At 71.3% G+C, this 56,912-nt stretch carries 48 protein-coding genes (1 of these 48 running past the window's edge); 24 read left to right on the forward strand and 24 right to left on the reverse strand.

What is annotated here, in order from left to right; genetic code table 11:
- The 5 genes from JNL41_RS12495 to JNL41_RS12515 form a co-directional block, all read right to left on the reverse strand.
- The coding region (locus JNL41_RS12495; RefSeq protein WP_293475386.1) for an AMP-binding protein at positions 1 to 440 on the reverse strand (440 nt) is incomplete at its 3' end.
- 59 nt (positions 441 to 499) lie between these two features.
- Positions 500 to 808, reverse strand: coding sequence for a hypothetical protein (locus JNL41_RS12500; protein WP_293475388.1), 309 nt, complete (start codon positions 806 to 808; stop codon positions 500 to 502).
- Positions 809 to 926: 118 nt separating this feature from the next.
- On the reverse strand, positions 927 to 1,700 hold the full coding sequence (locus tag JNL41_RS12505) for an SDR family NAD(P)-dependent oxidoreductase (protein WP_293475390.1): 774 nt from the start codon (positions 1,698 to 1,700) through the stop codon (positions 927 to 929).
- Positions 1,697 to 2,956, reverse strand: coding sequence for an acyl-CoA dehydrogenase family protein (locus tag JNL41_RS12510; protein WP_293475392.1), 1,260 nt, complete (start codon positions 2,954 to 2,956; stop codon positions 1,697 to 1,699). Before JNL41_RS12510 ends, JNL41_RS12505 begins: the two co-directional genes overlap by 4 nt.
- A gap of 16 nt (positions 2,957 to 2,972) precedes the next feature.
- Positions 2,973 to 4,094: an acyl-CoA dehydrogenase family protein gene (locus JNL41_RS12515; protein WP_293475394.1), complete on the reverse strand. Its 1,122-nt coding sequence runs from the start codon at positions 4,092 to 4,094 to the stop codon at positions 2,973 to 2,975.
- 121 nt (positions 4,095 to 4,215) lie between these two features.
- Here JNL41_RS12515 and JNL41_RS12520 point away from each other — a divergent pair, with 121 nt between their 5' ends.
- Positions 4,216 to 5,457: a serine hydrolase domain-containing protein gene (locus tag JNL41_RS12520; RefSeq protein WP_293475396.1), complete on the forward strand. Its 1,242-nt coding sequence runs from the start codon at positions 4,216 to 4,218 to the stop codon at positions 5,455 to 5,457.
- A 110-nt stretch (positions 5,458 to 5,567) separates the two neighbouring features.
- Here JNL41_RS12520 and JNL41_RS12525 read toward each other — a convergent pair whose 3' ends face one another.
- From JNL41_RS12525 to JNL41_RS12535, 3 genes are read right to left on the reverse strand one after another with little or no spacing between them, the layout of a single operon-like run.
- The gene (locus JNL41_RS12525; RefSeq protein WP_293475398.1) at positions 5,568 to 6,338 is read right to left on the reverse strand and encodes a DUF1080 domain-containing protein; all 771 of its coding nucleotides are present in this window, start codon (positions 6,336 to 6,338) and stop codon (positions 5,568 to 5,570) included.
- A gap of 11 nt (positions 6,339 to 6,349) precedes the next feature.
- Complete coding sequence (locus JNL41_RS12530; RefSeq protein WP_293475400.1) at positions 6,350 to 7,891, reverse strand: acyl-CoA synthetase; 1,542 nt, start codon at positions 7,889 to 7,891, stop codon at positions 6,350 to 6,352.
- A gap of 2 nt (positions 7,892 to 7,893) precedes the next feature.
- The gene (locus tag JNL41_RS12535; protein WP_293475402.1) at positions 7,894 to 8,637 is read right to left on the reverse strand and encodes an SDR family oxidoreductase; all 744 of its coding nucleotides are present in this window, start codon (positions 8,635 to 8,637) and stop codon (positions 7,894 to 7,896) included.
- 135 nt (positions 8,638 to 8,772) lie between these two features.
- Here JNL41_RS12535 and JNL41_RS12540 point away from each other — a divergent pair, with 135 nt between their 5' ends.
- The 10 genes from JNL41_RS12540 to JNL41_RS12585 all read left to right on the forward strand — a co-directional run bounded on the left by JNL41_RS12540 (position 8,773) and on the right by JNL41_RS12585 (position 30,370).
- A complete protein-coding gene (locus tag JNL41_RS12540) occupies positions 8,773 to 9,567 on the forward strand; it encodes an SDR family NAD(P)-dependent oxidoreductase (protein WP_293475404.1) in 795 nt (264 codons plus the stop codon).
- Positions 9,568 to 10,182: 615 nt separating this feature from the next.
- Entirely contained in the window at positions 10,183 to 11,877 is a 1,695-nt protein-coding gene (locus JNL41_RS12545) for a POTRA domain-containing protein (RefSeq protein WP_293475405.1), read from the forward strand.
- A gap of 3 nt (positions 11,878 to 11,880) precedes the next feature.
- Positions 11,881 to 21,906 (forward strand): hypothetical protein, encoded by a 10,026-nt coding sequence (locus tag JNL41_RS12550; protein WP_293475406.1) that lies wholly within the window; start codon positions 11,881 to 11,883, stop codon positions 21,904 to 21,906.
- Positions 21,907 to 21,962: 56 nt separating this feature from the next.
- On the forward strand, positions 21,963 to 25,046 hold the full coding sequence (locus JNL41_RS12555; RefSeq protein ID WP_293475407.1) for a CHAT domain-containing protein: 3,084 nt from the start codon (positions 21,963 to 21,965) through the stop codon (positions 25,044 to 25,046).
- 143 nt (positions 25,047 to 25,189) lie between these two features.
- Entirely contained in the window at positions 25,190 to 25,324 is a 135-nt protein-coding gene (rpmH, locus tag JNL41_RS12560; protein WP_068877158.1) for a 50S ribosomal protein L34, read from the forward strand.
- A gap of 25 nt (positions 25,325 to 25,349) precedes the next feature.
- Entirely contained in the window at positions 25,350 to 25,718 is a 369-nt protein-coding gene (gene rnpA / locus JNL41_RS12565) for a ribonuclease P protein component (protein WP_293475409.1), read from the forward strand.
- Between the two features lie 39 nt (positions 25,719 to 25,757).
- Entirely contained in the window at positions 25,758 to 27,560 is a 1,803-nt protein-coding gene (gene yidC / locus JNL41_RS12570; protein ID WP_293475411.1) for a membrane protein insertase YidC, read from the forward strand.
- Between the two features lie 92 nt (positions 27,561 to 27,652).
- On the forward strand, positions 27,653 to 28,222 hold the full coding sequence (gene yihA / locus JNL41_RS12575; RefSeq protein WP_293475482.1) for a ribosome biogenesis GTP-binding protein YihA/YsxC: 570 nt from the start codon (positions 27,653 to 27,655) through the stop codon (positions 28,220 to 28,222).
- Positions 28,223 to 28,392: 170 nt separating this feature from the next.
- Positions 28,393 to 29,535, forward strand: a complete 1,143-nt coding sequence (locus JNL41_RS12580; RefSeq protein ID WP_293475413.1) for an acyl-CoA dehydrogenase family protein — start codon at positions 28,393 to 28,395, stop codon at positions 29,533 to 29,535.
- A 79-nt stretch (positions 29,536 to 29,614) separates the two neighbouring features.
- Positions 29,615 to 30,370: a Crp/Fnr family transcriptional regulator gene (locus JNL41_RS12585; protein WP_293475415.1), complete on the forward strand. Its 756-nt coding sequence runs from the start codon at positions 29,615 to 29,617 to the stop codon at positions 30,368 to 30,370.
- A 60-nt stretch (positions 30,371 to 30,430) separates the two neighbouring features.
- Here JNL41_RS12585 and JNL41_RS12590 read toward each other — a convergent pair whose 3' ends face one another.
- Positions 30,431 to 31,696, reverse strand: coding sequence for an amidohydrolase family protein (locus JNL41_RS12590; protein WP_293475417.1), 1,266 nt, complete (start codon positions 31,694 to 31,696; stop codon positions 30,431 to 30,433).
- A gap of 106 nt (positions 31,697 to 31,802) precedes the next feature.
- Here JNL41_RS12590 and argB point away from each other — a divergent pair, with 106 nt between their 5' ends.
- Genes argB through dapD form a run of 3 tightly spaced genes read left to right on the forward strand, consistent with a single transcriptional unit; the run spans position 31,803 to position 34,212 of the window.
- Positions 31,803 to 32,717 carry an acetylglutamate kinase gene (gene argB, locus JNL41_RS12595; protein WP_293475419.1) on the forward strand — a complete coding sequence of 305 codons (915 nt, stop codon included), beginning with the start codon at positions 31,803 to 31,805 and terminating at the stop codon, positions 32,715 to 32,717.
- Positions 32,714 to 33,391, forward strand: a complete 678-nt coding sequence (locus JNL41_RS12600) for a pyrimidine 5'-nucleotidase (RefSeq protein ID WP_293475421.1) — start codon at positions 32,714 to 32,716, stop codon at positions 33,389 to 33,391. Before argB ends, JNL41_RS12600 begins: the two co-directional genes overlap by 4 nt.
- Positions 33,391 to 34,212: a 2,3,4,5-tetrahydropyridine-2,6-dicarboxylate N-succinyltransferase gene (gene dapD / locus JNL41_RS12605; RefSeq protein WP_293475423.1), complete on the forward strand. Its 822-nt coding sequence runs from the start codon at positions 33,391 to 33,393 to the stop codon at positions 34,210 to 34,212. Before JNL41_RS12600 ends, dapD begins: the two co-directional genes overlap by 1 nt.
- Here dapD and JNL41_RS12610 read toward each other — a convergent pair.
- Entirely contained in the window at positions 34,190 to 34,468 is a 279-nt protein-coding gene (locus JNL41_RS12610; RefSeq protein WP_293475425.1) for a hypothetical protein, read from the reverse strand. The genes dapD and JNL41_RS12610 overlap by 23 nt on opposite strands.
- A gap of 174 nt (positions 34,469 to 34,642) precedes the next feature.
- Here JNL41_RS12610 and dapE point away from each other — a divergent pair, with 174 nt between their 5' ends.
- Positions 34,643 to 35,803 carry a succinyl-diaminopimelate desuccinylase gene (gene dapE, locus JNL41_RS12615; RefSeq protein ID WP_293475427.1) on the forward strand — a complete coding sequence of 387 codons (1,161 nt, stop codon included), beginning with the start codon at positions 34,643 to 34,645 and terminating at the stop codon, positions 35,801 to 35,803.
- 132 nt (positions 35,804 to 35,935) lie between these two features.
- Here the strand turns inward: dapE and argF are convergent, their stop codons facing one another.
- The 7 genes from argF to JNL41_RS12650 form a co-directional block, all read right to left on the reverse strand.
- Positions 35,936 to 36,874 (reverse strand): ornithine carbamoyltransferase, encoded by a 939-nt coding sequence (argF, locus tag JNL41_RS12620; RefSeq protein ID WP_293475429.1) that lies wholly within the window; start codon positions 36,872 to 36,874, stop codon positions 35,936 to 35,938.
- Positions 36,871 to 38,046, reverse strand: coding sequence for an aspartate aminotransferase family protein (locus JNL41_RS12625; RefSeq protein WP_293475484.1), 1,176 nt, complete (start codon positions 38,044 to 38,046; stop codon positions 36,871 to 36,873). The genes argF and JNL41_RS12625 overlap by 4 nt, the downstream gene beginning before the upstream one ends.
- Positions 38,047 to 38,304: 258 nt before the next feature.
- Entirely contained in the window at positions 38,305 to 41,268 is a 2,964-nt protein-coding gene (locus JNL41_RS12630; protein ID WP_293475430.1) for a TonB-dependent receptor, read from the reverse strand.
- A 292-nt stretch (positions 41,269 to 41,560) separates the two neighbouring features.
- Positions 41,561 to 41,872: a metalloregulator ArsR/SmtB family transcription factor gene (locus JNL41_RS12635; protein WP_293475432.1), complete on the reverse strand. Its 312-nt coding sequence runs from the start codon at positions 41,870 to 41,872 to the stop codon at positions 41,561 to 41,563.
- 15 nt (positions 41,873 to 41,887) lie between these two features.
- A complete protein-coding gene (locus tag JNL41_RS12640) occupies positions 41,888 to 42,247 on the reverse strand; it encodes a helix-turn-helix domain-containing protein (protein ID WP_293475434.1) in 360 nt (119 codons plus the stop codon).
- Entirely contained in the window at positions 42,244 to 43,179 is a 936-nt protein-coding gene (locus tag JNL41_RS12645) for a LysR family transcriptional regulator (protein WP_293475435.1), read from the reverse strand. Before JNL41_RS12645 ends, JNL41_RS12640 begins: the two co-directional genes overlap by 4 nt.
- Positions 43,176 to 43,691 (reverse strand): hypothetical protein, encoded by a 516-nt coding sequence (locus tag JNL41_RS12650; protein WP_293475437.1) that lies wholly within the window; start codon positions 43,689 to 43,691, stop codon positions 43,176 to 43,178. Before JNL41_RS12650 ends, JNL41_RS12645 begins: the two co-directional genes overlap by 4 nt.
- 167 nt (positions 43,692 to 43,858) lie before the next feature.
- Between JNL41_RS12650 and JNL41_RS12655 the strand changes: the two genes are divergently transcribed.
- The 3 genes from JNL41_RS12655 to JNL41_RS12665 all read left to right on the forward strand — a co-directional run bounded on the left by JNL41_RS12655 (position 43,859) and on the right by JNL41_RS12665 (position 45,761).
- On the forward strand, positions 43,859 to 44,713 hold the full coding sequence (locus JNL41_RS12655) for an AraC family transcriptional regulator (RefSeq protein ID WP_293475439.1): 855 nt from the start codon (positions 43,859 to 43,861) through the stop codon (positions 44,711 to 44,713).
- Positions 44,714 to 44,796: 83 nt separating this feature from the next.
- Positions 44,797 to 45,288: an Lrp/AsnC family transcriptional regulator gene (locus JNL41_RS12660; protein ID WP_293475440.1), complete on the forward strand. Its 492-nt coding sequence runs from the start codon at positions 44,797 to 44,799 to the stop codon at positions 45,286 to 45,288.
- Between the two features lie 89 nt (positions 45,289 to 45,377).
- On the forward strand, positions 45,378 to 45,761 hold the full coding sequence (locus JNL41_RS12665) for an STAS/SEC14 domain-containing protein (protein WP_293475442.1): 384 nt from the start codon (positions 45,378 to 45,380) through the stop codon (positions 45,759 to 45,761).
- Here the strand turns inward: JNL41_RS12665 and JNL41_RS12670 are convergent.
- Positions 45,751 to 46,569, reverse strand: coding sequence for an ABC transporter permease (locus JNL41_RS12670; RefSeq protein ID WP_293475444.1), 819 nt, complete (start codon positions 46,567 to 46,569; stop codon positions 45,751 to 45,753). The two genes, JNL41_RS12665 and JNL41_RS12670, sit on opposite strands and share 11 nt — an antisense overlap.
- Before the next feature lie 275 nt (positions 46,570 to 46,844).
- Between JNL41_RS12670 and JNL41_RS12675 the strand changes: the two genes are divergently transcribed.
- The 3 genes from JNL41_RS12675 to JNL41_RS12685 all read left to right on the forward strand — a co-directional run bounded on the left by JNL41_RS12675 (position 46,845) and on the right by JNL41_RS12685 (position 49,296).
- Complete coding sequence (locus JNL41_RS12675) at positions 46,845 to 47,348, forward strand: GcrA family cell cycle regulator (protein WP_293475445.1); 504 nt, start codon at positions 46,845 to 46,847, stop codon at positions 47,346 to 47,348.
- A 255-nt stretch (positions 47,349 to 47,603) separates the two neighbouring features.
- Complete coding sequence (gene xseA / locus JNL41_RS12680; RefSeq protein WP_293475447.1) at positions 47,604 to 49,052, forward strand: exodeoxyribonuclease VII large subunit; 1,449 nt, start codon at positions 47,604 to 47,606, stop codon at positions 49,050 to 49,052.
- 28 nt (positions 49,053 to 49,080) lie between these two features.
- Entirely contained in the window at positions 49,081 to 49,296 is a 216-nt protein-coding gene (locus JNL41_RS12685; RefSeq protein ID WP_293475449.1) for a DUF2093 domain-containing protein, read from the forward strand.
- Between the two features lie 37 nt (positions 49,297 to 49,333).
- Here the strand turns inward: JNL41_RS12685 and JNL41_RS12690 are convergent, their stop codons facing one another.
- Positions 49,334 to 50,203: a lysophospholipid acyltransferase family protein gene (locus tag JNL41_RS12690; protein ID WP_293475451.1), complete on the reverse strand. Its 870-nt coding sequence runs from the start codon at positions 50,201 to 50,203 to the stop codon at positions 49,334 to 49,336.
- Positions 50,204 to 50,348: 145 nt separating this feature from the next.
- Between JNL41_RS12690 and JNL41_RS12695 the strand changes: the two genes are divergently transcribed.
- Both JNL41_RS12695 and hisN read left to right on the forward strand, forming a co-directional pair.
- Complete coding sequence (locus JNL41_RS12695; RefSeq protein WP_293475453.1) at positions 50,349 to 50,741, forward strand: helix-turn-helix transcriptional regulator; 393 nt, start codon at positions 50,349 to 50,351, stop codon at positions 50,739 to 50,741.
- Positions 50,742 to 50,772: 31 nt separating this feature from the next.
- On the forward strand, positions 50,773 to 51,588 hold the full coding sequence (gene hisN, locus JNL41_RS12700; RefSeq protein ID WP_293475454.1) for a histidinol-phosphatase: 816 nt from the start codon (positions 50,773 to 50,775) through the stop codon (positions 51,586 to 51,588).
- Between the two features lie 3 nt (positions 51,589 to 51,591).
- Here hisN and JNL41_RS22555 read toward each other — a convergent pair whose 3' ends face one another.
- The 4 genes from JNL41_RS22555 to JNL41_RS12720 all read right to left on the reverse strand — a co-directional run bounded on the left by JNL41_RS22555 (position 51,592) and on the right by JNL41_RS12720 (position 55,365).
- Positions 51,592 to 53,193 carry an alpha/beta hydrolase gene (locus JNL41_RS22555; protein ID WP_365698220.1) on the reverse strand — a complete coding sequence of 534 codons (1,602 nt, stop codon included), beginning with the start codon at positions 53,191 to 53,193 and terminating at the stop codon, positions 51,592 to 51,594.
- Positions 53,194 to 53,202: 9 nt separating this feature from the next.
- Positions 53,203 to 53,511 carry an SCP2 sterol-binding domain-containing protein gene (locus tag JNL41_RS12710; protein ID WP_293475456.1) on the reverse strand — a complete coding sequence of 103 codons (309 nt, stop codon included), beginning with the start codon at positions 53,509 to 53,511 and terminating at the stop codon, positions 53,203 to 53,205.
- Between the two features lie 74 nt (positions 53,512 to 53,585).
- Positions 53,586 to 54,440, reverse strand: coding sequence for a methyltransferase (locus JNL41_RS12715; RefSeq protein WP_293475458.1), 855 nt, complete (start codon positions 54,438 to 54,440; stop codon positions 53,586 to 53,588).
- A gap of 88 nt (positions 54,441 to 54,528) precedes the next feature.
- On the reverse strand, positions 54,529 to 55,365 hold the full coding sequence (locus JNL41_RS12720; protein ID WP_293475460.1) for a methyltransferase domain-containing protein: 837 nt from the start codon (positions 55,363 to 55,365) through the stop codon (positions 54,529 to 54,531).
- Positions 55,366 to 55,670: 305 nt separating this feature from the next.
- Between JNL41_RS12720 and JNL41_RS12725 the strand changes: the two genes are divergently transcribed.
- A complete protein-coding gene (locus JNL41_RS12725) occupies positions 55,671 to 56,126 on the forward strand; it encodes an Hsp20 family protein (RefSeq protein WP_293475462.1) in 456 nt (151 codons plus the stop codon).
- Positions 56,127 to 56,211: 85 nt separating this feature from the next.
- Here JNL41_RS12725 and JNL41_RS12730 read toward each other — a convergent pair whose 3' ends face one another.
- A protein-coding gene (locus tag JNL41_RS12730) for a pentapeptide repeat-containing protein (protein ID WP_293475464.1) crosses the window boundary here: on the reverse strand, positions 56,212 to 56,912 show its 3' portion. Its footprint extends 505 nt past the window's final position; only the last 701 of its 1,206 coding nucleotides appear in the window; its start codon lies off the right edge, out of view; the stop codon is at positions 56,212 to 56,214.

Here is a 56,912-nt window from a genome sequence, read left to right on the forward strand (position 1 = left end):
AGGACGGCGATGTCATGGTCGGCGTCCAGGAACTCGGCCTCGCAGTCGCCGTGGACGCGGCAGGCCGCCTCGAAGGCGCTGCGGCTCACCACCTTCACGCCCTCGGCCGCCGCCAGCCGCGGGACCATGTCGTCGTCGACGATCGCCACCGACGGCGCCGTGCGCGCCAGCAGCCTGTTCAGGTCGGCGTCGGGCAGGCGGTAGTTCAGCGGCGCGAAGGGCTTCGCCAGCATCCCGGCCGCGAAGATGGCGATCGGCAGGGTCGGCCCGTTCAGGCCCACGAAGGCGACGTTGGACCCGCCCATCTGCTCCAGGAACGCCGCGCCGTGGTGCGCGCGCCGGCGCGTCTCGCGATAGCTCAGGCCCGCCGCGCGCGGCCCCAGGGCCAGCCGGTCGGGCGCGGCGTCCGCCGCCATGTCGAGCAAGAGGGCCGTGTGCATGGCTAGACTTCCGAAACACCGCTCATCCCCGCGAACGCGGGCATGAGCGGAAATCAAACTCAGTCCGACGCCGGCAGCTTCTTGGCTTCCTTGGCGCCGATCGGACGGCCGCCGATGGTCAGCGTGCCCTGACCGGTCTTGGTGCAGAGCACCTCCATCCCGGTCTCCTCGTCGGCGTAGCGCTTGCCCGCCTGGCTGCCGTCGGTGAAGCCTTCCGCGATCGTCTTGCCATCGGGCCGGGCCTCGGCGTGCGCGATCACCGGATAGCCGCCGCATTCGAGCGACGCCTCCGATTTCGGGGGGCGCACGACCACCACCTCGGTATCGCACACCGCACTCTTCCAGCGCGATCCGGGCTTCAGCTCCATCCGTTCGATCCCCACGTACCGATTGTTCTGATTGGCCTATCTCTAGCGGGCGGTCCGCGCCGCGTCCACGCACGACAGCGCCAATTACGGATACGACGCCGCCTTCCGGTCGTCCGCGCTACCGGCCGCCCTGGCCGTCGTCCACGCGGATCACCGTGCCCGTCACCGCCTCCGAAGCCGGTCCGACCAGGTAGAGCAGGGTCGAGTCGAGCTGCGCCGGATCGCCCAGGCGCTGGCGCGGGAAGCGCTGGGTGATGTCGCCCATCCGGCTCAGCATCCCGTCCATCATCTCCGAGGCGAAGGCGCCGGGCGCGATGGCGTTGACGTTGATGTTGAACCGCGCCCACTCGACGGCCAGCACCTCGGCCGAGCGCGCGACCGCGGCCTTGCTCACGGAATAGAGCGCCGCCCCGCCGCCAGCGTAGGAGAAGGCCGCCACCGAGGCGATGTTGACGATCCGGCCCGGCTTCTCGGCCGCCATCAGCCGGCGCGCCACTTCGCAGGCCAGGATGAACGGCGCGCGGACGTTCAGGTCCAGCACCCGGTCGATCAGCTCCAGCGACATCTTGTGCGCCCGTTGCGCGTCGGGGATGCCGGCGTTGTTGATCAGGATCTGCACGGTCCCGAGCTCGGCCTCGGCCCTGGCGACCGCGGCGATGCACTGCTCGGCGTCGGTGGCGTCCAGCGCGACCGGCAGGCACACGCCGCCCGCGTCGCGGATCTCCCGCGCCAGCGCCTCCAGTTTGTCGGTCCGGCGCGCGGCGACGGCGACCTTGGCCCCGCACGCCGCCAGCACCCTGGCGAACCGGTAGCCCAGCCCCGAGGAGGCGCCGGTGACCAGCGCGACCTGGCCCGTCAGGTCGACCGAGTTGTTCGGAAGGGGGAAGCTCATGCCTTGCTCCGGCCGCTGGTGGGGATGTCCTTGAAGGGGACGGTCTTGTCGACGCGGATGTCGCCGGGCAGGCCCAGGACGCGCTCGCCGATGATGTTCTTCAGGATCTCGTCCGAGCCGCCCTCGATGCGGGTCGCGGGCGAGCGCATCAGCATCCCCTGGAAGCGGCCGTTCTGCGGGCTGTCGGCGTCCCAGACCACGCCCGCCTGGCCCTGCAGGTCCAGCGCGAACATCGCCAGCTCCTGCATGTTGGCCCCGGCCACCAGCTTGCCGATGGAGTTCTCCGGCCCGGGCGTCTCGCCCTTGGAGAGCGCGCTGATCGCGCGCATGCCGGTGTACTTCAGCCCCGACTGCCGCACCGCGAACTGCGCCAGCTTCGAGCGCACGTTGGCGTCGTCCGTCGCCGGCGCCCCGTCGATCTCGGTCTCCAGGCAGTAGCGGAACAGCTCAGGGAAGCCGTTCGACATCCCCGACCCGATCGACAGCCGCTCGTTCATCAGCGTGGTGAGCGAGACCTCCCACCCCTGGCCGACCGCGCCCAGCCGCTGGTCGTCGGGGATCCGCACGTCGTTGAAGAACACCTCGTTGAAGCCCGACTGCCCGTTCGCCTGCTTGATCGGCCGCACGTCGACGCCGGGGCTGTCCATCCGCAGGAAGAACATCGTCAGCCCCTTGTGCTTCGGCACGTCGGGATCGGTCCGGGTGATGAGCAGGCCCCACTGCGAATGCTGGGCCCCGCTTGTCCACACTTTCGACCCGGAGATGATCCAGTCGCCGGAGCCGTCGTCGGCCTTCGTCGCCTTGGTGCGCAGGCCCGCCAGGTCCGAGCCGCCGGCCGGCTCGGAGAAGAGCTGGCACCAGATCTCCTCGCCGCTCGCCAGCGGCGGCAGCAGGCGGCGCCTATGCGCCTCGCCGGCCCAGGCCATGACGGTGGGGCCGCACATGCCGTGGCCGATGATGAAGGGCCCGGAGAGCGCGCCGTAGACGCCCTCTTCCTGGCCGAAGATCACGCGCTCGATGGGGCTGGCGGCGCGGCCGCCGTACTCCTTCGGCCAGTGCAGGCAGGCCCAGCCGCCCTCGGCCTTCTTCTTCTGCCAGGCCTTGGAGGCGGCCATGGGGTCCATGCTCTCGATGCCGCTCGAGGCGAAGCTGGCGCGCTTCAGCTCGGCTTCGAGCTGCTTCGGCGCATTGGCGTCGATCCAGGCGCGGACCTCGGCGCGGAACCTGGCTTCTTCGGGGGTGTCGTCGAAGTTCATCTCGTGCTCCTCGCGCTCAGGCCGCCGCTTCGGCGTTGCCGGCGCTCATCCGTTCGATCAGCAGGCTCTCCCAGGTCGACAGCGACCCCAGCGCAAGCGCCAGCGCGTTCGAGCGCCGGTAGTAGAGGTGGCAGTCGAAGGCCCAGGTGAAGCCCATGCCGCCATGCACCTGGATGTTGTTCTTCGCGCAGTGCTGGAAGGCGGTGGTGGCCGAGACGCGCGCGGTGGCCGCCGCCACCGGCAGCTCCGCGGCCTCGGTGGAGAGCGCCCAGGCCGCGTAGTAGCAGTTGGAGCGCGCCAGCGTGGCCGAGACGTACATGTCGGCCAGCATGTGCTTGATGCCCTGGAACGAGCCGATCTGGCGGCCGAACGCCATCCGCTCGAGCGCATAGTCGCGGGCCATTTCCAGCGCCTTGTCGGCGCCGCCCACCTGCTCGTAGGCCATCAGGATCGCGGCGCGGTCGATCACCCGGTCGGTCAGGCCCCAGCCGTCGCCGGTCGCGCCCAGCGGCTCGGCCGCGGCGCCGTCGAACGTCAGCTTCGCATAGCTGCGGGTCGGGTCGATGGTCTCCAGCGTCTCGCGCTTCACGCCCGGTCCGCCCAGGTCCACGAGGCAGAGCGACAGGCCGCCAGGCCCCTTCGCCAGCACCACCGCGACGTCGGCCACGTCGCCGTCCGGCACGACGGTCTTCGCGCCCGTCAGCCTGCCGTCCTTCAGGCTGGCCTTGATGCCCTCCGGCTTCACGCGGCCCGAACTCTCGACGTAGGCGAAGGTCCCCACCGCTTCGCCGCTGGCCAGTTTCGGCAGCCACGCCTGCTTCTGCGCCTCCGAGCCCGCCAGCAGCAGGAACTCGGCGCAGAGGTAGATGGACGAACTCACCGGCACAGGGGCGATGGCGCGACCCAACTCCTCGGCGATCAGGCAGAGCTCCAGGTGGCCCAGGCCCATGCCGCCGTAGGCCTCGGGAATCGCCACGCCCAGGACGCCGAGCTCGGCCAGGCCGGCGTAGAGCGCCCTGTCGTAGGGTTCCGGGCCTTCGAGGATCGCGCGCGGCGCGCTCGTCGGGCACTTCTCGGCCAGGAAGCGGCGGACCTGCTCCTGCAGCGCCTTCTGGTCGTCGGAGAAATCGAGGTTCATGGAATGCTCCGTAGCTCGCCGCGCAGTTGAACCCGGTGCCGCCACGGCAGGGAAGCGCGTGATTTCGCTGGGACGCGGGGCGCCCGCACGGCAAGCTCGGCGGCCTCGAGGGAGCTGTGAGATGATCGATCCGAAGAACCTTGCCACCGCGGCCCTGGCGGCTCTCGCGGCGGCGACTCAGGCCTCGGCGCAGCCCCGGTGGCCGGGAGTCGACGCTGCCCTCAGCCCCTACGTCGAAAAGGGCGAGCTGGCCGGCGTGATCACCTACGCGCTGAAGGACGGCAAGCTCGTGCATGCCTCTGCCATCGGCAAGCGCGACCTCGAGACCGGCGCCCCGATGCAGATGGACACCATCGTGCGCGCCTTCTCCATGACCAAGCCGGTGACGGCCGTGGCCATGGCGATCCTCTACGACGAGGGGAAGTGGCGGCCGGAAGACCCGCTCGCCAAGGTGCTGCCCGAACTGGCCGACCTGAAGGTGTTCAAGGGGATGGACGCGGACGGCAAGCCGATCCTGGCCGCGCCCGCGCACCAGCCGACCATCGGCGAGGTGATGACCCACACCGCGGGGTTCTCATACGGCTTCAACCCCGGCTACGTGGACGACGCCTACCGGGCCAACAATCCGCTGCGGGCCCCGACGTCGGAAGACGCGCTGAAGCGCATCGCCGGCCTGCCCCTGGCCTACGAGCCGGGGACGAAGTGGCAGTACTCGATCTCGATGGACGTCGAGGGCCTGATCGTCGAGCGCCTGTCGGGCCAGTCGCTGCCGCTCTTCATGCAGAGCCGCATCTTCGGCCCGCTGAAGATGGTCGACACCGCCTTCATGGTGCCCGAGGGCAAGCGCGACCGCTTCGCCCAGCTCTACGAGTGGAAGGACGGCCGGCTGCAGGTTCCCGGCCCCGGACCGTTCAACTCGGCCTACGCCAAGGTCCCCGGCTTCGCGATGGGCGGCGGCGGCCTGGTGACCACCGCCTCGGACTACGCCCGCTTCGCCCAGATGCTGCTGAACGGCGGCACGCTGGACGGCGCGCACATCCTGAAGCCCTCCACGGTCAGGCAGATCATGACCAGCCACATCTCGCCCGAGATCGCGGCCGGCGGCTACGGCATCGGCCAGCAGCAGATCCGCCCCGGCTACGAATACGGCTGGAACGGCGTGGTGGTCACCGACCCCGAGCGCGCCGGCGTCGCCATGGGCAAGGGCAGCTACCTCTGGGACGGCGCGGCCGGCACCTGGTTCTGGGTCGATCCGCAGAACAAGGTCGTCTTCGTGGGCCTCATCCAGCGCCTCGGCGGCGAGAACACCCCGCAGGTGCAGCCGGTCAGCCAGAAGGCGGTCAAGGCGTCGCTCGGGAAGTAGTTCCTCCCCTATCGGAGGAGGTGGCGCGAGGCGCCGGAGGCGTCCGCTCCAAACGTGGATGCCCCCCAGTCGGCATTCGCCGACAGCTCCCCGAACGCGAGCAACTGGGCCTACTTCAGCTCCATCACCTCGATCCTGCGGAACTCCAGCGGCGAGCCCTCGCTCTGGAGCGCGATGTAGCCGCCGTTCACCGGCAGCGCACCGCCGGCCGCCGCGATCAGCGGCGTCGCGGTCTTGTCCGTAGGGTCGTACTGAGGGGCGTCGTACTCGAAGACGGCCTTGCCGTTGATGCGATGGATCACGTGGCCGGTCTTGGAGACCTCGGCCTCCACCTTCACCCACTCGCCGAAGGGCAGCGCAGGCGACGTCGCATTGTTGCAGTGCTGGGTGATCAGCTTGCCGCCCATCTCGACGTTCAGGCCCGGCGTACAGAGGTTGCCCGTGGTCCGCGTCTGGCCCGGCACGACGCCCAGGTACTGCACCTCCAGCGACACCGGGAACGGCTGACCCGCGGCCATGGTCGCCGGCGCCTGAGCGTGGATCATCACGCCGGAGTTGCCCTTGGCCCAGTCGGGCGTGTCGGCCGGCCAAGTCCCGACGAAGCGGTACTCCATGCGCAGGCGATAGGCCGTGTACGGCGTCTTCCAGAAGAGGTGGCCAAAGCGGTTCCTGAAGGCCCCGCCGTACTGGTCGTAGCTGACGACGATCTTCCCTTCCCGGGCCCGGAAGGTGTGGAGCGGGTCCTCGCCGGCGGGCAGGCCCATGATCTTCGGTGTCCAGCCGTTCAGCGTCCTGCCGTCGAACAGCGAGACCCACTTCTCGGCCGCCATCGCCGGCGCCGCCAGGGCCAGCGCCGTCAGTCCCGCCAGCAGCCCCCGCATCGCAGCCTCCTTCAGACGATCGTGCCGCCGGTCTTGCCCCAGTAGGCGTCGCGGATCAGGCGCTTGTACAGCTTGCCCGTGGGATGGCGCGGCAGCTCGGCCATGAAGTCGATCACCCGAGGCCGCTTCACCCCCGACAGGTTCGCCCGGCAGTAGGCGTCGAGTTCGGCCCGCAGGTCGTCGCCGGCGTCGGCCCAGTCCATCGGCTGGATCACCGCCACCACCTTCTCGCCCATCTCCTCGTCGGGCGCGCCGACCACCGCGGCGTCGGCCACGCGCGGGTGGGTGATGAGCAGGTTCTCGACCTCCTGCGGGTAGATGTTCACGCCGCCGGAGATGATCATGAAGCTCTTGCGGTCGGTGAGGTAGAGGAAGCCCTCCTCGTCCATCCAGCCCACGTCGCCCAGGGTCGTCCAGCCGTACCGGTTGGTGCTGTCGGCCGTCTTCTCGGGCGCGTTGTGGTACTCGAACTTCGCGCCGCCCGAGAAGAACACCATCCCCTCGCTGCGGACCGGCAGGGGCTCGCCGTCGTCGCCGCAGATGTGAAGTTCCACGGGCAGCGTCGCGCGCCCCACCGAGCCCTTGTGGGCCAGCCAGTCGGTGCTGTCGATCGTGGTGCGGCCATTGCCCTCGGTGCCGGCGTAGTACTCGTGGATCAGCGGGCCCCACCAGGCGATCATCTGCTCCTTGACCGGCACCGGGCACGGCGCGGCGGCGTGGAACACCACCTTCAGCGATGAGTGGTCGTACCTGGCCCGCACCGCCTCAGGCAGCTTCAGCATCCGCACGAAGTGGGTCGGCACGAACTGGACGTGGGTGATGCGGTGTTTCTCGATCAGCCGCAGGCAGTCCTCGGGGTCGAACTTCTCCATCATCACGACCGTGCCGCCCAGCCGCTGCACGTTCATCGACCAGCCCAGCGGCGCGGCGTGATAGAGCGGCGCGGGCGAGAGGTAGATGGTGTCCGGGTCCATGCCGTACAGCGTCCGCGCCCATTCGGTCAGGCCCTCGGCGGCGGTCAGCGGCCCGCCGGGCAGCGGCCGTTTCACGCCCTTCGGCCGGCCCGTCGTGCCGGACGAGTAGAGCATGGCCACACCCGGCGTCTCGTCGGCCACCGGCGTCGCCGGATGCTTCGCCCGCTCGGCCTCGAAGGACAGGAACGGCGCCACCGCCTCGTCTGCCATGAACAGCGGCATGGCCGGCGCGTCCTTCACCGCCTCGACCGCCACGTCGGCCATGGCGCGCGAGACCACGAACGCCTTCGCGCCCGAGTCCTGGAGAATGTAGGCCACCTCGCCGGCCGTGAGCCGCGACGAGATCGCTGTGTAGCGCAGGCCGCACCGCTGCGCCGCCCACAACACCTCGTAGTAGATGGGGTGGTTCTCCATCATGATCGCGACACCGTCGCCGACCTCCAGGCCCAGCGAGCGGAAAAGCTGCGCGCCCTGGTTCGAGCGCTCGTCGAGCTGGCGGAAGGTCACGGTGTGGCCGCTGCCGGCCATGATGAAGGCGGGCTTGTCGGGCGTGGTCTGCGCGTGGACGGACGGATGCATGGCTAGTTCTGGCCCCCGTCGCAGCGGACGATCGCGCCGGTCGTGAACGACGAGGCGGGGCTCGCCAGGAACAACGCCGTGGTGACGATCTCCTCCGGCCGGCCGGGGCGGCCCAGCGCGTTGTCGGATGTCTCGCGGGCCTCCTCGCTCCAGGCCTTGGAAATGTCGGTCAGGAACGGCCCCGCCGAGATCGAATTCACCCGCACCTTGGGCCCGTACTCATGCGCCAGCGACACCGTCATCGCGTTCAGCGCCGCCTTGGCGCCCGAGTAGGGGATCACCGCCGGCAGCGGCATCAGCGCGCCGGTCGAGGAGATGTTGATGATCACGCCGCCGTCGCCCTGGCTCATCCGGTGCGCCACCTCGCTGGCCAGCCGGAACGGGCCCTTGAAGTTCAGGCTCATCACACTGTCGAACAGTTGCTCGGTCACCTCGTGGCTCGGCACGGCCGGGCTCATGCCGGCGTTGTTCACCAGGATGTCGATGCGGCCGAAGTCGGCGTAGACCTCCTCGATCAGCCGCTCCATCTCCGCCCAGCGGCCGGCATGCACGGCATACGCCTTCGCGTTCCGGCCCATCGCGCGGATCTCGGCAGCCACCTCCTCGCAGGCGTCGAGCTTGCGGCTGGCGACGATCACGTCGGCGCCGTGGCGGGCGAACGCACGCGCCATCTGCAGGCCGAGCCCGCGGCTGCCGCCGGTGATCAGCGCGACCTTTCCGGACAGGTCGAAGAGGTCGTCGGCCATGGGCGTCTCCGTTTCGGCCCATGCTAGGCCGCGTCCTGGAGAAATTGGAACCACGGAAGTCCGCCTGCGGCGCGTGCCGCAGGGTGAGCCGAAAGGCGTGCTAAGCGTCCGCGGAATCCAGATCGGGAGACCGCCATGAAGCTCGACTCGTCCGTGTCCGCCATCGTCACCGGCGGCGCCTCCGGCCTCGGCAAGGCCACCGTGCAGGCTCTGCGCAACCTCGGCGTGAAGGTGGCGATCTTCGACTTCAACGCCGAGACGGGCGAGGCCGCGGCCAAGGAGACGGGCGCCGTCTTCTGCCAGGTCAACGTGATGGACGAGGCCTCGGTCGACGCCGGCTTCGAGAAGGCCCGCGCGGCCAACGGCCAGGAGCGCATCCTCGTCAACTGCGCCGGCGGCGGCCGCGGCGGCAAGACCGTCGGCAAGAACAAGGAGACCGGCGAGATCGTGCCGTTCAAGGTCTCCGACTTCTCCTACGTGCTCGAACTCAACACCGTCGGCACCTTCCGCTGCATCGTGAAGAGCGCCGCGGGGATGATCGCCAACCTGGAGCCGGACGAAACCGGCGACCGCGGCGCCATCGTGAACACCGGATCGGTGGCGGCGGAAGAGGGCCAGATCGGCCAGGTGGCCTATTCGGCGGCCAAGGCGGCGATCAAGGGCATGACCCTGGTGATCGCGCGCGACCTGTCCGGCGACGGCATCCGCATCAACACCATCCTGCCGGGCATCATGGACACCCCGATGCTGGGCGGCCTCAAGACCCGCGCGCCGCAGGTCTACGCCGGTCTCGCCGCCTCGGTGACCTTCCCCAAGCGTCTCGGCCACGCCGAGGAGTACGCCGACCTGGCCGTCACCATGTGCCGCAACGGCTACCTGAACGGCGAGACGGTCCGCCTCGACGGCGCCATCCGCATGGCGCCGCGCTGAGGCGTCGTCACTACGCCAGGTAGAGTAGAGCTTTCGGGCCGCCCCCGTGGCCCGGAGCTCCCCCGACGGAGTGCCCCGGGCCGATCCACACCGAGTCAAAAAAGGGGGGTGCTTCGGTGCGAACGACGAATCGATAGCACAACCTACGGCAGCGCCAGCATAAAAAGTCGGCCTCCCGACGGACTCGTGTGGACGACCCGGTAACAAACGCGGCGCGCCGAGGTCCTTCGGCGGCCGTCGGCGGCCGGGATTCGCAGGGCCGCCGGCATCCGGCGCCTGCGGGGTCGCGCCTGAGGATCCCCCGCGGCCGCGCGTAGGACTTTGGTCGTAGGACTTCCGTCCCATACCGGCGTGCGGCGCCCGGTGCTACCGCTCACGCTGCGCCGCGCGCGGCCCGGCGGGGGTGGACGAGTGCCGAGCTTTCAGCCTGCAGAGCCGCGAGCGACCCGCCGTCGGGCGCGCCTTGCACGGCGCGGCCGCGTGCAAAGCCGCCCGCCTCGCGGCATCGGCGCGAATCCACGTCGCAAAATACCTGTGGGTGTGCTTTCGATTGACGATCCGCGCTCAGGGGCGGGCCGGTTACTTGGCGCTGGGCGGCAAGACGTGACAGGTCGGGTGTTGAAACTGGTCGGCCAGGCGCTTCTGGCCGCCTGGGTCTGGGTTGGGCCGGACCTCGCGATGGCGCAGGTTTCGCCCCCTGCCCGCGGCGGCGCCGTCGCGCCCAGCCGCCAGGACCTGAACCCCGAGGCCCGCCGCGGCGCGCGGCCGCCGTCGCGGGACTCCGACCTCTTCTCCGCGCCGGCCCCGCTGCCCTGCCCGCTCGCGAGTTCGGCGCTGACGTTCCGTCTGCAGGGCGTCGACGTGGTCGGCAGCTCCATCGCGCCCGAGGATGCGCGCGCGGCCTATGCCCGCCTGGTCGGGACGGAGATCCCGGTGGCCAGGATCTGCGAGATCCGCGACCGGCTCTCGCTGATCCTGTTCCGCAAGGGCCGGCTGGCCCGCGTCGAGATCCCCGAGCAGACGATCTCGGGCGGCCGGCTGCGGATCGAGGTCACCGAGGCGCGCATCGTCGCCGTCCGCGTCCGCGGCGACATCGGCCCAGCCCAGGACCGCGTCGAGGCCTACCTGGACAAGCTGCGCGGCATGACCCCCTTCGATCTCGACACCGCCCAGCGCTACCTGCTGCTGGCCAACGACGTGCCGCGGGTGCGCGTCTCGGCGGCGCTGCGGCCTTCGGCCGAGGGCCAGGGCGCGATCGACCTGGAGGTCCAGTTGTCGCGCGACCCGGCGAACTACCTGGTCGCCGGCCAGAACACCGGCTCGGAGTCGCTGGGCCCCTGGAGCGTGCTCGGCCGCGCCGACTTCAACGCCTACACCCGGTACGGCGAGCGCACGACGCTGATCGCCTACCGCACCGTCACCGACAACGAACAGTGGATCGCCCAGGTCGTCGAGGAGGCGCGCGTCGGGTCCAGCGGCCTCTCGGGCCGCGTGTCCATGGCCTACGGCCGGTCCCGCCCCGGTGGAGGGCTGGCGGAACTGAAATTGCAGGGCGTGTCCTTCGTTGGGACAGCCGAGGCGCGCTATCCGTTGATCAGGCTTCGCCGCTACAGCGTCTATGCCTCGGCGGGCGTGGACGTCGTGAGCCAGAAGACGTCGTTCCCCGGCGGCGACGTGCTGGCCGACGACCAGTTGCGCGTGGCCTGGGCGCGGCTGAGCGGCGAGTTCACCCACGGCCTCGGCCCCCGGCTGGGCATGGCCGCCAACGGCAGCCTCGAGACCCGCAAGGGCTTTTCCGCGCTGGGCGGCAGCAAGGCCGGCGACCAGGGCCTGTCGCGCATCCAGGGCCTGCCCGACGCCTGGCTGGTCCGCGCCGAGGGCGAGGGCCACCTCGTTCACCGCTGGTTCGACCTGGGCGTCCGCACCCAGGCGCAATGGGCCGACAAGCCGACGCTGGCCTACGAGGAACTGGCGGTCGGGGATCTCACGATCGGACGCGGCTACGAGCCGGCCGTCCTCTCCGGCGACCGTGCCGTGAGCGGGGAGGTGAAGCTTCAGGTCCGTCCCCAGCGTATCGTAAACGGGGTCACGCTTTCGCCCTTCGCCTTTGCGGACGCGAGCTACATCAAGAACCTGGACGTAGGATCGGAGAAGCGCGTGCTGCGCTCGGCCGGCGCCGGCCTCGAGGCCCGGCTGCCGTATGGCGTGCGCGCTCAGGTCGAGTGGGCGCGCCCCTTCGACAAGCCGTTCCCGAACGCGCCGAACAAGCCTGCCGACCGGATCCTCTTCCAGTTGCTGGTGGCGGGCTAGCCGATGACCGCGCGCGCCATCGCCTCCGCCGACCGCAGCCGCCGGGCGCGCCTCCTCGGCGGCTCGGCCCTGGGCGGCGCAGCAGCCCTGCTGCTGGCGGCGACGGCGCAGGCCCAGACGCTGCCGACGATCCCCGACGCCTCGGCGATCACGGTGGCCACGGGCGGGACGCAGCCCACGATCACGGCGCCCGACGCCAACAGCCTCGACGTCGACCTGAAGGCGACCCGCACGGTCATCAACTGGGACAGCTTCCACGTCAGCGCCGCCGACAAGGTGACGTTCCACTTCGGCGCGACCTCGGACATCGTGCTCAACAAGTCGCCGACCCAGGTGAAGGTGGACGCGGGCGGCCAGGTGGCTGGCCTCGTCGGCGCCGATCCCGGCGGCGCCATCTGGTTCTACTCGCCGCAGGGCGTGGTGATCTCGCCCGGCGCGGTGATGAGCGCCGGCAACTTCGTCTTCGCGCGCGGCGACGCCATCGTCGACATGGCGTTCGTCGACGCGGCCGCCCCGCTCTCGGTGCTGCGCAGCGCGTCGGACTCGCTGATCAGGATCGACACCATCACCTCGGCGACGAGCGCCTCGATCAACGACGAAGGCGAACTGGTGCTGAGCGCCACGGCCGGCGACCTGGCCGCCGAGACCGTGCTCGCCGCCAAGGGCGCGACGGTCACCACCGCCGCGGGCGGGATCAACATCGGCGAGGTGACCGCTGGCGAGATGGCCAGCGTCACCGCGACCGGCGGCGACATCGCCCTGACCTCGCTGAACGGCGGAACGGGCGCCGGCGCCTCGGGCGGGGCCGTCACCGTGGCCTCGGCGTCGGCCAGCGGCGCAGGGGCCGACATCCAGATCACCGGCCTGACCAGCGCCAGCCTCGGCAGCGGCGCGGCCGGGCGGGACATCAAGGTCGCCGGTCCGGACGCCAGCCTGGGTTCGGGCGCGGCGGGGCGCGATGCGTTCGTCACCGCGACCACCGGCGCGGCCACCGTGACGGGCTCGGTCTCGGCCGGCGACGACATCGAGGTGACCGCCACGGCGGGCTCTGTCGTCGCGGGTAGCGGCAGCCTGACGTCCACGGGCGCCGGCGCGGACGGCGGCGAGGCGCATGTGCTGGCGCGCTCCACCGCCGGCAACGTCACGGTCGGCTCGGCCGCGACGCAGGGAACCGCGCCCGGCGCCACGGGCGACGTCACCGTCGACGCGGCGGCCGGGACCTCGATTCTGACTGCGGGCGCCTCGACCCGGGACATCGCGGTGACCGGCGTGACGGCCACCCTGGGCTCCGGGGCGGCCGGCGGCGACGTGACCGTCACGGCCTCGGGCACGGCCAACGTCACGGGCGCGGTCTCGGCGGGCGACGACATCGAGATCACCGCGAACGGCGGCTCGGTGAACGCGTCGGGGGCCTCGCTCACCTCCACGGGCGCCAACGCCGACAGCGACGCCCACGTCACGGTCCGCTCGCTCAGCGGTGCGGCGAACGTCGGCTTCGCGGCCACGCAGGGGACGGGCGGCGCGCGCGGCGACGTCCGCGTCGAGGCCACCAGCACCGCGACGCTGAGCGACGGCGGCGCGTCGCAGGACATCTTCGTGCTGGGTCCCTCGGCGGTCCTGGGCTCCGCCACCGCCAGCCGCAGCGTCTTCGTCACCGGCACGACCGGCAACGCCAGCGTGACAGGCGCGGTCACCGCCGGCGACGACATCGAGGTCACCACCACCGCGGGCTCGGTCAACGCCGCAGGCGGCACGCTGACCGCGACGGGCGCCGGCGCGAGCGACGACGCGCACATCCTGGCGAAGTCCGTGAGCGGCGCGGTCAACGTAGGGTCCGCGACCACCCAGGGGACGGGCTCCAGGGCCGGCGACGTCATCCTCGAGAGCCCGACGGCCGCGAGCCTGGGCTCCGGCGGCTCGTCGCGCGACATCAGGATCTCGGGCCAGTCGGCGAGCCTCGGCTCGGCCGACGCGGCGCGCGACATCTTCGTCACCGCCACCAGCGGCAACGCCAGCGTCACCGGCGCGGTCACGGCCGGCGACGACATCGAGGTCACCGCCGGCTCGGGCTCGGTCACCGCCGCCGGCGGCAGCCTGACCTCCACCGGCGTCGGGGCCGGCGACGACGCCCATGTGCTCGCCAGGTCGACCGGCGGCTTCGTGGATGTCGGCTCGGCGGCGACGCAGGGGACCGGCGCGGCGCTGGGCGACGTCACCGTCGACGCCGCCACCACCGCGACGCTGGGCTCGGGCGCCGCCTCGCGCGACGTCAACGTCCTGGGCCCCGCCGCGTCCCTCGGCGGGGGCTCGGCCGGACGGCACGTCTTCGTCACCGCCACCACCGGCAACGCCGCCGTCACCGGCTCGGTCACGGCAGGCAACGACATCGAAGTGACCTCCGGCGCCGGCGATGTCACCGCCGCGGGCGGCAGCCTGACCTCCACCGGCGTCGGGGCGGGCGATGACGCCCACGTCCTGGCCAGGTCCGCGAGCGGCGCCGTGATCGTCGGCGCGGCGGCCACCCAGGGGACCGGCGCGGCGCTCGGCGACGTGACGATCGAGAGCACGACGACGGCGACCCTGGGCTCGGGCGCCTCGTCCCGCGACATCAAGGTCACCGCCCCGACCGCCAGCCTGGGCTCCGCCAACGCGGCGCGGGACGTGTTCGTCACCGCGACCTCCGGGACGGCCAGCGTCACGGGCGCGGTGACGGCCGGCGACGACATCGAGATCACCGCGACCACGGGCGCGGTCACCGCCGGCGGCGGCAGCCTGACGTCGACCGGCGTCGGGGCGAGCGACGACGCCCACGTCCTGGCGAAGTCCGCGAGCGGCGCGGTCACAGTGGGCTCGGCGACCACTCAGGGAAGCGGCGCGGCGCTCGGCGACGTCACCGTGGACGCAGCGACCACCGCGACCGTCACCGGCACGTTGCGCTCGACGCAGGACGTCGTCGTCCAGGCGGCCGGCCAGGTGCAGGCCGCGGCGTCCACGATGATCGCGGGCCGCGACGCCGCGGTCCGCAGCGCCAACGCCAGCGTGGCCGTCGGCACGATCCGCGCCGGCGACGACATCGCGCTCCGGGCGCTCAACGGCTCGATCATGGGCGGCGGCGACCTGCGCGCCGGCACGACGCAGGGGACCAGCGACCCGTCCGGGGCGGCCGACACCCTGGCGGGCGCGACGCTCGCCGGGCACGACATCGACATCCGGGCCCCGGCGGTCACCGTCACCGGCGACGTGGCCGCGGGGCGCACGGCCGGCGACGGCGAGAGCCTGGACCCGGTCCAACTGGACTCCGACGTCTTCGTCACCGTCACCGCCGCCGACCCCTCGCCGGCGGTCGCGGCGCTGCGGCTCTCGACGGGCAACAACAGCGCCGTCTCCGCCCACCGCGACATCGTGCTGACGAGCGAGGGCGCGGTCGCCGCGACGCTGCAGACCGGCGACGTGTTCGCCGGCCGCGACGTGGCCGTCCACGCGCCCAACGGCGCCATCTCGATGCGCTCGGCCAGGGCCGGCGACGACGTCGTGCTGCGCGCGCCGAACGGCATGGTCGAGGTGATCGGCGACGTACAGGCCGGCCGCGACCTGGCGGGCCAGCCCACCACCGACGCCAACGGCGCCGGCGACGACCTCAACACCGCCCTGCCCTTCGTGGACTTCGACGGCAACCTGGGCACGGTGTTCAAGGTCGTCGGCTTCGACGTGAGCATCACCGGCCAGGCCGTGCGCATCACCGGTACGACGGTCGCGGGCCGCCAGCCCAGCACCGACGATCCGGACACCGCCGGCGCCGTCGACAACTCGACGTCGGACGTGCGGATCGAGACGCGGACGCCGATGACGCCGGTCATCGGCCTCGCGCCCAGCATCGAGCTGGGCGGCGTCATCGCCACGCGCGACATCCAGATCGACTCGGCGAAGGCGGTGACCGCCGGCGACCTCAAGGCCGGCCGCGACATCGCGATCCTCGGGCGCGGCGGCGTGACCCCCGGCGCGGCGCCCAACGACCACAGCGGCTCGGGCGTGACCCTCGGCTCGGCGCGCGCGGGCGACGACGTGCTGGCCTTCAGCGTCTATGGCCGCACCAGTATCGTGGGCGGCGCGACCTCCGGCTCGCCGTTCCCGCGCCTGCCGGTGAACCTCGACCGCGTGACCGACGGCGCGACCGAAGCGGCCGACCAGCTCGCCATCTACCTGCATTACCTGAACCTCGACGAAGAGAGCGCGCCGCTGCTGGCGCAAGGCGCCCTGCTGCGTCTCGTGGGCCAGGGCGTCACCGTGGGCGGTCCGCTCACGGCGATGGGCGCGACCTCGGACGTCCGCATCCGCTCGACCCTCGACATCGACGTGAGCGGCGCCACCCACGCCGGGCGCTGGGCGATGTTCTCCACCGATGCGGGCGGCGGCGCGCTGAAGGTCGGCGCGGTGACGGCCGCGCGCGATGTCCTCCTCGACGGCGCGACCGGCGTCGAGGCCACCGGAACCCTCACCTCCAGCGGCAGCGACGTGGCCGTGCGCTCGCGCGGCGGCGGTCAGGTGAAGCTCGCCGGGATCTCGGCGGGCGACGACATCGTGGTGCGCACGGCCGGCGCGGTGATCGTCGATGGCGCTGTCGGCGCCGGCGGCGCGGGCGACAGCACGGGCCTGGGCGACGACCTGCGGATCAGCGACGGGGCGGTCACGCTCGAGGGTGTGACCTTCGACCTGACCGGCCACGACATCGACATCACCGCCGCCTCGGTGACGACCACCGGCTCGATGAGCGCCTTGGGCGGCAGCTCCGACGTGCGGATCCAGTCCACGGGCGTCCTCAACCTCGGGGACCTGGGCGCCGGGCGCGACGTGCTGGTGGACGGCGCGACGACGGTCTCGACCGGCGTGCTGACCGCCGGCCGCGACGTGGGCGTCCGCTCGACCGGCGCGAACAGCGCCGTCACCGTCGGCGGCGCCGCCGCCGGCGACGACGTGGTCATCCGCGCCGGCGGCGCGATCAACGTCACCGGCCCGCTGGGCAACGGCGCCGGCAGCGACTCCGCCGACGCGGACCAGGCCGGCGACCTGATGTTCGCCGTCGCGAAGTCCAGACTCGGGGGCGACTTCGACCTTGCGGGTCGGAACGTCGATGTCCGCTCCAGCGGCGGCGCGATCCTGGCCACCGGCGCCGTGGACGCCGCCGACGACGCGCGCTTCCAGACCGGGAGCGCCGGCTCGGTGAAGGTCGGGGCGGTGACCGCCGGCCGCGACGTGCTGCTCGACGGAGCGGGCGTGGAAGCCACCGACACGCTCACCTCCATTGGCGGCGACGTGGCGGTGCGCAGCCGCAATGGGGGCCAGGTCAGGCTGGCGGGCGTCCTGGCCGGCGACGACCTGGTCGTGCGCACATCCGGCGCCGTGACCCTCGGCGGCGCCGTCGCGACCGGAGGCGGGGCCGACGCCGCGGGCCTGGGCGACACCCTGCTGGCGCTGGAAGGCGCCATCGTCCTCGAAGGCCAGAGCTTCGACCTGACGGGCGCCGACATCGACATCGCCGCCGGCTCGGTCACCGCCGCCGCCCTGCTCCGGGCCAACGGGTCCGCGTCGGACGCGCGCATCCGGGCGGGCGGCGCCGCCAGCCTCGCCAACGTCACCGCCGGCCGAGACGTGCTCGTCGACGGCGGCGCGGCGATCACGACCGGCGTGCTGACGGCGGCCCGCGACGTGGGCGTGCGCTCGACCGGCGACGGCGCAATGGTGACGGTCGGCTCCGCCGTCGCCGGCGACGACGTCGTGGTCCGCGCCAGGGGCGCCATCCGCGTCACGGGCGCCCTCACGGCCGGCGCCGGAGCGGACTCCGCCGACACCGACCAGGCCGGCGATCTCATGTTCGGCGTCGCCAGGACACGGCTCGCCGGCGACTTCGACCTGACCGGCGGCAACGTCGACCTCCGCTCGGGCGCGGGCTCGATCGACGTCAGCGGCGCGGTGACGGCCGCCACCGACGCCCGTTTCCAGACCGAGGGAGCCGCCGGCGCCGGCGTGAAGGTCGGCAACGTCACCGCCGGCCGCGACGTCCTGCTGGACGGCAGCGCCGCGTCCGGCTCCAGCGGCGTGGAGTCCACCGGCACGCTGATGGCGACGACCGGCGACGTCGCCGTCCGCGCCCGCAACGGCAGCAACATCCGCCTGAAGGCCGTCACCGCCGGCGACGACGTGGCCATGCGCACCACCGGCGCCCTCACGACCGAGGGCACGGTCTCGACCCTCGGCGCCGCCTCGACCCTCGGCGTCGCCGACCGGCTCACCGACGCGGCCGAAGCCGGCCGGCTGCAGGTGGGCGGCGTGGCGTTCGACCTCGCCAGCTCCGACATCGACGTGGTGGGCGGCCAGGTGAACATCTTCCGCAGCGCCGCCCGGGGCAGCGCGCGCGTCAAGGCCGGCGCCGTCGCGATGAACGGCGGCGCCGCGGTCGGCATCGACATCCTGATCGACAGCGAAATCTCGCTGACCGTGGGCGATCTCACGGCCGCGGGCGACATCGCGCTGCGCTCGCGCAGCGGCAGCCTGACGGTGGGGAGCCTCGTCGCCGGCGACGACATCGTCCTGCGCGGCGCGACGGGCGTGACCGCCGTCTCGCTGAAGTCCGGCGGCCTGGAGCGCATCGGCGTCGGCGACCAGATGTACCTCTCCGATCCCACCCTGCTGGGCGGCGAACTCAGCCTGATGGGCGGGACGATCGACGTGCGGTCGGGCGGCGGCGCGATCTCGATCGGCTCGGCCGATTCGGCGGGCGACGTGCGGGTGCAGGCGGCGAGCGGCGACGTGACCCTTTCGGGCCTGATCGTCGCCGGCCGGGACATCTTCGCGGACGGCGGCTCGGTGAACGCGACCGGCAGCCTCACCGCGGGCGGCGACGTGGCGCTCTACGCGCGGACCGGCCTGGTCAGCGTCGGATCCGTCACGGCCGGCGACGATCTGGTGATCCGGGCCGCAGGCGACGTGACCACGACGGGCGAACTGAAGTCGGGCCAGGGCGCCGACGTGGAGGGGCTCGCAGATCGCCTCGTCACCCTCACCGGCCCGACGTCGATCTTCGGCGTGGAGACCACCGCCGCGGGCGGCGTCATCGACATCAGCGGCGCGAACATCCGCCTGGGCGGTGTCATCAATGCCGCCGGCGAGAGCGCCCACCTGCGCCTGAAGTCCAGCGGCGTGACCACCCTGGGCGACGCGACCCTGACCGGCGACATCGCCATCGACTCCGTCGGCGACGTGACCGCCGGGGCTCTGACCGCCGGCCGCGACCTGGCGGTGCGTTCGTCGGACGGGAGCGTCGCGCTTGCCTCCGGCGCGGCAGGCGACGACATCGTGCTGCGCGCGGCGCGCTCGATCACCGTGACCGGCGCGCTCAGCGTGGGCCAGGGCGCCGACGGCCAGGGCTTCGGCGACGTGCTCTTCGACCTCGCGCGGACCAACCTCGGCGGCGACTTCGCGCTGGGCGGCCGGAACATCGACATCCTCTCGGCCTCGGGCGACGTGACGGCCGGCGCGATCACCGCGCCCGACGACATCCGCATCCAGGCGGCGAACGGCCGGGTAACCGCCGCCGATGTCGACGCCGGCCGCGACGTTCTGCTGGACGGCGGCGGCGTCAGCGCCGGCGCGGTGCAGGCCGGCGGCGACCTCGCCGTCCGCGCCACGAACGGCGCGCTGACCCTGGGCTCGGCGCGGGCCGGCGACGACCTGGTCGTCCGCGCGCGAGGCGACATCACCGTCACCGGCGCGCTCACCGCCGGCGGCGGCGCGAACGGCGCCGGCGCGGGGGACCGCCTCGCGGCCATGGACGGCGAGGCGACCGACCTCGGCGGGGCCAACATCGACATCCGGTCCGCGACGGGCGGCGTCTCGGCGCAGGGCTCGCTCACTGCGGCGGACGACATCCGCCTGCGCGCCGCCGGCGCCGTCAGCAACACCGGCCGGGTCGAGGCGGGCCGGGACGTGCACCTCCTGGCCGCCAGCGTCGCCATCGGCGGCGAACTGCGCGCCGGCCGCGACGCCGTCCTCGACTCCACCGGCGCCGTGGCGATCACCGGCCGGGTCGCGGCGGGCCGCGACGCGCTGCTGCGGGCCGAAGGCGATGTCGCCGCCGCCGGCGAGGTCGAAGCGGGCCGCGACGTCATGCTGGACGGCGCCTCGGTCAGCGCCGGCACGGTGCGCGCCGGCCGCGACGTGGCCGCGCGCGGGCGCACCGGCTCGCTGACGCTGGGTTCGATCGGCGCGGGCGACGATGTGGTGCTGCGCGCCGCGCAAGGGATCACCGTCACCGGCCAGGTCACGGCGCAGGGCGGCGCCGACGGCGAGGGCGTGGCCGACGCGCTGTTCGCGGCCGAGCGCACGACGCTGGGCGGCGACTTCGACCTCGCCGGCGCCAACGTCGACATCCGCGGCGGCGCCATCAACGTCACGGGTTCCGCCCTCGCGGGCCGTGACGCCCGTTTCCAGACGAGGGGCGACGGCGCGCTCAGCCTGAACGCAGTCACCGCGGGCGGCGACATCTTGGCCGACGGCCGCTCGGTCACCGCCACAGGCCAGCTCTCCGCCGGCCGCGACGTGGCGGTCCGGGCCCGCGCCGGCGGCGTGGACCTGGCCTCGGTCACCGCCGGCGACGACATCGCCATCCGCGCTGCGGGAGCCGTGCGGGCGTCCGGCGCGCTGACGTCCGGCGCCGGCGCCAACGCCGATGGGGCCGCCGACCGCCTGATCTCGGCCGGCGAGGGCGGCGCGATCATGCGCCTCGTCGATCCGCTGGCCACGACCGCGGTCGTCCAGGGCTTCACGCTCGCGGCCGGCGATATCGACATCCGGAGCGGCGAGGCGATCTCGCTCGCCGGCAGCGTCGGCGCGGCCAACATCCGGCTGCAGGCCGCAACGAAGATCACCCTGGCCTCGGCCACCGCCGCGGAGTCGATCTTCACCCGCGCCGCCGACGTCTCGCTGGGCGGCGCGTGGCGGGCCCAGAGGGCGCGGATCGAAGTCACCGCCGCCAGCCTGAACCTCGGCGAAGGCGCCACCGGCACGGGCGGGGTCACCCTCTCCAGCGAACAGATCGGCCGCATCGACGCGCCGGTCGTACAGATCTTCCTGGGCGACACCTCCGGCCCGGCGCGGGGCGGCAATATCTCGATCGGCGCGCTGGCTGTCGATACCGCCAAGATCCGCACCTCGCTGGAACTCTATGCGAGCAGCGCCTCCGACGTCGTCATCACCGGCGCCTTCGCACCCGGCAGCACGGCGACCAACACCACGATGCTGCGCATCGGCGCCGCCGACGCGGCGGGCAACTGGACGCCGCGCTCGATCCGCGTGATCGCCAACAGCGGCGGCTCGATCGGCTCGGCCCTGACCACCGGCGGGCGCACGTTCACCGACGTGCGCGCCTTCAACGTCGTCGAGCTGAACGCCAGGGCCGACATCCTGATGGGGTATCAGGACTTCATCGACCGCATCCTGACGACGTCGGCCGCCAGCGTGCCGGGCGCGGTCAAGGGCATCATCGCGCCGCAGACCACCAGCGGCCCGCGCATCCTGCTGACCGCCGGTTCGCTGATCCTGCGCGCCGACGGCAAGGTGGCCCAGCAGGACACCGGCGGCCTGCTCGGGACCACGCCGACCGGCCTCTACCTCCTGGGCGGCGGCACGCCGCAGCTCCTGCTGGGCCGCACGTCGGCGACACCGGGCCTGCCGGAGTTCATCGAACTCAACGGCGCGCTCACCTCGGGCACGACGATCATGGTCGGCGAGAGCGTGTCGCTGCTGGCCGGCATCGCCTTCGACCGCGGCGTCGCGCCCAGCGGCTACTATCGCCTCAACACCTGCGCGATCCTGCAGCAGGGCAGTTGCATGCCCTCCAACGGCCACCCGACCATCTCGATCCCGCCCGAGCAGCTCACCGGCCTCACCCTCGAGGACCGCACCGCCGCGGCCGGCGCCGCCGACCCCACGGTGGCCAGCGCGACCAACGAGGAAGTCTGGAAGGACTCCAACTGATGCGGGCGCCGCGCCGCCATCGTCCGGCGTGGCCCGGCGCGCTTGCGGCGCTTGCCTTGGCCGCGTGGGGCGCGGGCGCCCAGGCCGCGCCGCGCGAGGACTTCGTGCTGGGCCAGAGCGCGCGCAGCGGCGCGGTCTGCACCGCCGTTCGCGACTGGGACGATCCCGTCGCCCAGCGGGCCGGGCAGCGCGCCTGGCAGGTCATGTGCCGCGGCTGGACCCAGGCGCTGGGCCGCATCTACGCCTTCCACACCGACGGCGCCGCGGCGGGCGAGACCTGGCGCAGGTCGCTGGCCGATCGCGCGGCCTGCGAACCGGCCATGGACGCGCCCGATCCGGGGCTGAGCCGGACCACGCTCGCGGCCTGCAAGACCCGGCCGCTGGGCGCGAGCTACGTCGTCTACGAGGCGCGCGACGGCAAGGATGTGATCGTGGCGGAGGGCTACGCCGCCATCGCCGACGTGCTGGGCACGGGCGTCAAGGTGGCGCTGGGCCGCCAGAGGCCGCCGGCCGCCACCAGCCAGCAGACCGCCAACCTCGGCACGGTGCTGGGCGGCCAGATCGAGAACCTGAACGCCGTCGCCGAGGCCAGCGCCGCCTCGCCCGCCAAGCAGAAGGAGGCGGCCTACCGCGAGGCCCAGCTCTGGCAGTTCGGCGACGCGGAGTCGCGTTTCAGCCAGTTGGCCGGCGCGTCGCTGGAGCGGCTCGGCGTGGCCGACCGCGCCGAGGCCTACCTGAACGTGGCGCTGAACGCCTCCAACGCCGGCCGCACCTCCGAGGCCGAGGCCTACTTCAAGGCTGCCGCGCCCCTGGTCGCCGAGGCCAACAGCGCGCCTCTGCGGGCGCTCTCGCTCAACATGCAGGCCGCTCACGCCCGCAACCAGCGCCGCTTCGAAGACGCCATCGCGCTGGCCAGGCAGGCCATCGCCCAGCGCGCCAGCATGGCCGAGGTCGCCGCCTCGGGCCTGGTCACCAGCGTCGGCCCCGACGTCCGCCTGGGCCACGCCGCGGCGCTGGCCCTCAACGCCCAGGGCAAGATGCCCAGCCTGCAACTCTCGGCCGACGAGCGCGAGGCGGTGCGCGACGCCCAGGCCTGGCAGATCATCGGCACCAGCCAGGAGGCGCTGAAGCAGCGCGCCGCGGCCCGCGCCAGCCTGCAGAGCGCCATCGACATCCTGAACCGGCCACGCGGCGCCGACGTGCTGGGCTCGGCCGCGCCCTGGCTGGTGGTGCGCCTGCAGGTCGACCTCGCCACCCTGGAACGCGCGGACGGCCAGCCGCAGCTCGCCGTGCGCCGGCTGGAAGCCGCGCTCGCCACCTACGAGATGCAGGATGCGGGCTCGCTGCCGCTGGGCCGCTTCCTGCTGGAGCTGGCGCGCGCCAAGGCCGGCGCCGGCATGGAGGACGACGCCCTGGGCGACTTCGAGCGCGCCTTCGGCATCTTCCAGCTCAAGCGCGGCGCGCTCGGCGCCTCGGCCGACGCCGCCGCCGACTACTTCGACATCCTCCTCAAGCGCGTGGGGAACGATCCCGTCGCCAAGGCCGCCGACGCCCAGCGGTTCTTCGCCAGCTCCGAGGCGCTGGTGGGTGAATCCACCGCCGCCGCTTCGCTCCAGTTCGCCGAGCGCCTGAGTTCGGAAGGCTCGGCCAGCGCCGGCATCTCGCGGGCCCGCGACGCCACGCTGCGCCTCGTCGCCCAGAAGGACCAGGAGATCCGCCAGCTCCAGCGCGCCGGCGCCTACGCCGGCGAGGCGCGCGCCAAGGCCGACGCCGAGCTCGACGGCCTGCGCAAGCAGGCCAACGAACTGGAACAGCGCCTGTTCGACGCCAACCCGCGCTACGCCACCGCGCTCTCGACCACCGTCACCAGCAAGGACCTCCAGGCCGAGTTGAAGGACGGCGAGGCCTACCTCAAGGTGATGCTGCTCTCGAACCGGGGCTATGGCCTGCTGATCACGCGCGACGCGGTGCGGCCCTACGCCATCGACCTCAGCCGCCCCGAGGCGCGCAAGCTCGCCGCCAAGCTGCGCGAGCCGATCGCCGAGGTGGGCTCCGGCTTCCTGGGCGAGTGGGACGTGGCCGTCGCGCACCGGCTCTACAGCGCGCTGCTCGGCCCCATCGAGCCGCAGCTCAGGACCATCGCCAAGCTGATCTACCAGCCGGATCCGACGATGGTGGGCGTGCCAATCGGCGCCCTCGTCACCGACGACGCCAGCGAGCAGGTGATGGCGAAGAACATCGAACGCGCGCGTCAGGCGAAGAAGGAGGTGTCGTACCGGGGCGTAAGCTGGGTCGCCGCGCGCCTGGAGACCTCCGTCTCCGTCTCGACCGCGGCCTTCTACAACACCCGCCGCAGCCGCCCGAGCCGCGCGCCGAAGCCGTTCCTCGGGTTCGCCGACCCGATCATCGCCAAGGACGACGCGGCGTTCCGCAGCGTGATGGCGCCCGACTGGTCGATCGCGCTGGCCGGCGGCGCGGACTTCTGCGCCAGCTTCCGCAAACAGCTCATGGAGATGCCGCAACTGCCCGAAGCCGCCACCGAGGTCCGCTTCGTGGCCAAGGCCGTCGGCGCGCCCGACAGCGTGATCGTGGGCGCCGATTTCACCGACGAGCGGGTCAAGAACGGCGGCGGCTTCGAGGGCGCGCTCGACCAGTACCGCGTGCTCTACTTCGCCACCCACGGCCTGCTGCCCCAGGCCAACGGCTGCCTCCAGCCGGCGCTGGTCACCTCGCAGGGCGGGACCGGCAGCGACTCGCTCCTCGACACCAGCGAGATCCCGCAACTCCAGCTCGACGCCGACCTGGTGGTGCTGTCGGCCTGCGACACCGGCGCGGGCCTGGAGGACGGCGGCGGCGGCGCGGCCCTGGGCGGCCTCGTCTCGACCTTCACCTACGCCGGGGCGCGCAACCTGCTGGTCTCGAACTGGGAGGTGGACTCCGCCGCCACCGAGACCCTGATGTCGGCCCTCTTCAACGCCAAGGCCGCCACCCAGGGCGAGGCGCTGGCCGCCGCCATGCGCAGCTTCATCGCCCGCGACGACGACTACTCCCACCCCTACTACTGGGCTGCCTTCCTCATCGTCGGCGACGGCGCGCGGGCGCTGCCGGGGGCCGAGACCGCGCGCGTCGCGTCGAACTGACCGAGCTGGAGCCGCGGGCGCCTCATCCCAGGCGAACAACCTTCATGGTTTCGACAGCCAGGCGCCACGGCGGCGGGCGGTGGTTGACAGCTCCAGCCCCTTCCACTATCCACCGCGGCTCGATTTCGACCGGAGCTTTCCTCGTGAAGCGCACTTTCCAACCCTCTCGCCTGGTGCGTGCGCGCCGTCACGGCTTCCGTCTGCGCATGTCGACGAAGAACGGCCAGAAGATCCTGGCCCGTCGTCGCGCCAAGGGCCGCAAGCGCCTGAGCGCCTAGGGCCGGCTTCGGCTAAGGTGTCCGGGTGTCGGACGCCGCCCCCTCGATCCAGCGACTGACGAAACGCAGCGAGTTCCTCGCCTGCGCCCAGGCTCCCTCGTGCGCGAAGGGGGCCGTCGTCGTTCAGGCCCGCCCGCGCGGCGACGAAGACCCGACCGTGCGCGTCGGCTTCACCGCCACCAGGCGCATCGGCGGCGCCGTCCAGCGCAACCGCGCCAAGCGGCGCATGCGCGAGGCCGCCCGCGCCGTCCTGCCCGGCCACGCCACGCCCGGCGTCGACTATGTGATCATCGCCCGCGGCGGTGTGACCACCCGCCCCTGGGCCCGTTTGCTTGACGATGTGAAAAGCGCGCTGGTAAGGCTCGCCGCCGACCGGCCGGCGCCCCACATCTGACGGGCCCGCCCCATCCCTCGACGGACCCGCGTCTCCCCAATGCAAGACGAGAACAACCGCAACACGATCATCTTCGTCGTGTGCGCGTTCCTGATCCTGATGGCCTACCAGTTCCTGGTCATCGAACCGGCGAACCAGAAGAAGGCCGCCGAGGCCAAGGCGAAGGCGGCGGTCGCCCAGACCGCTCCGGCCAGCAGGCCCGCCGTCCCGCTGGGGCCGCAGGTCGTGACGCGCGACCAGGCCGTGGCCGCCGCGCCGCGGGTGCCGATCGCGACGCCGGCCCTCAAGGGCTCGCTCTCGCTGCAGGGCGCGCGCATCGACGACATCTACCTGGTGCAGTACCGCGAGAAGCTGCCCAAGACCTCGCCGCCGGTCGAACTGCTGCGGCCCGAGGGCACGCAGTACGCCTGGTTCGCCAGCACCGGGTGGGCCGGCGCGAACATCCCGGGCCTGCCCGGCGACCAGACCGTCTGGACGCTGGCCTCGGGCTCCGTGCTGGCGCCCGGCAAGCCCGTCACGCTGACCTACGCCAACGGCCAGGGGCTGACCTTCACGCGGCTGATCACGGTGGACGACAAGTACATGTTCACCGTCACCGACACGGTGGCCAACACCGGCGGCGCGCCGGTGACGCTGGCGCCCTTCGGCTCGATCCAGCGCCGCGGCGTGCCCGAGGGCCTGGGCCGCAACTCGGTGGTCCTCGAGGGCGGCATGGGCTGGCTGGACGGCAAGCGCCGCCCGATCAAGTACGCCAAGTGGCAGAAGGACGGCGGGGGGCCCGCCTACGACTCGCATGGCGGCTGGATCGGCATCACCGACCACTACTGGCTGGCGGCGCTGATCCCCGCCCAGAACGAGCAGATCCGCGGCCAGTACCGCCTGACCCGGGCGCCGGGCCTCAACATCCTCGACGCCAACTATGTCGGCCCGGCGCGGACCATCGCGGCCGGCGCGCAGGTGTCGAACACCGTCCACGTCTTCGCCGGCGCCAAGCAGGTGCAGGTGCTGAAGGACTATCAGGCCAGCCTGGGCGTGCAGAACCTCGACGAGGCCGTCGACTGGGGCATGCTGTGGTTCCTGACCCGGCCGGTCTACCAGTTCCTCAGCTTCATCTTCCAGCACGTCGGCAACTTCGGCGTCGCCATCCTCGTCCTCACCGTCGTCGTGCGGCTCGTCCTCTTCCCGCTTGCGAACAAGCAGTACGAGTCGATGACCAAGATGAAGAAGGTGCAGCCGGCGATGGAGGAACTGCGCAAGAAGTTCAAGGACGACCCGCAGAAGCAGCAGCAGGAACTCCTGGCGCTCTACCAGCGCGAGAAGGTGAACCCGCTGGCGGGCTGCCTGCCGCTGTTCCTGACGATCCCGGTCTTCTTCGCGCTGTTCAAGGTGCTGCAGATCTCCATCGAGATGCGGCACGCGCCCTTCTACGGCTTCATCAAGGACCTGTCGGCGCCCGACCCGACGACCATCTTCAACCTGTTCGGCCTGATCCCGTGGGATCCGGGTACGGCGCCGCTGATCGGCAGCCTGCTGGCCTACGGCACGCCGCCCGGCTTCCTGCACATCGGCATCATGGCGATCCTCTACGGGGCCACCACCTGGCTCACGACCGCCATGAGCCCGCCCGCGCCCGATCCGACCCAGCAGCGGATCTTCCAACTGATGCCGATCCTGTTCACCTTCATCATGGCGCAGTTCCCGATCGGCCTGCTGCTCTACTACACTTGGTCGAACATCCTGACCGCGATCCAGCAGTACGTGATCATGCGGCGCTTCAAGGTGGACAACCCGATCGACCAGCTCATCGCCAGGCTGACCGGCCAGGGCAAGGCGGTCGGGTGAGCGGGGCCGAAGCGGCAGGCGACGACGGTCCCTTCGACGCGGGGTCGCTGGAGGCGGCGCGGGTCTTCTTCGCCCATCCGGTGACCTTCCTGATGGGTGCGGTCTCGATACCGGGGCTGCCGCCGGCCGACCTGCCCGAGGTGGCCTTCGCCGGCCGCTCGAACGTGGGCAAGAGCTCGCTGATCAACGCGGTCACGGGCCGCACGCACCTGGCCCGGGCGTCGACCGCGCCGGGACGCACGCGCGAGATCAACTTCTTCGTCGCCGACGAAAAGCTGCGGCTGGTCGACCTGCCGGGCTACGGCTTCGCCAAGGTCGGCCGCGGCGAGAAGAACAAGTTCCAGAACCTGGGCCGCAGCTATCTGCGCGGCCGGCCGAACCTGAAGCGCGCCTACCTGCTGATCGACAGCCGCCACGGCCTCAAGGAGGTCGACAAGGAGGCGATGGACGCGTTCGACATCTCGGCCGTCAGCTACCAGATCGTGCTGACCAAGATCGACAAGCTGCGAAGCCAGCGCGACGTCGAGCAGGTGGTCGCCGAAACCGTCCGCAAGATCGCCAGGCGCCCCGCCGCCTTCCCCCGGGTGCTCGCCACCAGCGCCGAGAAGGGCGCCGGCATCCCCGAACTGCGCGCCGAGATCCTGGCCGCCTGCGCGGTGTGACCCTTCAGTGCGCCCATCGGGGGAGCTGTCGGCGAATGCCAACCGGGGTCACTCGCGGCCTGAGCGCACCCCCTCCGACCCTTGCCGCCACCTCCTCAGCCGGGGATGAACTGCGGACTTTCGCTCCGCGACGTCATCGCGCTAAGTCCCGGACAACATAGGGACCCGCCATGATCGACACCGCCGCCCGCCCCGTCTTCGACGAGGAGCTGAACCTGTTCCGCGACCAGGTGCGGAAGTTCTACGACAAGGCGCTGACGCCCAACCTCGACCGCTGGGAGCAGGAAGGCATCATCGGGCGCGACTTCTGGCTGGCGTGCGGCGAGGCGGGGATCCTCTGCCCCGGCGTGCCGGCCGAGTACGGCGGCCTGGGGCTCGACTTCCGCTACAACGCCGTGATCAGCGAGGAACTGTTCTATGCGGGCAGCTCGGCCGGCATCACGCTGCAGAGCGACATCGTCGCGGACTACATCGTCAACTACGGCTCCGAGGAGCAGAAGCGGCAGTGGCTGCCGAAGATGGTGTCGGGGGAGGCCATCACCGCCATCGCCATGACCGAGCCCGGCACGGGCTCGGACCTGCAGGCGGTGCGCACGACCGCGATCCGCGCCGGCAACCACTACGTCGTGAACGGCTCGAAGATCTACATCACCAACGGCCAGAACGCGGACCTGGTGATCGTGGTGGCCAAGACCGATCCCACCCAGGGCGGCAAGGGCATCTCGCTCATCCTGGTCGAGGCCGACCGCGAGGGCTTCAAGCGCGGCCGCAACCTGGACAAGATCGGCCAGCACTCGGCCGACACCTCGGAGCTGTTCTTCGAGGATGTGCGCGTGCCGGTGACCAACTGCCTCGGCGAGGAAGGCCGGGGCTTCGCCCAGCTCATGAACCAGTTGCCACAGGAGCGGCTGGGCATCGCGCTCCAGGCGCAGGCCGCCGCCCAGCGCGCGTTCGACGAGGGCGTGAAGTTCACCAAGGACAGGAAGGCGTTCGGCCAGACCGTCTTCGACTTCCAGAACACCCGGTTCACGCTGGCGGGCCTCAAGGCCAGGATGCAGGCGGGCTGGGCGCACCTGGACTGGGCCATCGCGCGGCACCTGGAGGGCAAGCTGACGGCGGCGGAGGCCTCGGCCGCCAAGCTCTTCCACACCGAGCTGCAGTGGGAGGTCGTCGACGCGGCCCTGCAACTGCACGGCGGGGCCGGCTACATGAACGAGTATCCGATCGCGCGGCTGTGGCGCGACGCCCGCGTGCAGCGGATCTATGGCGGCACCAGCGAGATCATGAAGGAGGTCGTCGCGCGGACGATTTGACCGGCGGTGCGCGGAACCTGACGCAACAAGCATCGCCTTAGCGCGTTCCGGAAGGGATCCAGGCACGGGGATCCTACGGATGAACACGTCTCTCTTCGCGCAGCCCGACGACGGATCGGGCCGGACGGTCCCGCGGCGAGCCAACCGCCTGCTGGGCGCGCTCTCGGCGCGGGACTTCGAGGTGCTGGCGCCCCACCTCGAACGAGTCGACCTGCCGCGCGGTCACGTCCTGTTCGAGCCGGGCGACGACGTCACGACCACCTACTTCCCGTGCTTCCGCACCATGGTCTCGCTGCTGGTCGCCACCCGCGACGGGCGCGAGGTGGAGGCCGCCACGATCGGCCGCGAGGGCGCGGTGGGCGGCATCGTCTCGGAGGGCCACAAGCCGGCGTTCGGCCGCGCGGTCGTGCGGATCGGCGGCGAGGCGCTGGCCATCCCCACCAGCCACCTGGAGGCGGCCAAGACCGGCTCGCCCCGCTTCGGCGACCTCTTCTCCCGCTATGCCGACGCCCTGCTCGCCCAGATGATGCAGTCGGTCGCCTGCAACGCGCTCCATCGCGCCGAGGAACGGGCGTGCCGCTGGCTGCTCGCGACCCACGACCGCGCGGGCGACAAGATCATCCACCTCACCCAGGAATCGCTGGCCGAGATGCTGGGGCTGCAGCGGACGACGGTGACGGCGGTCACGTCCGCGCTCCAGACCCGCGGCCTGATCCGCAACTTCCGCGGCGGCGTCGAGGTGATCGACCGCGCCGGCCTCGAACGCGCGGCCTGCGAATGCTACCGCGCCGTCGAGGACCACTTCGCCAAGCTGCTGCCGGAAGTGGACGTCTAGAGGGTCCGCTCATCCGGGCAAATGCACGACAAATGCCGGGACGAGCGGTAGATCTAAGGCCTACTTCTTCGCCACCTCGCCGCCCTTCATAACGAAGACCGGCCGTTCCAGCACGGTGACGTCGGTGAGGGGATCTCCCTTCACGCCGACGAGATCGCCCCAGAAGCCCTTGGCGACCTGGCCCACGTCCTTCTCCCAGCCCAGCGCCTCGCCGGCGTTCAGCGTGGCCGACTGGATCGCCTGAAGCGGCGTCGCGCCGTAGCGCACCATCACCGCGAACTGCCTGGCGTTCAGGCCGTGCGGATAGACCCCGGCATCGGTGGAGAAGATCATCTTCGCGCCGGCCTTGATGGCCTTGCGGAAGTTCTCCCGCTGGACCTCGCCGATCTCGCGGTCCTTGCGCAGGTTGTCGGCGAGCTCGCCGTTCTTCGCGCCTTCGGCCTGGGTGTAGTCGGTGTTGTAGATGTCGAAGCCGAGCCAGGTCCCCTTCTGGATCGCCAGCCCGATCCCCTCGTCGTCGATCAGGCTGACGTGCTCGATGGTGTCGACGCCGCCCAGGATGGCGGCCTTGATGCCGGGCGCGCCGTGGGCGTGGGCGGCCACCTTCATGCCGGCCATGTGCGCCTCGTCGGTGATCGCCTTGATCTCGTCGAGGGTCATCTGCTGCGCGCCCGGCTCGTCGCCGCGGGAGAAGACGCCGCCGGTCGCGCAGATCTTGATCGAGCGCGCGCCGTACTTGCGCTGGGTGCGCACCTGCTTGCGGCCCTCGTCGGGGCTGTCGACCAGGGCCGGGCTCTTCTCCTCCATCGACGGCGGGAAGAAGGTCTCGTCGCAGTGGCCGCCGGTGGCGCCCAGCGCATAGCCGGACGCCATGATGCGCGGCCCCGGGATCCAGCCCTCGTCGATCGCCTCGCGGATCCCCACGTCGGCGTAGAAGGCCGTGCCGACGTTGCGCACCGTGGTGAAGCCGGACTCCAGCGTGGTCCTGGCGTTGGCCACGCCGACCGCGGTCCAGAAGGTGTCGGTGAACTCATAGGGGCGGTAGCCGCCGTACTTGCCGGCGCTGGTCAGGTGGACGTGCATGTCGATCAGGCCCGGCAGCAGCGTCACGCCCGGCAGGTCCACGCGCACGGCGCCGGCAGGCACACGGTCGCCCTGCCTGCCGACGGAGGCGACGCGCCCGTCCTCGACGATCACCAGCGGCTTTTCGGCGTACTTGCCGGTCTTCACGTCCAGCAGGCGGTCGGCGGTGACCGCCACCGTCTTCGCCTGCGCAGCGCCCGCGACCAGTGCTGCGGCCAGCGCCGCACTCAGGACCCAACGCATGCCCGATGCCTCCCAACCCGTGACGGTGGGCTTAGCACGGCCGCGGGCGGGTGACAGGGGCGCCCCTGTCCGCTATCGGGACGCCGCGGCGTGTGAGGACGGTGAATTGAGCGGCGAGACGGAAGAGCAAGGCTGGGCGACGGCGAAGACGCTGGCGGAGTCCCTGCCCTACATCCAGGTCTACGACCGCGAGACCGTGGTCATCAAATACGGCGGCCACGCCATGGGCGAGGAGAGCGTCGCCAAGCTGTTCGCCGCCGACGTGGTGCTGCTGAAGATGCTGGGCGTACACCCGGTCGTGGTGCATGGCGGCGGGCCGCAGATTTCGGCGTGGCTGGAGAAGGCCGGCGTGAAGTCGACCTTCATCGACGGCCTGCGCGTCACCGACCAGGCGACCATGGAAGTGGCCGAGATGGTGCTCTCGGGCGCCATCAACAAGGAGATCGCGAGCTGGATCACCCAGGCGGGCGCCGAGGCCGACGTGCGTGGCGTAGGCCTGTCGGGCAAGGACGCCAAGCTGATCACCGTCGAGAAGGTGACGCGCACCACCCGCGCGACCGACAGCGTCGAGGAGAAGATCGTCGATCTGGGCTTCGTGGGTGAGCCGAAGATCATCGACACCACCCTGATCGAAGCGCTGATCAAGGCCGATCACGACTACATCCCGGTGATCGCGCCTATCGGGGTGGACGACAACGGCCAGACCTACAACATCAACGCCGACACGGTGGCCGGCGCGCTCGCCGGCGCCCTGGGCGCCAAACGGATGCTGCTCCTCACCGACGTCTCGGGCGTGCTCGACGCGAACAAGGACCGCATCGCCCAGATGACGATCGCCGAGGCGCGCAAGGCGATCGCGGAGCGGGTCGCGACCGGCGGCATGATCCCGAAGCTGGAGACCGCCATCGCAGCCGTCGAGAGCGGCGTCGAGGCCGTCGTCATCCTGGACGGCCGCCGCCCGCACGCCATGCTGGTCGAGCTCTTCACCGAGCACGGGTCGGGGACGATGGTGAAGCCGTGAGGCCAGACACCCACAGGGCAGACCTCCGGCATATCGACACCTGGCTGTTCGACCTGGACGGCACGCTCTATCCGGCCGAGTCCGGCTTCCTCGACGCCGTGGTCGACCGCATGACCGACTTCGTGGAGAAGGTCACCGGCCTGCCGCGCGACGAGGCGCTGAAGGTGCAGAAGGCCTACCTGGCCGAGCACGGGCTGACGCTGAAGGGCCTGATGCTGCACCACGACGTCGACCCCGACGACTTCCACGCCATCTTCCACGACCTGTCGCTGGAGGCGCTGGCGCACGATCCGGACCTGCTCGCGCAGCTCGGACGCCTTCCGGGCCGCCGGCTGATCTTCACCAACGCCGACGACCGCCACGCCGCGCGCGTGCTTGAGCGGCTGGGCCTGGGCCACCTGTTCGACGACGTCTTCCACATCGCCTCGACGGGATACGAACCCAAGCCGAGCGCCGCGGCCTTCTCCGCCATCGGCGCGGCCCATGACATCGCCCCGGCGAGCACCGCCTTCTTCGAGGACTCCGCGCGCAACCTCGAGCCCGCGGCCGGGCTGGGCATGACCACCGTGCTGGTCGGCCCCTACGCCGAGCAGTCCACCGCCCCCTTCGTGCAGTACCGCACCCGCCATCTCGCGCCGTTCCTGCGCGACGCCCAACTCAAGGAAGCCGCCTGATGAGCGCCGAGCTGAAGTCCGTGATCCAGGCCGCCTGGGCCGAGCGCGACGGGATCAACACCGCCACCAGGGGTCAGGTGCGCGACGCCGTGAACGAGACGCTGGCGCTGCTCGACGCCGGCAAGCTGCGGGTGGCCGAGCGCGGCGCCGACGGGGCGTGGAGCGTCAACCAGTGGGCCAAGGAGGCGATCCTGCTCTCCTTCCGCCTGAACCCGTCCGTGGTGATGGAGCCGGGTCCCTTCTGGGACAAGGTCCCTTTGAAGTTCGACGGCTGGACGGCCGCCCAGTTCGAGGCCGCTGGCTTCCGCGCCGTCCCCGGTTGCGTCGTGCGCCGCAGCGCCTTCATCGCCAGGAACGTGGTGCTGATGCCGTCGTTCGTGAACGTCGGCGCCTACGTCGACGAGGGTACGATGGTCGACACCTGGGCCACGGTCGGCTCGTGCGCCCAGATCGGTAAGAACTGCCACATTTCGGGCGGCGCCGGCATCGGCGGCGTGCTGGAGCCGCTGCAGGCGAACCCGACCATCATCGAGGACAACTGCTTCATCGGCGCGCGCGCCGAGGTGGCCGAGGGCGTGATCGTGCGCGAGGGCTCGGTGCTCTCGATGGGCACCTTCATCACCGCCACGACGCCGATCATCGACCGCAAGACCGGCGTCACCACCACCGGCGAGGTGCCGCCCTACTCGGTCGTGGTGTCGGGGAACCGGCCGAACCCGGTCGACCCGTCGCTGCCGTCCACCTACTGCGCGGTGATCATGAAGACCGTGGACGAGCGCACGCGCTCCAAGACCTCCATCAACGAGCTGCTTCGCGACTGACCGCGTCGACAGGCACGCCCGTCACCGGCCCCGGATAGGGCCCGCTGAAGTACACCCCGCGCCGGCCTTCGCCCTCCTGCGCCACGAAGGCGCCCTGCGTTCGCGCGCAGGCCGGCTTCGGCTCGAAGGGGCCTGTGTAGTAGCCGACCGGGCCGCCGTAGGGGTCGTAGCAGTAGGCGTAGCCGTATTGCGACGAGGCGCAACCGCTGAGCGCGAGCGCGCCGCCCAGGGCCAGCAGGATCGGTCTCACAGCCATCGCAGTCCGCCTTCTGCGGTCGAGGCCGCCACTCAACGCCCCGCCATCGCGGCGCGCAACGCCGCTCGCCCCGCACGCGAGGCGCCGCCGCCGCCGGGCGGACGTCGCGCCACGACAGCCATCTTCGGCATGTGCGCTCTCGCCTCTGCGGCGATTGCTAGGTATGGCGACGGAATGCCTGTCCGGACCCTCGCCGCCCTCGACGCCGTCGAACTGACCCGCGACCTGATCCGCCGCCCCTCGGTGACGCCCGCAGACGCCGGGGCCATGGACGTGGTGCAGGAAACGCTCACGGCGCTCGGCTTCGCCTGCCGGCGCATGAAGTTCGGCGAGATCGAGAACCTCTACGCCCGGTACGGGACCGCCTCCCCCAACCTCTGCTTCGCCGGCCACACCGACGTGGTGCCGGTGGGCGACGCCGGCGCCTGGTCGAAGGACGCCTTCGCCGCCGAGGTGGTGGACGGCGTCCTGATCGGCCGCGGCTCGGTGGACATGAAGAGCGCCATCGCCGCCTTCGCCGCCGCCACCGCGGAGGCCATCGCCGCCAGGAAGGTGCCCGGCTCGATCTCGTTTCTCATCACCGGCGACGAGGAGGGCGTGGCGACCGATGGCACGACCAAGGTGGTCGACGCGCTGAGGGCCGAGGGCGAGGTCATCGACCACTGCGTGGTGGGCGAGCCCACGTCGGCCGAGACGTTCGGCGACATGGTCAAGGTGGGCCGTAGAGGTTCGATCAACGCCGAGATCGTGGTCGAGGGCATCCAGGGTCACGTGGCCTATCCGCACCGCGCGGCCAACCCCGCGGCGCCGCTGATCCGGATGCTGACGGCGTTGCAGACGCGCGTGCTGGACGAGGGCTATCCCGAGTTCCAGCCGTCGAACCTCGAAGTCACGATGATCGAGATGCCGAACGCGGCGACGAACGTGATCCCGGGCATGGCGCGGGCGCGGCTCAACATCCGCTTCAACCCGAACCACACCGGCCAGCAACTGGCCGACTGGTTCGACCTGGAGGCCTGGCGCGCCTCGGTCGACTTCGGCGGCAAGATCACCGTCAGGTCGTCGATCAGCGGCGAGGCCTTCCTGACCGAGCGCGGCGCCTTCACCGACCTGGTGGCCGCCGCGGTCGCCGACGTGACCGGCCAGCCGCCCGAGCTCGCCACCAGCGGCGGCACCTCCGACGCCCGCTTCATCCGCGCGCTCTGCCCGGTCATCGAGGTGGGCCTGGTCGGCAAGACCATGCACCAGGTCGACGAGCGCGCGCCGGTCGACGAGATCCGCCGGCTGCAGGCCGTCTACGGCCGCATCATCGCTCGCTACTTCGACGCGACCTGAGGCGCATTACGTGGGTGGAGCGCGGTAGCTTTCACCACCAAGAACACCAGGCACACCAAGATGGTCCGAGGCTGCATCGCCTTTGGCGAACTTGGTGGGCTTGGTGGTTCACATGGATCGCGCTGCGCCCCCTCAGATCTTCCCGAAGCACCAGGCCAGGATCGACTTCTGGGCGTGGATGCGGTTTTCGGCTTCGTCCCAGATCAGGCTCTGCGGGCCGTCCATGACCTCGTCGGTGACCTCTTCGCCGCGGTGCGCCGGCAGGCAGTGGAGGAAGACCGCGTCGCCCGCCGCCTCGCCCATCAGCTTGCCGTCCACCTGGTAGGGCTCGAGCGCGTCGAGGCGCTCGTCGTGGTCGGTGTCGCCCATCGAGACCCAGGTGTCGGTGATCACGCAGTCGGCGCCGCGGACGGCTTCGCGCGGGTCGTGCGTGGTCATCACCTGGCCCTGCTGCTCGGCCGCGCGCGCCAGGTCCATCATGTCGGGATGGAAGATCGCGGGCGTCGCGATGTTCAGCCTGAAACCCAGCTTCGGCGCGGCGTGGATGAAGCTGGAGCAGACGTTGTTGCCGTCGCCCACCCACGCGAACGTCTTGCCCGTCACCGGGCCGCGATGCTCCTCGAAGGTCATCAGGTCGGCCAGGATCTGGCAGGGATGGCTCCTGTCGGAGAGGCCGTTGATCACCGGGATCGTCGACCACATGGCCAGGCGCTCCACGTCCTCGTGGACGTTGGAGCGGATCATGATGGCGTCGACCATCCGCGAGAGCACGCGGGCGGTGTCCTCGATCGGCTCGCCGCGGCCGATCTGCATGTCGACCGCGTTGGAGATGATCACGTCGCCGCCGAGCTGGCGCATGGCCGCGTCGAACGAGAAGCGCGTCCGGGTGGAGTTCTTCTCGAAGATCATCGCCAGCACACGATCCGCTGCGGGGCGGTCGGCGTCCGGCCGGCCCTGAGGCCAGCCCTGGCGGGCGGCCTTGCGGGCCTTGGCATCTTCCAGGATGGCGCGAAGTTCGTGGCCTTCGAGCTTCCAGATGTCGAGGAAGTGCCGCGGAGCCCCGGCGCTCATGCCGGGACCGCCGCTCTGGACTGGGCGACCTCGCAGGCGCGCTCGAGCTTCTCGATGGCTTCGCGCGCCTCTTCCTGCGTCAGGACGAGCGGCGGCAGCAGGCGCACGCAGTTGTCGCCGCCGCCGGCGATCAGCAGGTGCTGGTCGCGGGCATGCTGCATGAACTCGCGGTTCGGCGTCTTCAGCTTCACGCCGATCAGCAGGCCCTTGCCGCGGATGTCTTCGACGACGTCGGGGAAACGCTCCTTCAGCCCCGTGAGCTGCTGGTTCAGGTAGCCGGCCACTTCGCGGACGTGGGCAAGCAGTTCGGGCTTCACCAGTTCCTCGACCGACGCGACGCCCACGGCCATGGCCAGCGGGTTGCCGCCGTAGGTCGAGCCGTGGCTTCCGGGCGTCATGCCGCTGGCGGCCTCGGCCGTGGCCAGGCACGCGCCGACCGGGAAGCCGCCGCCCAGCGCCTTGGCGACCGCCATGATGTCCGGCGGCGCATCGGCCCACTCGTAGGCGAAGAGCCTGCCGGTCCGGCCCAGGCCGCACTGGATCTCGTCGTAGATGAGCAGCGTGCCGGTCTCGTCGCAGAGTTGGCGGATCTCCCTGAGCTGCTGCTCGGTCCACGAGCGCGCGCCACCCTCGCCCTGCACGGGCTCCAGCAGGATCGCCGCCGTGGTCGGGCCAACGAGCGTCTTCAGCCCCTCGATGTCGCCGAACTTCGCGCCGACGAACCCGGGCGGCGGCGGGCCGAAGCCTTCCACGTAGCTCGGGTTGTTGGCCGCGAAGATCGCCGCGATCGTGCGGCCGTGGAACGAGCCGTCGAAGCCGATGATGTCGATCCGCTCGGCGTTGCCCTTCGACCAGTGGTACTTGCGCGCCGTCTTGATGGCGCACTCGATCGCCTCGGCGCCCGAGTTGGTGAAGAAGCAGACGTCGGCGAAGGTGTTGTCGGTCAGCAGCTTGGCCAGCTCTTCCTGCTGCGGGATGCGGAAGATGTTGGAGGTGTGCCAGAGCTTCTCGGCCTGGTCCTTCACCGCCGCCACCAGCTTCGGATGGCCATGGCCCAGGGCCGTCACCGCGATGCCGGCCATGCAGTCGAGGTATTCCTCGCCCTCCGCCGTGAACAGTCGCACGCCCTCGCCTCGCTCGAACGCCAGCGGGGCGCGCGCGTAGACGCCCATGATGTGATCGCTGGGAACGGGAGCGGTGGCGGACGTCTGGGCCACGGGCAGTGCCCTCCTGAAATGGAACGTCCCCGCAGCGGTGCGCAGCGGGGACCGGAAGGCCTGGCGTTTTCGACGCCAAGCCCTGGCGTGTCAATGTTTCCCGAGTTCCGGCCCGTCGGGGAGATGGCGCAGCGCGCCGGAGGGGCCTCCGCGAACCTTGCGGAAGCCCCCTTCACGTCCGCGCCGCGGAAGCCGCCCGCGGGGCGACCTGGCCTAGAAGTCGACCGTGGCGCCGACGAAGATGAACCGGCCCAGCGCGTCGTAGACCTGCGGCCAGGTGTTGCCGTTGCAGGGGCCGGTCGGGCAGTTCGACGACCCGTTGAGCGGCGGGTCCTTGTCGAAGAGGTTGTTCACGCCGACGCGGACGGCGATGTTGTCGCGCATGGTCCAGCCGGCGGTCAGGTCGAAGTAGTCGCGGGCGCGCAGGACGCGGTCGGTCTCGTACTGCAGGCCGGTATTGTTGAGCTGCGGATCCGAGTCGTAGGCGTCGAGCTTCACCTTGTCGAAGTGGCGCCATTGCAGGGCCACCGAGACGTCCTTCATCCACTCCCCGTACTCCAGCGGCGTCTTCCAGGCGACGCGGAACTTGTGGCGCCATTTGGGGTTCGGCGACGACAGGCCGCCCGAGACCGAACAGATCGTCCCGTACTTGCCGGCGCAGTTGAAGAAGGCGTCGCCCGGCAGCGACTGGACCGACAGGTCGTCGAGGAGGGTGCCGACGAAGTTGATGGTCACCGCGCCCATGTTCGAGAGCCCGATCGCGTCGAGGTCGGTGCGGTAGTTGGCGTTGAAGTCGAAACCCTTGGTGCGCAGGCCGCCGGTGTTCAGCGTGGTGTCGGTGACGAAGCCGTTGCTGGACAGCCAGATCGAGCCGGCCGCGTCGCGGTTGACCAGGTTGCAGAAGAACGGGTCGAGTGTCTGGACGCAGCGGTTGATGATGACGTCCGCGCCGATGCCCGAGATGTAGTCCTTCACCTTGATGTTGAAGTAGTCGACCGTGAAGTTGAACCCGGGCAGGAAGGTGGGCGTGAAGACCGCGCCCAGGGTGTAGGTGTCGGACGTCTCGGGATCGAGGTTCGGGTTGCCGCCGACCTGGCCGTTGTACTGGTTGGCCGGGTTGGCCTCGATGGCCAGCACCTGGGCCGTGGTCAGGCCGAACGCCTGGGCGCACCTCGCAACGAGAGGATTGCTGGCCGCAAGACCCGCGCAGGGGTCCTGCGTGCCGTCGAGCACCACGTTCTGCGGGCTGAACAGCTCCAGCACGTTCGGGGCCCGTACCGCGCGGTTGTAGCCCCCGCGCAGGCGCACACCGTCCACGATCTCCCAGTCGGCCGCCAGCTTGTAGGTCTCGGTCGTGCCGATCGAGGTGTAGTCCGAGTAGCGGAAGCCGAGCTCCAGCGAGAGCCGCTTGGCGAACGGCCGGTCGGTGACCAGCGGCACGCGGGCCTCGGCGAACAGCTCATAGACGTCGAAGGCGCCGTTGACCGGCGGCGCGGCGCCGCCCGCGCCGTTCAGGAGGCCGGCGCGCGAGACGAAGTCGGACGTGAAGTCCAGGTTCTCGCGGCGGTACTCGCCGCCGATCGCCACGCCCACGCCGTCCTCGGACCACGGGGACTTGATCCCGTAGTCGGTGAGGTCGCCGGCGATGGAGACGTTGGCCACGCGCTCGACGGTGTTGCCCTTGGTGAAGCTGGGGGTCTCCAGGTAGTCCAGCGCGGCGCGGGTCACGCCCCCGTTGGCCCAGATGTTGTAGGGCACGCAGGCCGCGTCCGAGCCGGTGACGACCGACTGACAGACCGGCTGGCCGGCGGCGTTGCGCACGACGAACAGCGAGTTCTGGATCCGCGCAGTCTGGAAGAAGCCGCCCGTCTCGCCGCTGAAGCCGACCTTTCCGTATTGCAGATAGGCGTCGTAGCTCCAGGCCTCGTTGAGCTGGCCGCGGAGGCCGACCACGAAGCGGTAGTCGGTATGGGTGAAGGTGGTGGTCCGGCCGCCGCCTTCGACGTTGCGGCGCGCGATGGTCATCGAACGGATGGCCGGCGTGCCCGCGTCGGCGCCGCAGAGCAGGTTGAGCTGCTGGGCCGACGCCAGCGCGTTGTTGCAGTTGATCGAGAACGTGCCGGCGAAGATGCCGCCCGGCGCGATCTGGGCCGTCGACACGTCGTCCATGAACATCAGGTCGGCATAGGCCTCGGCCCACGGCGCGACCTCGTAGCGGGCGAAGGCGCCCATGCCGTAGCGCTCGTCCGGACGCATGTAGAAGTTGGTCGGGCCGAAGTTGTAGACGTCGCGGGCGGCGACGCGGGGCCGGAACTGCTGGGTCGGCGAGGTGACGTCGACCACGAAGTTGCCGAAGCGCGCCGGGAAGGCCGTGCCGGAGCCGCCGCAGCCGGCGGCCGCGAAGGTGGCCCCCGAGTTCAGCGTGCAGGCCGAATAGTCGCGGTCGCCCTGCAGGACGGCGTTGTTCTGCCGGTAGAAGGCGTAGGCGGTGATGTTGCCCTTGTCGTCGGGACTGTTCGTGCCGAGCACCAGGGTGACCTGGGCGCCCTCGCCGTCGCGGACGTTCTTCCTCGGCAGGGCGAACAGCTCGGGCGTCGGCGAGGTCGCCGCCTTGGCGCGGACCACGTCGGCGACGGCGTTGCCGTTGTCGTGCTGATAGATCGAGTACTGCGCGTCGACGCGCACGCCCTCGAAGTTCTTGGTCATGATGAAGTTGACGACGCCGCCCACGGCGTCGGCGCCGTACACCGCCGACGCGCCGCCGGTCAGCACGTCGACGCGCTCCACCAGGGCCGAGGGGATGAAGTTCACGTCGGCGCCCAGCCCCGCCGGCGTCGAGGCCGGGTCGCCCGGCATCAGGCGGCGGCCGTCGATCAGCACGAGGGTGCGCGAGACGCCCAGGCCGCGCAGGTTCAGCGTCGCGGTGCCGGTGGCGCCGTTGGAGATCGACGAGCCCTGCGCCGCGAAGGCCTGCGGCAGGCTGTTGATCATGTCCTCGACCCGGGTGACGCCCTGCGCCTTGATCTCGGCGGCGGTCACGGCGGTGACCGGCGACACGCTCTCCAGGTTGGGCGACGGGATGCGGGTGCCGGTGACGACCACCTCGGACACCTCGTCGTCGCCGGCCGTGGTCTGGGCCAGCGCGGGCGTGACGGTCAGCGCGACCCCACAGATCATCGAAGACGCCAGGAGGCGCGCGCGTACGGTTTGCTTTCTCACGGTCAAAATCCCCTCGGCGGCTCCCGCAGGCGGCGGGTCCGCATCCCCACTGAAGGTTTCGGCCCTGCGTGACAGGACCCGGTGACAGGCAGTTACGTTCGCGTCACAAAGGGGGTCAATCGACGCTCAAGCAACGGTCGATGCCGGGAAAGCAACACCTCGGACGATGGCATGAAATCGCGGATTCCACAGAAATTTTCGATGATTCGGATCCGGATTTTTTCTATCCGTGTGGTGCGGAAAACACAGATCACGCTTGAGGAAGCAGCGTGATCGCCACTGTCGTCAGCGCTACGTCGAAGTAGCGGCGCAGGATCGTCAGCGACTGCGGTCGCACCGCCGCCTGGCGCTGGCGCCGGTCGATCAGTCCCGCCGCGGCCAGCACCGACAGGTGGTGGCTCACGTTCACGCGCGGCAGGCCCAGGCGGCGCGCCAGGTCGCCGGCCGATGCGGGCGCCGCGACCAGCATCTCCAGGATCCGCCGACGCGTCGGGTCCGCCAGCGCGCGGAACATCGCGGCGGGGGCCTCCGTCGCCCGGCTGAGCCAGGGCGGGTCCTCCATCGGGGCCTCCTGGATTCAGGCGCTCCGCGCGCGCGGCGCGGCGGGTTCGGCCCCCAGGGCCTGGAGGCGGCGCGAGACGGCGAAGCGCTCGCGCAGCCAGCCTTCGCCGACCGACGCCTCGAACCACAGCCGGTCGAAGTAGGTGCGCAGGTGCGGCAGCGGATCGAGGGCGGCCACGAGGAGGCCCTCCTCCTCGCGCACCAGGCCGGCGTCCTTCAGCACCCGCACATGGTGGCTGACCGCGGGGCGCGTCACCGCGACGGCGGCGGCCAGGGCGTTGATCCGCGAGGGCCGCGCCAGGATGCGCTCGTAGAGGTCGCGGCGGGTGGGGTCGCCCAGGGCGTCGAGCGCCGGGCCGATGGCGGCGTCGGTCATCGTGACGCCCCCGCCGCGCGCAGCGGCTGCACGGTCGCGCCGCCCCCCAGCGGGTTGGCCACCGGCGGGCTGGCCCGCAGCAGGCTGACGAAGCGGCGGAGCGCCGGGTTGTCGTGGTCGCCCAGCCAGGCTGCGGTCAAGCGCAGCGACGCGGCCGGTCCCGGCAGCGGCGAAAAGGCCACGGCGGCGCGGGTCGACTGCGCCACGCTCTGCGGCACGACCGCATGCCCGGCGCCGGCGGCCACGAGGCTCAGCACGCCGTCGTGGGAGGTCATCTGCACACGCACGCCCGCGCGCGCGCCGCCGCGCTCGGTGACCAGCCGCCGGATGCGGCCCCAGTCGTCGCCGGCGGCGCAGAGGACCGGCGCGGCGCCCAGGGCGTCCTCGGGACTCTCCAGCGGCCGCGCCACGAGCCACGGCTCGGCCCAGAGCGTGAGGCGGTCGAGGCCAGGCGGCGCATCGTCGGCGTCGATCAGCACGGCGTCGAGCTCGCGATCCAGCAGCGCGGCCACGAGTTCTGCGGCTGAGCCCGCGCGGAGTTCGAGCTCCACGCTCTCGGCCGAACGGCGATAGGCGCGCAGCAGCGTCTCGGCGGGGCCGGCCGTCACCGGCCAGACATGGCCCAGGCGCAGGCGGCCCACCTCTCCGCGGCCGGCCGCCCCGGCGCGGACGGCGGCCCTGGCCAGCAGCTCGAGGGCGCGTTCGACCTCGCTGAGGAACCGCTCGCCGGCGCCGGTGGGCCGCGCCCCGCCCGGCGAACGCTGGAAGAGCGAGACGCCCAGCGCGTCCTCGAGCGCCAGCACCCGGCGCGACAGCACCGACGGGTTGACGCCCAGCACCTCCGACGCGCGCCGGAAGCCCAGATGCTCGCGCACCATGAGCGCCGAGCGCAGGGCCGCGATGTCCTGCGCCGCTGTCGCCTCGCGCCTCATCGGGCCGCCCCTGCGCCGACGGGGGCGCCGATCGGGGCGCTACGGCTGAGCACGAAGGCGATGGCGTAGGCCACGCCGACATGTGCCCCGACATCCAGCACGGACGGCATGCCGTCCCAGGCGCCCGCGCCCGCCCACCGGAGCGGCAGGACCACGCGGTACATGATCCCGTAGAGGATCAGGCCGTAGACCGGCGCGGCGGCCCACCAGAGCCGGTAGAGGACCGGGAAGCGTCGCGCCGCCAGCGCGTAGGTCGCCGCCATCGCTGTGGCGATGCAGAAATGGGTGAGGATGCCCAGCGCCGGCGCCCAGGCCGCGTCGCGCGCGGCCTTGCCGATCCAGCCCGACGCCACCGAGCGCCACGGCATGTCCCACGCCCGCCCCTTCGAGAGCGCCATGACGATCGGATAGACGAAGTCGACCGCGCCGCCCGCGAGGCCGGCGACGAGCACGCGCGCCAGACGGTCTCGGGCCGGGACGGGAAGGCCGGGAGAGGCGGCGGCGATGGTCATGCTGGCGATCCTCGGGTGACGACTGGACGGTGCGACGGAGGCCCTGCCGCCGTCGCGCACGTTCGGAGGGCGCAAAGCACGTTCGGATGATGACGTGGCGACAGCCCCCGGTTGCGCTTTGACATGCCCGCGGTTCTGGCGCTCGTTTGGCGCCCCAGAGCGTACCGATGACCTATCCGTTCAAGTTCACCCACGCCGGCGAGCCGACGCTGACCCTCGGGAGAGGCCGCGAATGGGGGCCGCTGGCGGCGCGGGAGATCCACGCGACGCCGGGCCGCTATCCCGGCACGGTGATGACGGACCACCGGGTGGTCTTTTACCTGACGCCATCGGTGCCCACCGACTGCGTGTGCGAAGGCGTCGGCCACTGGCGCATCGGCCAGCCCAGCGACTTCGACCTCGTGCCCGGCGGCGCGGACGGGTTCTGGGAGGACCACATCGCCTGCGACATGGTCTCGGTCCGCCTCGCGCCGTCGCTGATCGCCTCGACCGCCGACGCGCTGGGCCTCCCCGCCGACCGGGCCAACCTCGTCCCCAAGATCGGCGCCCGCGACCCGCTGGTCGAGCATGTGGTCCACGCGCTGCTGGCCGAGTTGCGCGCGCCCGCGCCCGCCGGGCGCATCTACGCCGACAGCCTGGCGACCGCCCTGACCACGCGGCTGCTGCAGAGCTTCGCGCCGGTGGGCGCCGCGGGCTGCCAGACCCTGTCCAAGCCGCAACTGCGTCGACTGGTGGAGTTCGTCGAAGCCAACCTCGACGGCGACCTCGGCCTGGAGCCGCTCGCCGACGTGGCCGGCATGAGCGTGCCGCATCTGACCACCCTGTTCCGCCGCACCATGGGCCAGTCGGTCCACGCCTACGTGATGGAGCGCCGCGTCGAGCGCGCCCGGGCGCTGCTGCTGGAACGCAAGGCGAGCATCTCGGCGGTGGCGCTGGAGACCGGCTTCGCGCACCAGAGCCACCTCGCCCGCTGGATGCGCCGCCTCCTGGGCGTCACGCCCTCGGAAGTCCTGAAAGCCTGATCTCCGGCGCGGCCCGGCCACGATGGGCCTCCTTGACAGCGTCCGCCCGGGGTCAATTCTGCGGGCCAGCGGCGTGCGTCGCCATGAGCAAGACGGCGGCGGAGCATGGCGGAATGACTGAAAATCCGTCCGAGCATAGGCAAACCGGCGGTGTGCGCGACGCGATCGACGAGAAGCTCGTCGCGCTCCTGAGCGCCGACGCGCGCATGACGCTGACCGCGCTGGCCCGGGCGCTCGCGCTCTCCCGTACAGCCGTCCAGGCCCGGATGGCCCGGCTGGAGCGGGACAGGGTGATCCTCGGCTACCGCGCTGTGGTCGCGGAGCGCGACGAGGAGACGCTGCAGGCCGTGCTGACGCTGACGTTCAGCCGGCGGCCGTGCCTTCCGGTCGTTCGCACGTTCCGCCACTGGCCGGAGATCCGGGAATATTTCTCTGTCACCGGGCCGAACGACGCGGTGCTGATCGTCCGGGTCGGCGACGCCCACGCCCTGTCGGCCCTGGTGGACCGGCTGAGCGCCGTGGCCGGCGTGGCCTCGGTGCAGTCGGCGGTGGTGCTGCGGACGGAACTCGATTGAGGCCCGCCGTTCCGCCCGCGCGGCGTTGATCGAGCGCAGGGCGGGGCGGCGACGCCGGGAGCAATGAAGCGGCAAGGAGGCGCAAAGCCATGATGGAGTTGTTGAGCGCGCCGGATCAGGTGCTGGCCTGCCGCGTGTCCGGGAAGCTGGACGCGCAGGACTTCGACCGCATGGTCGAGGCGTTGGATGCGAAGCTGGCGGCGCACGAACGCGTCGGGGTCTTTGCCGACATGACCGGGTTCGAGACGATGACCGCCGAAGCCCTGATGAAGGACCTTCGCTACAACCTGACCCGGATCGGCCAGTGGAGCCGCTTCCCCCGCGTCGCGGTGGTCACCGAGGAACCCTGGCTGAAGGCCTGGATGCAGATCCTCGATCCGATCTTCCCGCAGTTCGAGGCGCGCGTCTTCAAGCCGGGCGAGACGGAGGCGGCGATCCGCTGGGCGGCCGAATTCCCGCCGGTCAGGTCTTGATCTTGTAGCCGACCCTGAACATCCACAGGCACGTCCAGCCCAGGCCTAGCACCAGCACGCCGGTCATGATCGCGCCGATGGCGAGGTTGCTCTCCGCCTGGCCGATGAAGCCGTAGCGGAAGCCGTCGATCAGGTAGAAGAAGGGGTTGTAGTGGCTGGCCGTGCGGAAAGGCTCGGGCAGGCGCTCGACGAGGTAGAAGGTCCCCGACAGGAACGTCATCGGCATGATGACGAAGTTGGTGACCGCGGCCATGTGGTCGAACTTCTCGGCCCATAGCCCGGCCATGATGCCGATGAAGCCCATGATCAGCGCCGCGCCGACGCCGAAGTAGAGGATCGCCCAGACATGGGCGACCGGCAGGGCGGCGAAGGGCAGGATGGCGACCAGGCTGACCAGGCCCACCACGATGCCGCGGGTGGCGGCGCCGGCGCCGAAGCCGATCATCTGCTCCAGGGCCGACAGCGGCGGGGTCACGAAGTCGCCCATCAGCCCGTTGAACTTCGCCTGCAGCAGCGAAGACGAGGAGTTGGCGAAGGCGTTCGACAGGATCTGCATCATGATCAGGCCCGGCGCCACGAAGGTCCCGTAGTGGACGCCATGCACGTCGCGACCGCCCCCCACCGCGACCACGAACACCAGCATGTAGAGGAGCGCGGTCACCACCGGCGCCGCCAGCGTCTGCATGCCGACCTTCCAGAAGCGCTGGATCTCCCGGATGTAGAGGGTCTTCAGACCCTCCCAGTTGATCCCGTGGTACGCCCGCGGCAGCGGCGGCAGGACAGCTTCCTCGATCGGCATATCTCGCATCGTCCCCGTGTGCGCCGGGAAGGCGGACCGCGCAAGGCTTCGCCCCTCCGGCGGCCCCTCCGCTCGCTGAGCGGGGCCGGCCCCGCACGGTGAGCGAACGCAGAGGACTGCCCCTACATCTAGTTCCTGTGGATGGAAGCGATGGCGCCTATTGTGGCCGTTATCGAGTTGTTTACTACTGATAGTGGTTGGTGAGGGACACAAACGTCCGCCGCCACAAGATGTTGATCCCGGGTCGTGGGGACGGCTTCGGGACCTCTGGTTGGGAGGGATCCATGGGCTGGACCGACGAGCGCGTCGAACTTCTGAAGAAGCTCTGGCAGGACGGTCTTTCGGCCAGCCAGATCGCCAAGCAATTGGGGGGCGTCACCCGCAACGCGGTGATCGGCAAGGTGCATCGCCTGGGCCTCTCGGGCCGGGCCACGCCGTCCAAGCCCCAGCGCACCACCTTCAAGGCCCCGCGTCCGGCGCGGGCGCTGACCCACGCGCCGGCCGCGCCCCGCCGCATCGCCGAGCCGGTGACGGCTCACGCCGCGCCGACCCCCGTCCGCTATGTCGACGAGACGCCCGGGACGGCGACCGTGCTGACCCTGGGCGCGCACATGTGCAAGTGGCCGATCGGCGATCCCGCCCTCGACAACTTCACCTTCTGCGGCCGCCGCTCGGAAGAGAATGGCCCCTACTGCCACGAGCACGCCACGGTGGCCTACCAGCCCGCCCAGGCGAAGAAGAAGTCCAGCGCCGCCGAGCTCGCCCGGAGCCTGCGCCGCTACATCTGATCCGCGGAGAGCGGACTGACTATCCGTTGGGGATGGGAGACGCGACCGGAACCGAAGCTCCTGGAGCCTCAGGTCCCGGGCGCGTCTCTTTCTTTGCTCTCCCGCGGGGAGCTCCCGCGGGCGAAGGGGGCTTCCGCGCGCTCCTCTCGACTGCAATCCTTCCGTTCACGGGGACTCGCCGCTCAACCTGTCTCGAGTCGAAGCCCCTCCGGCCCTTCGGGCCACCTCCCCGGCAGAGGTGGGACTGGACGATAGATGACCGACGCCACCGCCCTGACCGACGAGACCGGCAATGCCCGGCCCTACTCCGTCTCGGAGCTGGCTTTCGCGCTGAAGCGGACGCTGGAGGACGCCTACGGCTTCGTGCGGCTGCGTGCGGAGCTGTCGAAGGTCACCCACCACTCCAACGGCCATATCTACCTGACGCTGAAGGACGATCGCGCGGCGATCGACGGCGTGGTCTGGAAGACGCAGGCGCGGTTCCTGTCGGTGCGGCCCGAGCAGGGGCTGGAGGTGATCGTCACCGGCAAGATCACCACCTATCCGCAAGGCAGCCGCTACCAGATCGTCATCGAGACGATGGAGGTGGCCGGCATCGGCGCGCTGCTGGCCCAGCTCGAGCGGCTGAAGCAGAAGCTGGCCGCCGAGGGCCTGTTCGAGGCGGCCCGAAAAACGCCGATCCCGGCGATGCCGGCCGTCGTCGGCGTGGTGACCAGCCCGACCGGGGCCGTGATCCGCGACATCCTGCACCGCATCCGCGACCGCTGGCCGTGCCGGGTTATCGTCTGGCCCGTGGTGGTGCAGGGCGAGCAGGCGGCGGCGCAGGTGGCCGCCGCCATCCGCGGCTTCAACGCGCTGGAGCCCGGCGGGCGGGTCCCACGGCCGGACGTCCTGATCGTGGCGCGCGGCGGCGGCTCGGTGGAGGACCTCTGGGCCTTCAACGACGAGGCCCTGGCCCGGACTGTGGCCGAGAGCACGATCCCGCTCATCAGCGCCGTCGGCCACGAGACCGACACCACCCTCATCGACTTCGTCTCCGACCGCCGCGCGCCGACGCCGACCGCCGCCGCCGAGATGGCGACGCCGGTGCTGGCGGAACTCAGGGCGCTGATCTCCGATCTCGGCGGACGCATGCATCGCTGCGGCGGCCGCGTCGTCGAGGACCGCCGCACGCGCATCGAGCACGCCGGCCGGGCGCTCGCCCGCGTGCCCGACATGCTGCGGCTGGCCGAGCAGCGGTTCGACATCGTCTCGGGCCGGCTCGCCGCCAGCCTGGCCCGGAACCAGGCGGCGCACGAGCGCGACCTGCTGGCGGTCTCGGCGCGCCTGTCGCCGCTCTTGCTGCAGCGGCCGCAGCAGGTGTGGAGGCAGCGCCTGGACGGCCTGGCCGCCCGCCTGCCGCCGGCGGCGGCCCGGCGCATGGACCGTGCGGCCGAGCGGCTGTCGGCGGTCTCGAAGCTGTTCGTGGCAGTGGATCCCGAGCGGCCGCTCTATCGCGGCTTCGCCCTGGTGACACGCGGCGACGGCTCGCTGGTCATCAACGGCGGCCTGCTGGGCGACGGCGAACAGGTGACCATCAAGTTCGGCGACCGCACCGAGCGCAAGGCGGTCATCGACGGCCAGCCCGGCGCCAACCCGACGATCGCACGCAAACCGGCGCGGAGGGGCAAGGCGCCCGCCGCCGATCAGGGCGATCTGTTCTGAGACGCGCAGAAGGACTAGATAGGCGCTCATGAACGCCCACGACCGGAACCTCGGCGCCGACCAGGCCAGGCTGCACTACGGCGACGGCGACTACGCCGTGCTGAAGCCGGGCCGCTATGTGCTCTGCGCCGTCACCGGCCAGAAGATCCCGCTGGAGCAGCTCCGCTACTGGAGCGCCGAACTCCAGGAGGCCTACGCCGGCCCCGCCGAGTCCCTGAAGCGCTGGCAGGAGACGCAGCGCTAGCGAAGCGCTCCCTTCCCGCGGTATGCGGGAGGCACGCCTATCTGCGATAGACTTCGTTCGGCCACCGGCGGTGGACCCAGAACCACTCGGCGGGCCGCGCGCGCACGCGATCCTCGATGAAGGCGGTGATGCGGCGGACGCCCTCGTGGATGTCGGCGTCGCGGTCGCCGGTGGCCTCCAGCACCATCTGCTCGTGAACCACCACCCTGAACCGCGCGCCCGGTCCGGTCCGCTGGACGCTCAGCGGCTGGATCGGAATCCCGAAACGGAGCGCGAAGGTGGAGGGGCCGGGCGCGGTCATGGCCGGAACGCCGAAGAACGGGACCTCGACGCCGCCGTTGAACTTCTGATCGTTCAGCAGCGCGACGGACTCGCCCCGGCCGATGGCCCGCATCAGTTCGCGCGCGCCCTCCAGCCCCTTGGGCGCGAACATCCGCACGCCGTAGCTGAACCGGGTGCGCCGGACGCGCTCGTCCATGCGCGGGTTGTTCATGGCGCGATAGGTCACCTGCACCCGCACGCCGCAGCGGACCATCGCCGCCGCCATCATCTCGAAATTGGAGAAGTGGCCGGAAATGAACACGACCGGCCGTTCCCCTGCGGCGATTGCGCCCAGCAGGGCCTCCCCCTCGATGGCAAGCCGCGATTCGTCGGCTACAACACGGTCGAGGATCGCGAACTCGGCTAGCGATCTACCCAGTTCAGTCCATTGTTCCTGGAGGAGAGTCTTGACCTCGGCGTCAGTGAGGTGAGGAAAGGCGATCCGGATATTCCTTTCCGCCACGCGATGAGCGGTGGTCAGCGGCCCGAGCCTCCGACATAGCCAGGCGCCGGAATTTGATACATAATCAATGGGAAAGAGGCGGGCGAGCGCCCGAAACGCGTCAAATAACGCGGCCTCCAGCATCCAAACAAGTTCTGTCACGTATGAATGGTTACGTGCGGCCATTTACCTTCTTAGGTGCGGCCGCCCGCGTTCGGCAATGGAGGCTGCTGGCGTGCGACTTGCGATGTCTCAACCACGGAGTCCCGAACCGGGACAAAGGGAAATCATGGTCGGGGATTCCATGGACGAGATCGACATCCACCTGGGCCGGCGCCTGCGTCGACGCCGCCGTCTGCTGGGCCTGACCCAGCAGGAGCTGGCGCACGCCTGCGGGGTCCGCTTCCAGCAGATCCAGAAGTACGAATGTGCGGCCAACCGCATGTCGGCGGCCCGCCTGTGGCAGCTCGCCGAGGTGCTGGAGGTCCCCGTCAGCTACTTCTACGAAGGTCTGACCCGCGATCAGCGCGAGCACCTGGAGCGTGAAACCTCCTCCACGAGCGAGACCCTGGCCTCCAAGGAGACCCAGGACCTGATCCACGCCTACTACCAGCTCGGCGAACGGCCCCGCCGCCGCCTGCTGGACCTCGCCAAGGCGATGAACGGCGAGATCGAAGCTTAGGACTTCCGCCGCGGCGGGGTATGGCGGTCGCATGACCGCCCTCCTCCCAGAGACCCGCCTGGCCGAGCTCGACTCCTTCCTGCTCGAACTCAACCGCGCCGCCGCGGAGGCCATCCTCCCCCTGTTCCGCGGCGAGCACGGGCTCTCAAACAAGTACGAGATCGGCTTCGACCCCGTGACCGAAGCGGACAAGGGCGCCGAGCGCGCCATCCGCGAGCTCATCGCCGAGCGCTATCCCGACCATGGCGTCATCGGCGAGGAGTACGGCGAGGACCGGGCGGACTCCGAGTTCGTCTGGGTCCTCGATCCCGTCGACGGCACGCGCGCCTTCATCGCGGGGCTGCCCCTCTGGACCACCCTCATCGGCCTGCGCTTCCAGGGGAAGCCCGTGCTGGGCTCCATCGGCCAGTCCTATCTCGGCGAGGTCTACATCGGCCACGCCGGCGGCTCGCGGCTGGTGACGGCGCAGGGCGAGCGACCGCTCAGGGTGCGGCCCTGTCCCAGGCTGACCGGCGCGATCATCGCCACCACCGATCCCGAGGCCTGCTTCAGCGGCGCCGAACTGGGCGCCTGGACGCAGGTGCGGGCCGCCGCCCGCCTCGCGCGGCTGGGCTGCGACGCCTACGCCTACGCCATGGTGGCGGCGGGCACGATGGACATGGTGATCGAGGCGGGCCTCAAGGCCTGGGACATCGACGCGGCGATTCCCGTCGTGGCCGGCGCGGGCGGGCTCACCACCGACTGGCGCGGCGAGCCCGTGGGACCGAACGGCGGACAGATCGTGATCGCCGGCGACCGCGCCTGCCTCGACGAGGCGCTGGTCGCGCTCAGGCGATCGGCGAACTGACCCCTACTTCTTGACCGGCGCCTTCCTGGCCGCGGGCTTCTTCGGAACGGCGGCCTTCTTCGCGGCGGCGGGCTGCTTCGGGGCGGACGCCTTGGCCGCCGCAGGCTTCGCAGCCGCGGCCGGCTTGGCCGCGGGCTTGGGCGCCGGCTTGGGGGCGGTGGGGGCTTTCTTCGCCGCAGCCGGCTTGGCCGCAGGCTTCGCAGCCGCAGCCTTGGAGGCCGCAGGCTTGGCGGGAGCAAGCTTCGCGGGAGCGGGCTTGGCGGCCTTCGGCGCAGCCTTGGCGGTGGCGGGCTTCGCAGCCGGCTTGGGCGCCGCGGGTTTCTTGGCCGCCGGAGCCTTCTTCGCCGTCGCGGGTTTGGCCGCAGGCTTCGCCGCCGCCTTGGGGGTGGCAGCCTTCGGAGCGACAGCCTTCGCCGGCGCGGGCGCGGCCTTGGCGGGCGCAGCCTTCTTTGCGGCCGGCGCCTTCCTGGCCGCGGGCTTCCTGGCTGCCGGCTTCGGCGCCGCGGGCTTGGCCGCCGCCGGAGCCGGCGCGGCCGCCACGGGGGCGGGGGCGGGGGCCGGTGTCGGCGCGGGCGCCGGGGCGGGTTCGGGAGCCCTGGCCACCGGCGCCGGGGTCGGCGCAGGAGCCGCAGCCGGCTTCGGGGCCTCGGTGGGCTTCGGCGCGGTCTTGCCGGTGAGCGCGTCGAACACCCGCAGGAAGATGTTACGCATGTCGTCGGTCTCCATCAGGATCTCGTGGTAGGCGCCGGGCACGGTGATCAGGCGTCCCTGGGGCAGATTGCGGGCCGCGGCCGCTTGCGCGGCGTTGTCGACCAGCTTGTCCTCGGCGGCCGAGACGATCTCGACCGGAATGGTCACGCCGCGCAGCCGCTCGGGCCGGGCGAGGAAGGCTGTGGCCGACAGCGCGAAGTCGAGCCAGCCCCAGGTGGGCCCGCCCAGGGCCAGGTCGTTGTTGGCCTTCAGTTGCGCATGGTAGCGTGCAAAGCGTCGGCGGTCGTGTGTGAGCGGGTTGCCCTCGAACGTATCGTCGAACGGGGCCCCGGACTGGCCCAGCATGTATCGCCCGGCGCGGCCGAAGGTCAGCGACAGCCGCGTCAGCATCGCCGCCGTCCCGATCGAGTACTTGCCGAACTGCAGGCCCAGCATCGGCGCCGACAGGCAGGCGCCGGCGAAGCGCCGCTCGCCATTCGCCAGCGCCAGCAGCGTCAGACATCCGCCCATCGAGTGGCCCACCGCGATCCACGGCTTCGGCAGCCGGTCCTCGTGGCTGTCGAGCAGCCGCCTGTAGTCCTCGAGAAACGGCTTGTAGCCCTTGGCGTGGCCCTTGAGCCGGTCGGCCAGCTCCCGCTGCGACAGCCCCTGCCCCCGCCAGTCGTGCGCGAGGACGACGAAGCCGCGATCCGTGAAGTCGCGGATGGTCTCGTAGTACTTCTCGATCGGTTCGGTGCGACCGCCGGACAGCACCACGGAGCCGCGGGGCTTGCCCGCCGGGCGGAACACGGCCGCACGCAGCTTCGCGCCGGCGAGGCCCACGAACCAGCCCGCCTCGCCGGCGGGCGGGACGGGATCTTCGGGGATGTCGAGGAGGGGGGCGGGCTCGAACATCGGAGGGCTCTAGACCGCCCTCTCGAAGAGGGCCTGGATCTCGGGCGTCAGGCTCATCGCGAGCCCCATGTCCGAAAGCTTCATGCGTCCGGTCATCACCGCGCTCATGGGGTTGAGTTCGCCCTTGCCCAGCTTCTCGAGGTCGGCGCGGCTGATGCGGACGGTGAGGTCGGCGGGCGCGGCCTCGTTGGTCACGCTTGCTCCGGCCACATGGATGTAGCCCTCGCCCTTCAGGTCGAGCGTGACGGTGCGGGAGAGCCCCGCCCCGGATTCCGCCGCGCGGCGGATCCTGTCGGTCAGCTCCTCGAGAGTGGCCATGTCCCCATCGGGTTCTCGTGAATCACGCGAGCTTCGCCGCACGCGTCCCGCGTGTAAACACACCGTGACCACTGTTAGTTCGGTTTGACGAACTTCAGCGTCATCCGGTCGCTCTCGCCGATGGCGTCGTACTTCGCGTGATCGAAGGCCGGATCGAACGCCTCGCCCCGCGGCGACGAGCGGCGCACGGGCGGCAGGGTCCAGACGCCGAAGGGGTGGTCGCGGGTGTCCCTGGGGTTGGCGTTGATCTCGCTGCTCGCGGCCAGCCGGAAGCCCGCCTCCTGCGCCAGCCGGACGGCGTATGCCTGGTCGACGTAGCCGTCCTCGGCCAGCAGGTCGGGCACGCGCCCGGGAGCGGCGCGATGCTCCTCGACACCCAGGACACCCCCGGGCTTCAGCGCCAGGAACGCATCGCGAAACGCCTTCTCGGCGACGCCGGCCGCCATCCAGTTGTGCAGGTTGCGCAGGAAGAGGACGAGGTCGGCGCTGCCGGCCGGCGCGACCGGACCGCTGGTCGGCCCGAACGCGGTGAGCGCGATCTTTCCGTACAGCCTCTCGTCGGCGAAGTGGGCCTGGAACGCCTGCACGACGTCGCGCGCCGAGGCGTCGGCGGTGTCGCCCGGTTGCAGGTGCGCGGCATAGAGCCGACCGTTCGTCGCAGCCAGGAACGGCGCCAGGATCTCGGTGTACCAGCCGGCGCCAGGCCAGAACTCGACCACCGTCGCGCCAGGCTTCAGACCCCAGAACGCGAGGCTCTCGGCGGGATGGCGGAAGCGGTCCCGCACGCGGTCGGCGGCCGGACGCCACGGCCCGGCGACCGCCGCAGCGATGCTGGTCGCCGGCGCAACCCCGGGCGTCGCGGGCCTGTCCCGGCAGCCGGCCAGCGCAAGGGCGCCCGCGAGGAGCCCGCGGCGTGAAACGGTGATCATGGGCGCGCCACCCCCTCTCGCGACGCCCCCCGCGGCAGGGCTACCCGCTGGCGGGGGTCGCGTCAAAGCCCGCGGAGGTCGCGGGACCTCAGCCGCCCTTCACGAAGGTGAGCGTCATCCGGTCGGACTCGCCGATCGCGTCGTACTTCGTGCGGTCGAAGTTGGGATCCGAGCCGCGCCCGCCGGCGGTCGTCCAGCGCGAGGGCGGCAGGGTCCAGACCCCGAACGGATGGTCCTTGGTGTCCTTCGGGTTGGCGTTGACCTCGGACGTCGAGGCGAGGCGGAAGCCCGCCTTCTCGGCTGCGGCGATGACGGTCGCGGTCGCGACATAGCCGTTGCTCACGCCCGGCAGCTCGGGCCTCGGATCCGAGCGGTGCTCCTCGACGGCGAGGATGCCGCCCGGCTTCAGGACCGCGTGGGCGTCCCTCAGCACCTTGTCGAGCATGTTCTGCATCATGAAGTTGTGGATGTTGCGCGACGTCATCACGAGGTCGGCCGAGTTGGGCGCGCCCAGCGGCCCGGACTGGGTCCCGAAGTTCACGTAACGGACCGCGCCGTACTTCGCCTGGTCGCCGAACTTCGTCTCGAACGCCGCGCGGCCGCGCCTGGCGCCTTCCGACAGGCTGGGGTTGGCGAGGTCGGCGGCCGTGGCGACGTAGGTCCCGCCGGTCGCCTTGGCGTAGGGCGCCAGGATTTCGGTCCAGTAGCCGCCGCCGGGCGAGATCTCGATCACCGTCTGCCTGGGCTTGAGCCCGAAGAACGTCAGCGTCTCGGCCGGATGGCGCGCGCCGTCGCGGGCCTTGTTCTCAGGTGCGCGCTGCGCGCCGGCGACGGCGGCGGCGAGCTGGGCGTCGGCAGCGTAGGACGGCGCATAGCCGACGACGACCGCAAGGGCCGCAAGGCCGGCCGAAGCGAGACGGATCATGGAGTCCTCCAGGGAGCGTCTTCAGGGGTCCGCGAAGCTAGTGCATTCGACGGTTCGCTTGAACCGTCGAATGCTCGAGACTCTTGCCGCGGCTTCCCGACCTCGGACCAAGCTGACCGCCGAAAGGGCCAGGCTGCGCAAACGTCGCGGGACGGCCCCTTGAACGCTCAAATCGCGCCACCTAACTCATCGGGCGGAGGCGCTGGATGTCCGGGCCTCCTTGGGCTGCCGGCGACGCCGAATCCGGGTCGTCACAGGTCCAACGCAAACAACGCAACCTTGCTTTGCAAGAAGGATGTGAACCCATGCGTACGATCGATTTCGCTCCCCTCTATCGCTCCGTCGTCGGCTTCGACCGCCTGGCGAACCTGCTGGAAACCGCCGCCGCCGACGGCGCCGCGGGTTATCCGCCCTACAACATCGAACGCACCGACGAGAACGCCTACCGCATCGACATCGCGGTCGCCGGCTTCCGTCCCGACGAGCTGAACGTCGAGGTGAAGGAGAACCTCCTCACCGTGGCCGGCCGCAAGGCCGCCAACGACGAAGCGCGCAAGTACCTCCACCGCGGCCTCGCCGAGCGTAACTTCGAGCGCCGGTTCCAACTCGCAGACTACGTGATCGTCACCGACGCGAACCTGGCCGACGGCCTGCTGTCGATCTCGCTGAAGCGCGAACTGCCCGAGGCCCTGAAGCCGCGCACCGTCGCGATCACCACGGGCGCGCAAGGCAGCCTGATCGAAGGCGAAAAGGCCGCGTAAGCCAGATTGCTCCCCATCGGGGGAGCTGTCGGCGAAGCCGGCGGTCGAACCGAGGCGGCGTCCCTTCGCGGGGGCGCCGCCTTCTTCATTTGGGGAGCCGGGCGCCGCGGGTGTCGGCGTCCTGCAGGATCGCGCCGGTGATCTCGGCGCCGTCGAACTTCGCGTAGCGCAGCCGCGCGCCGGTGAGATTGGCCGGCGTCGAACGGTCGCCGCCGAGGGCCAGGGGCGAGAGCACGGCGTCGGTGAGGTCCGCGCGGGTGAGGTCGGCGCGCATGAGGCGGCAACCGCGCAGGTCGGCGTTCCGCAGGACCGCGCCACGCAGGTCGGCCGCTTCCAGGTTCGCGCCCTGGAGCTGGACGCCGGTGAGGTCGAGGCCCGCCAGGTTCGCGCCTCTCGCGCTGACGGCGGTGAGGCGCAGGCCCTTCAGCGCATCGCCCGCGGGCCGCAGGTCGGCGTCGTCGAGACGCGTCGGGGCCCCCTCGGCGCCGCCGGAGGCCACCCAGGCCGCGTGCGCGCGGGCCTGCTCGACCAGCTTGGCGCAGCGCGCGACGACGTCGCGCGTCGGCGGTTCGACCGCGCCCGCGAGGTTTGCGCCATGGGTCCTGGCGCCGGTCAGCGCGCCATCGGCGAGGTCGGCGCCGTCGAACCCGGCATCCTCGAGGACCGCGCCCGACATCCCCGCGCCGGCCATCAGCGCGCCGGCGAAGTTCGCGCCCTTCAGGTTGGCGTCGCGCATCCGCGCGCCCTTGAGCGACGCGTCGGAGAAGTCGGCCGCCGCGGCGTAGA

Origin of the sequence: Phenylobacterium sp., assembly GCF_016793285.1 — a bacterium.
Lineage (GTDB): Bacteria > Pseudomonadota > Alphaproteobacteria > Caulobacterales > Caulobacteraceae > Phenylobacterium.

Bases quoted from the DNA above. Each gene is read 5' to 3' on its own strand.
- xseA (WP_293475447.1), top strand. From the start codon at position 47,604: ATGACCGACGCCACCGCCCTGACCGACGAGACCGGCAATGCCCGGCCC.
- JNL41_RS12540 (WP_293475404.1), top strand. From the start codon at position 8,773: ATGAAGCTCGACTCGTCCGTGTCCGCCATCGTCACCGGCGGCGCCTCC.
- dapE (WP_293475427.1), top strand. From the start codon at position 34,643: ATGCCTGTCCGGACCCTCGCCGCCCTCGACGCCGTCGAACTGACCCGC.
- JNL41_RS12650 (WP_293475437.1), bottom strand. From the start codon at position 43,691: ATGACCATCGCCGCCGCCTCTCCCGGCCTTCCCGTCCCGGCCCGAGAC.
- JNL41_RS12530 (WP_293475400.1), bottom strand. From the start codon at position 7,891: ATGCATCCGTCCGTCCACGCGCAGACCACGCCCGACAAGCCCGCCTTC.
- JNL41_RS12710 (WP_293475456.1), bottom strand. From the start codon at position 53,511: ATGGCCACTCTCGAGGAGCTGACCGACAGGATCCGCCGCGCGGCGGAA.
- JNL41_RS12580 (WP_293475413.1), top strand. From the start codon at position 28,393: ATGATCGACACCGCCGCCCGCCCCGTCTTCGACGAGGAGCTGAACCTG.
- hisN (WP_293475454.1), top strand. From the start codon at position 50,773: ATGACCGCCCTCCTCCCAGAGACCCGCCTGGCCGAGCTCGACTCCTTC.
- JNL41_RS12525 (WP_293475398.1), bottom strand. From the start codon at position 6,338: ATGCGGGGGCTGCTGGCGGGACTGACGGCGCTGGCCCTGGCGGCGCCG.
- JNL41_RS12675 (WP_293475445.1), top strand. From the start codon at position 46,845: ATGGGCTGGACCGACGAGCGCGTCGAACTTCTGAAGAAGCTCTGGCAG.
- JNL41_RS12640 (WP_293475434.1), bottom strand. From the start codon at position 42,247: ATGACCGACGCCGCCATCGGCCCGGCGCTCGACGCCCTGGGCGACCCC.
- JNL41_RS12610 (WP_293475425.1), bottom strand. From the start codon at position 34,468: ATGGCTGTGAGACCGATCCTGCTGGCCCTGGGCGGCGCGCTCGCGCTC.
- JNL41_RS12665 (WP_293475442.1), top strand. From the start codon at position 45,378: ATGATGGAGTTGTTGAGCGCGCCGGATCAGGTGCTGGCCTGCCGCGTG.
- JNL41_RS12590 (WP_293475417.1), bottom strand. From the start codon at position 31,696: ATGCGTTGGGTCCTGAGTGCGGCGCTGGCCGCAGCACTGGTCGCGGGC.
- JNL41_RS12535 (WP_293475402.1), bottom strand. From the start codon at position 8,637: ATGGCCGACGACCTCTTCGACCTGTCCGGAAAGGTCGCGCTGATCACC.
- yihA (WP_293475482.1), top strand. From the start codon at position 27,653: ATGGGTGCGGTCTCGATACCGGGGCTGCCGCCGGCCGACCTGCCCGAG.
- JNL41_RS12670 (WP_293475444.1), bottom strand. From the start codon at position 46,569: ATGCGAGATATGCCGATCGAGGAAGCTGTCCTGCCGCCGCTGCCGCGG.
- JNL41_RS12715 (WP_293475458.1), bottom strand. From the start codon at position 54,440: ATGATCACCGTTTCACGCCGCGGGCTCCTCGCGGGCGCCCTTGCGCTG.
- JNL41_RS12655 (WP_293475439.1), top strand. From the start codon at position 43,859: ATGACCTATCCGTTCAAGTTCACCCACGCCGGCGAGCCGACGCTGACC.
- JNL41_RS12690 (WP_293475451.1), bottom strand. From the start codon at position 50,203: ATGCTGGAGGCCGCGTTATTTGACGCGTTTCGGGCGCTCGCCCGCCTC.
- JNL41_RS12515 (WP_293475394.1), bottom strand. From the start codon at position 4,094: ATGAACCTCGATTTCTCCGACGACCAGAAGGCGCTGCAGGAGCAGGTC.
- JNL41_RS12550 (WP_293475406.1), top strand. From the start codon at position 11,881: ATGACCGCGCGCGCCATCGCCTCCGCCGACCGCAGCCGCCGGGCGCGC.
- JNL41_RS12660 (WP_293475440.1), top strand. From the start codon at position 44,797: ATGAGCAAGACGGCGGCGGAGCATGGCGGAATGACTGAAAATCCGTCC.
- JNL41_RS22555 (WP_365698220.1), bottom strand. From the start codon at position 53,193: ATGTTCGAGCCCGCCCCCCTCCTCGACATCCCCGAAGATCCCGTCCCG.
- argF (WP_293475429.1), bottom strand. From the start codon at position 36,874: ATGAGCGCCGGGGCTCCGCGGCACTTCCTCGACATCTGGAAGCTCGAA.
- yidC (WP_293475411.1), top strand. From the start codon at position 25,758: ATGCAAGACGAGAACAACCGCAACACGATCATCTTCGTCGTGTGCGCG.
- JNL41_RS12635 (WP_293475432.1), bottom strand. From the start codon at position 41,872: ATGGAGGACCCGCCCTGGCTCAGCCGGGCGACGGAGGCCCCCGCCGCG.
- JNL41_RS12505 (WP_293475390.1), bottom strand. From the start codon at position 1,700: ATGAGCTTCCCCCTTCCGAACAACTCGGTCGACCTGACGGGCCAGGTC.
- JNL41_RS12685 (WP_293475449.1), top strand. From the start codon at position 49,081: ATGAACGCCCACGACCGGAACCTCGGCGCCGACCAGGCCAGGCTGCAC.
- JNL41_RS12695 (WP_293475453.1), top strand. From the start codon at position 50,349: ATGGTCGGGGATTCCATGGACGAGATCGACATCCACCTGGGCCGGCGC.
- dapD (WP_293475423.1), top strand. From the start codon at position 33,391: ATGAGCGCCGAGCTGAAGTCCGTGATCCAGGCCGCCTGGGCCGAGCGC.
- JNL41_RS12625 (WP_293475484.1), bottom strand. From the start codon at position 38,046: ATGGGCGTCTACGCGCGCGCCCCGCTGGCGTTCGAGCGAGGCGAGGGC.
- JNL41_RS12510 (WP_293475392.1), bottom strand. From the start codon at position 2,956: ATGAACTTCGACGACACCCCCGAAGAAGCCAGGTTCCGCGCCGAGGTC.
- JNL41_RS12725 (WP_293475462.1), top strand. From the start codon at position 55,671: ATGCGTACGATCGATTTCGCTCCCCTCTATCGCTCCGTCGTCGGCTTC.
- JNL41_RS12645 (WP_293475435.1), bottom strand. From the start codon at position 43,179: ATGAGGCGCGAGGCGACAGCGGCGCAGGACATCGCGGCCCTGCGCTCG.
- JNL41_RS12630 (WP_293475430.1), bottom strand. From the start codon at position 41,268: ATGATCTGTGGGGTCGCGCTGACCGTCACGCCCGCGCTGGCCCAGACC.
- JNL41_RS12585 (WP_293475415.1), top strand. From the start codon at position 29,615: ATGAACACGTCTCTCTTCGCGCAGCCCGACGACGGATCGGGCCGGACG.
- JNL41_RS12520 (WP_293475396.1), top strand. From the start codon at position 4,216: ATGATCGATCCGAAGAACCTTGCCACCGCGGCCCTGGCGGCTCTCGCG.
- JNL41_RS12720 (WP_293475460.1), bottom strand. From the start codon at position 55,365: ATGATCCGTCTCGCTTCGGCCGGCCTTGCGGCCCTTGCGGTCGTCGTC.
- JNL41_RS12500 (WP_293475388.1), bottom strand. From the start codon at position 808: ATGGAGCTGAAGCCCGGATCGCGCTGGAAGAGTGCGGTGTGCGATACC.